This is a genomic window from Marinobacter sp. F3R08 (assembly GCF_018860425.1).
Taxonomy (GTDB): domain Bacteria; phylum Pseudomonadota; class Gammaproteobacteria; order Pseudomonadales; family Oleiphilaceae; genus Marinobacter.
This window is the reverse complement of sequence record NZ_JAHKPI010000014.1, coordinates 735,671-793,341: the sequence shown is the minus strand read 5'-3', so window position 1 is coordinate 793,341 and position 57,671 is coordinate 735,671. Positions and strand designations below refer to the sequence as shown.

The 57,671-nt window shown below is 56.6% G+C and carries 51 protein-coding genes, 1 tRNA gene and 1 other RNA gene (2 of these 53 running past the window's edge); 20 read left to right on the top strand and 33 right to left on the bottom strand.

Features of this window, described 5'->3' with window-relative positions; genetic code table 11:
* The 8 genes from KO499_RS06675 to KO499_RS06640 all read left to right on the top strand — a co-directional run.
* A protein-coding gene (locus KO499_RS06675; protein WP_215982917.1) for a branched-chain amino acid ABC transporter substrate-binding protein crosses the window boundary here: on the top strand, window positions 1-844 show its 3' portion. Its footprint begins 269 nt before the window's first position; only the last 844 of its 1,113 coding nucleotides appear in the window; the start codon falls outside the window, past its left edge; the stop codon is at window positions 842-844.
* 162 nt (window positions 845-1,006) lie between these two features.
* On the top strand, window positions 1,007-1,930 hold the full coding sequence (livH, locus tag KO499_RS06670; RefSeq protein ID WP_215982916.1) for a high-affinity branched-chain amino acid ABC transporter permease LivH: 924 nt from the start codon (window positions 1,007-1,009) through the stop codon (window positions 1,928-1,930).
* Complete coding sequence (locus KO499_RS06665; RefSeq protein WP_215982915.1) at window positions 1,930-3,201, top strand: high-affinity branched-chain amino acid ABC transporter permease LivM; 1,272 nt, start codon at window positions 1,930-1,932, stop codon at window positions 3,199-3,201. Before livH ends, KO499_RS06665 begins: the two co-directional genes overlap by 1 nt.
* A gap of 6 nt (window positions 3,202-3,207) precedes the next feature.
* On the top strand, window positions 3,208-3,963 hold the full coding sequence (gene livG / locus KO499_RS06660; protein ID WP_215982914.1) for a high-affinity branched-chain amino acid ABC transporter ATP-binding protein LivG: 756 nt from the start codon (window positions 3,208-3,210) through the stop codon (window positions 3,961-3,963).
* A 9-nt stretch (window positions 3,964-3,972) separates the two neighbouring features.
* Window positions 3,973-4,674 carry an ABC transporter ATP-binding protein gene (locus KO499_RS06655; RefSeq protein WP_215982913.1) on the top strand — a complete coding sequence of 234 codons (702 nt, stop codon included), beginning with the start codon at window positions 3,973-3,975 and terminating at the stop codon, window positions 4,672-4,674.
* Window positions 4,675-4,915: 241 nt separating this feature from the next.
* Complete coding sequence (locus KO499_RS06650; protein WP_215982912.1) at window positions 4,916-5,380, top strand: DUF3015 domain-containing protein; 465 nt, start codon at window positions 4,916-4,918, stop codon at window positions 5,378-5,380.
* Between the two features lie 88 nt (window positions 5,381-5,468).
* The gene (locus KO499_RS06645) at window positions 5,469-7,343 is read left to right on the top strand and encodes a DUF4105 domain-containing protein (protein ID WP_215982911.1); all 1,875 of its coding nucleotides are present in this window, start codon (window positions 5,469-5,471) and stop codon (window positions 7,341-7,343) included.
* Window positions 7,313-8,185, top strand: a complete 873-nt coding sequence (locus tag KO499_RS06640) for an alpha/beta hydrolase (protein ID WP_215982910.1) — start codon at window positions 7,313-7,315, stop codon at window positions 8,183-8,185. Before KO499_RS06645 ends, KO499_RS06640 begins: the two co-directional genes overlap by 31 nt.
* A gap of 49 nt (window positions 8,186-8,234) precedes the next feature.
* On the opposite strand, the gene pnp is transcribed toward KO499_RS06640, so the two are convergent.
* The 13 genes from pnp to ftsH all read right to left on the bottom strand — a co-directional run bounded on the left by pnp (window position 8,235) and on the right by ftsH (window position 22,858).
* Window positions 8,235-10,352 carry a polyribonucleotide nucleotidyltransferase gene (gene pnp, locus KO499_RS06635; protein WP_228339840.1) on the bottom strand — a complete coding sequence of 706 codons (2,118 nt, stop codon included), beginning with the start codon at window positions 10,350-10,352 and terminating at the stop codon, window positions 8,235-8,237.
* Window positions 10,353-10,708: 356 nt separating this feature from the next.
* Window positions 10,709-10,978, bottom strand: a complete 270-nt coding sequence (rpsO, locus tag KO499_RS06630; protein ID WP_215982908.1) for a 30S ribosomal protein S15 — start codon at window positions 10,976-10,978, stop codon at window positions 10,709-10,711.
* Window positions 10,979-11,056: 78 nt separating this feature from the next.
* Window positions 11,057-11,998, bottom strand: coding sequence for a tRNA pseudouridine(55) synthase TruB (gene truB, locus KO499_RS06625; protein WP_215982907.1), 942 nt, complete (start codon window positions 11,996-11,998; stop codon window positions 11,057-11,059).
* Window positions 11,995-12,420 carry a 30S ribosome-binding factor RbfA gene (gene rbfA / locus KO499_RS06620; RefSeq protein WP_215982906.1) on the bottom strand — a complete coding sequence of 142 codons (426 nt, stop codon included), beginning with the start codon at window positions 12,418-12,420 and terminating at the stop codon, window positions 11,995-11,997. Before rbfA ends, truB begins: the two co-directional genes overlap by 4 nt.
* Window positions 12,420-14,963, bottom strand: coding sequence for a translation initiation factor IF-2 (gene infB / locus KO499_RS06615; protein ID WP_215982905.1), 2,544 nt, complete (start codon window positions 14,961-14,963; stop codon window positions 12,420-12,422). The genes rbfA and infB overlap by 1 nt, the downstream gene beginning before the upstream one ends.
* An 18-nt stretch (window positions 14,964-14,981) precedes the next feature.
* The gene (gene nusA, locus KO499_RS06610) at window positions 14,982-16,475 is read right to left on the bottom strand and encodes a transcription termination factor NusA (RefSeq protein WP_215982904.1); all 1,494 of its coding nucleotides are present in this window, start codon (window positions 16,473-16,475) and stop codon (window positions 14,982-14,984) included.
* A gap of 54 nt (window positions 16,476-16,529) precedes the next feature.
* On the bottom strand, window positions 16,530-16,991 hold the full coding sequence (rimP, locus tag KO499_RS06605; RefSeq protein ID WP_215982903.1) for a ribosome maturation factor RimP: 462 nt from the start codon (window positions 16,989-16,991) through the stop codon (window positions 16,530-16,532).
* Between the two features lie 322 nt (window positions 16,992-17,313).
* Window positions 17,314-17,398, bottom strand: a tRNA-Leu gene (locus KO499_RS06600).
* 7 nt (window positions 17,399-17,405) lie between these two features.
* A complete protein-coding gene (secG, locus tag KO499_RS06595; protein ID WP_215982902.1) occupies window positions 17,406-17,789 on the bottom strand; it encodes a preprotein translocase subunit SecG in 384 nt (127 codons plus the stop codon).
* Window positions 17,790-17,813: 24 nt separating this feature from the next.
* On the bottom strand, window positions 17,814-18,572 hold the full coding sequence (tpiA, locus tag KO499_RS06590) for a triose-phosphate isomerase (protein WP_215982901.1): 759 nt from the start codon (window positions 18,570-18,572) through the stop codon (window positions 17,814-17,816).
* Window positions 18,573-18,647: 75 nt separating this feature from the next.
* A complete protein-coding gene (glmM, locus tag KO499_RS06585; RefSeq protein WP_215982900.1) occupies window positions 18,648-19,991 on the bottom strand; it encodes a phosphoglucosamine mutase in 1,344 nt (447 codons plus the stop codon).
* Window positions 19,991-20,821: a dihydropteroate synthase gene (gene folP / locus KO499_RS06580; RefSeq protein WP_215982899.1), complete on the bottom strand. Its 831-nt coding sequence runs from the start codon at window positions 20,819-20,821 to the stop codon at window positions 19,991-19,993. The genes glmM and folP overlap by 1 nt, the downstream gene beginning before the upstream one ends.
* A 93-nt stretch (window positions 20,822-20,914) precedes the next feature.
* Entirely contained in the window at window positions 20,915-22,858 is a 1,944-nt protein-coding gene (gene ftsH, locus KO499_RS06575; RefSeq protein ID WP_215982898.1) for an ATP-dependent zinc metalloprotease FtsH, read from the bottom strand.
* Between the two features lie 389 nt (window positions 22,859-23,247).
* Between ftsH and yhbY the strand changes: the two genes are divergently transcribed.
* Entirely contained in the window at window positions 23,248-23,559 is a 312-nt protein-coding gene (gene yhbY / locus KO499_RS06570) for a ribosome assembly RNA-binding protein YhbY (protein WP_215982897.1), read from the top strand.
* 117 nt (window positions 23,560-23,676) lie between these two features.
* On the opposite strand, the gene greA is transcribed toward yhbY, so the two are convergent.
* The 7 genes from greA to grpE form a co-directional block, all read right to left on the bottom strand.
* The gene (gene greA / locus KO499_RS06565) at window positions 23,677-24,156 is read right to left on the bottom strand and encodes a transcription elongation factor GreA (RefSeq protein ID WP_215982896.1); all 480 of its coding nucleotides are present in this window, start codon (window positions 24,154-24,156) and stop codon (window positions 23,677-23,679) included.
* Window positions 24,157-24,160: 4 nt separating this feature from the next.
* Window positions 24,161-27,379 (bottom strand): carbamoyl-phosphate synthase large subunit, encoded by a 3,219-nt coding sequence (gene carB, locus KO499_RS06560; RefSeq protein WP_215982895.1) that lies wholly within the window; start codon window positions 27,377-27,379, stop codon window positions 24,161-24,163.
* Between the two features lie 80 nt (window positions 27,380-27,459).
* Complete coding sequence (carA, locus tag KO499_RS06555; protein ID WP_228339770.1) at window positions 27,460-28,590, bottom strand: glutamine-hydrolyzing carbamoyl-phosphate synthase small subunit; 1,131 nt, start codon at window positions 28,588-28,590, stop codon at window positions 27,460-27,462.
* A 223-nt stretch (window positions 28,591-28,813) separates the two neighbouring features.
* A complete protein-coding gene (gene dapB, locus KO499_RS06550) occupies window positions 28,814-29,614 on the bottom strand; it encodes a 4-hydroxy-tetrahydrodipicolinate reductase (RefSeq protein WP_215982893.1) in 801 nt (266 codons plus the stop codon).
* A gap of 25 nt (window positions 29,615-29,639) precedes the next feature.
* The gene (dnaJ, locus tag KO499_RS06545) at window positions 29,640-30,773 is read right to left on the bottom strand and encodes a molecular chaperone DnaJ (RefSeq protein ID WP_215982892.1); all 1,134 of its coding nucleotides are present in this window, start codon (window positions 30,771-30,773) and stop codon (window positions 29,640-29,642) included.
* Between the two features lie 77 nt (window positions 30,774-30,850).
* Window positions 30,851-32,776: a molecular chaperone DnaK gene (gene dnaK / locus KO499_RS06540; RefSeq protein WP_215982891.1), complete on the bottom strand. Its 1,926-nt coding sequence runs from the start codon at window positions 32,774-32,776 to the stop codon at window positions 30,851-30,853.
* Between the two features lie 91 nt (window positions 32,777-32,867).
* A complete protein-coding gene (gene grpE, locus KO499_RS06535; RefSeq protein ID WP_215982890.1) occupies window positions 32,868-33,467 on the bottom strand; it encodes a nucleotide exchange factor GrpE in 600 nt (199 codons plus the stop codon).
* A gap of 254 nt (window positions 33,468-33,721) precedes the next feature.
* Here grpE and recN point away from each other — a divergent pair, with 254 nt between their 5' ends.
* Window positions 33,722-35,401 (top strand): DNA repair protein RecN, encoded by a 1,680-nt coding sequence (gene recN, locus KO499_RS06530; protein ID WP_215982889.1) that lies wholly within the window; start codon window positions 33,722-33,724, stop codon window positions 35,399-35,401.
* 95 nt (window positions 35,402-35,496) lie between these two features.
* Here recN and fur read toward each other — a convergent pair whose 3' ends face one another.
* Window positions 35,497-35,907, bottom strand: a complete 411-nt coding sequence (gene fur / locus KO499_RS06525; RefSeq protein WP_215982888.1) for a ferric iron uptake transcriptional regulator — start codon at window positions 35,905-35,907, stop codon at window positions 35,497-35,499.
* Window positions 35,908-36,029: 122 nt separating this feature from the next.
* On the opposite strand from fur, the gene KO499_RS06520 reads away from it, so the two are divergent.
* Window positions 36,030-36,356, top strand: coding sequence for an outer membrane protein assembly factor BamE (locus KO499_RS06520; protein WP_215982887.1), 327 nt, complete (start codon window positions 36,030-36,032; stop codon window positions 36,354-36,356).
* Window positions 36,357-36,358: 2 nt separating this feature from the next.
* On the opposite strand, the gene KO499_RS06515 is transcribed toward KO499_RS06520, so the two are convergent.
* The 3 genes from KO499_RS06515 to KO499_RS06505 form a co-directional block, all read right to left on the bottom strand.
* Entirely contained in the window at window positions 36,359-36,640 is a 282-nt protein-coding gene (locus tag KO499_RS06515) for an RnfH family protein (RefSeq protein WP_215982886.1), read from the bottom strand.
* A complete protein-coding gene (locus tag KO499_RS06510) occupies window positions 36,637-37,083 on the bottom strand; it encodes a type II toxin-antitoxin system RatA family toxin (RefSeq protein WP_215982885.1) in 447 nt (148 codons plus the stop codon). The genes KO499_RS06515 and KO499_RS06510 overlap by 4 nt, the downstream gene beginning before the upstream one ends.
* Window positions 37,084-37,156: 73 nt before the next feature.
* On the bottom strand, window positions 37,157-38,782 hold the full coding sequence (locus KO499_RS06505; RefSeq protein ID WP_215982884.1) for a sodium-dependent transporter: 1,626 nt from the start codon (window positions 38,780-38,782) through the stop codon (window positions 37,157-37,159).
* Window positions 38,783-38,982: 200 nt separating this feature from the next.
* On the opposite strand from KO499_RS06505, the gene smpB reads away from it, so the two are divergent.
* The 3 genes from smpB (at window position 38,983) to ssrA (ending at window position 41,476) form a co-directional block, all read left to right on the top strand.
* Window positions 38,983-39,462 carry an SsrA-binding protein SmpB gene (gene smpB / locus KO499_RS06500; protein WP_215982883.1) on the top strand — a complete coding sequence of 160 codons (480 nt, stop codon included), beginning with the start codon at window positions 38,983-38,985 and terminating at the stop codon, window positions 39,460-39,462.
* 140 nt (window positions 39,463-39,602) lie between these two features.
* Window positions 39,603-41,021 (top strand): WS/DGAT/MGAT family O-acyltransferase, encoded by a 1,419-nt coding sequence (locus KO499_RS06495; RefSeq protein WP_215982882.1) that lies wholly within the window; start codon window positions 39,603-39,605, stop codon window positions 41,019-41,021.
* Between the two features lie 89 nt (window positions 41,022-41,110).
* Window positions 41,111-41,476: a transfer-messenger RNA gene (gene ssrA, locus KO499_RS06490) on the top strand.
* A 68-nt stretch (window positions 41,477-41,544) separates the two neighbouring features.
* On the opposite strand, the gene KO499_RS06485 is transcribed toward ssrA, so the two are convergent.
* Complete coding sequence (locus tag KO499_RS06485; RefSeq protein WP_215982881.1) at window positions 41,545-42,366, bottom strand: substrate-binding periplasmic protein; 822 nt, start codon at window positions 42,364-42,366, stop codon at window positions 41,545-41,547.
* 244 nt (window positions 42,367-42,610) lie between these two features.
* Here KO499_RS06485 and KO499_RS06480 point away from each other — a divergent pair, with 244 nt between their 5' ends.
* From KO499_RS06480 to KO499_RS06470, 3 genes are all read left to right on the top strand, one after another.
* Complete coding sequence (locus KO499_RS06480; RefSeq protein WP_215982880.1) at window positions 42,611-43,207, top strand: exopolysaccharide biosynthesis protein; 597 nt, start codon at window positions 42,611-42,613, stop codon at window positions 43,205-43,207.
* 68 nt (window positions 43,208-43,275) lie between these two features.
* On the top strand, window positions 43,276-43,932 hold the full coding sequence (locus tag KO499_RS06475; protein ID WP_215982879.1) for an SDR family NAD(P)-dependent oxidoreductase: 657 nt from the start codon (window positions 43,276-43,278) through the stop codon (window positions 43,930-43,932).
* 219 nt (window positions 43,933-44,151) lie between these two features.
* Window positions 44,152-45,039: a chemotaxis protein gene (locus KO499_RS06470; protein ID WP_215982878.1), complete on the top strand. Its 888-nt coding sequence runs from the start codon at window positions 44,152-44,154 to the stop codon at window positions 45,037-45,039.
* On the opposite strand, the gene KO499_RS06465 is transcribed toward KO499_RS06470, so the two are convergent.
* From KO499_RS06465 to mqo, 5 genes are all read right to left on the bottom strand, one after another.
* Complete coding sequence (locus KO499_RS06465) at window positions 45,036-45,899, bottom strand: hypothetical protein (protein WP_215982877.1); 864 nt, start codon at window positions 45,897-45,899, stop codon at window positions 45,036-45,038. The two genes, KO499_RS06470 and KO499_RS06465, sit on opposite strands and share 4 nt — an antisense overlap.
* 46 nt (window positions 45,900-45,945) lie before the next feature.
* Window positions 45,946-47,616 carry an acetolactate synthase large subunit gene (locus KO499_RS06460; protein WP_215982876.1) on the bottom strand — a complete coding sequence of 557 codons (1,671 nt, stop codon included), beginning with the start codon at window positions 47,614-47,616 and terminating at the stop codon, window positions 45,946-45,948.
* Window positions 47,617-47,673: 57 nt separating this feature from the next.
* The gene (locus KO499_RS06455; RefSeq protein WP_215982875.1) at window positions 47,674-49,698 is read right to left on the bottom strand and encodes a hypothetical protein; all 2,025 of its coding nucleotides are present in this window, start codon (window positions 49,696-49,698) and stop codon (window positions 47,674-47,676) included.
* 55 nt (window positions 49,699-49,753) lie between these two features.
* Window positions 49,754-50,986, bottom strand: coding sequence for an ATP-grasp domain-containing protein (locus KO499_RS06450; RefSeq protein WP_215982874.1), 1,233 nt, complete (start codon window positions 50,984-50,986; stop codon window positions 49,754-49,756).
* Window positions 50,987-51,142: 156 nt separating this feature from the next.
* Window positions 51,143-52,624, bottom strand: coding sequence for a malate dehydrogenase (quinone) (gene mqo / locus KO499_RS06445; protein ID WP_215982873.1), 1,482 nt, complete (start codon window positions 52,622-52,624; stop codon window positions 51,143-51,145).
* A 323-nt stretch (window positions 52,625-52,947) separates the two neighbouring features.
* Between mqo and nhaD the strand changes: the two genes are divergently transcribed.
* Window positions 52,948-54,198 carry a sodium:proton antiporter NhaD gene (gene nhaD / locus KO499_RS06440; RefSeq protein WP_215982872.1) on the top strand — a complete coding sequence of 417 codons (1,251 nt, stop codon included), beginning with the start codon at window positions 52,948-52,950 and terminating at the stop codon, window positions 54,196-54,198.
* Window positions 54,199-54,207: 9 nt separating this feature from the next.
* Window positions 54,208-55,191 carry a calcium/sodium antiporter gene (locus KO499_RS06435; protein ID WP_215982871.1) on the top strand — a complete coding sequence of 328 codons (984 nt, stop codon included), beginning with the start codon at window positions 54,208-54,210 and terminating at the stop codon, window positions 55,189-55,191.
* A gap of 26 nt (window positions 55,192-55,217) precedes the next feature.
* Here the strand turns inward: KO499_RS06435 and KO499_RS06430 are convergent, their stop codons facing one another.
* From KO499_RS06430 to msrA, 3 genes are all read right to left on the bottom strand, one after another.
* Window positions 55,218-55,967, bottom strand: a complete 750-nt coding sequence (locus KO499_RS06430) for a lysophospholipid acyltransferase family protein (RefSeq protein WP_416240387.1) — start codon at window positions 55,965-55,967, stop codon at window positions 55,218-55,220.
* 118 nt (window positions 55,968-56,085) lie between these two features.
* A complete protein-coding gene (msrB, locus tag KO499_RS06425) occupies window positions 56,086-56,511 on the bottom strand; it encodes a peptide-methionine (R)-S-oxide reductase MsrB (protein WP_215982869.1) in 426 nt (141 codons plus the stop codon).
* An 11-nt stretch (window positions 56,512-56,522) separates the two neighbouring features.
* Entirely contained in the window at window positions 56,523-57,176 is a 654-nt protein-coding gene (gene msrA, locus KO499_RS06420) for a peptide-methionine (S)-S-oxide reductase MsrA (RefSeq protein WP_215982868.1), read from the bottom strand.
* 319 nt (window positions 57,177-57,495) lie between these two features.
* Here msrA and KO499_RS06415 point away from each other — a divergent pair, with 319 nt between their 5' ends.
* On the top strand, window positions 57,496-57,671 hold the start of the coding sequence (locus KO499_RS06415) for a metallophosphoesterase (RefSeq protein WP_215982867.1). The gene runs 799 nt beyond the window's last position; the window shows 176 of its 975 coding nt (coding positions 1-176); it begins with the start codon at window positions 57,496-57,498; its stop codon lies off the right edge, out of view.

The following is a 57,671-nucleotide window of genomic DNA, read 5'->3' as shown; positions in this document are numbered from 1 at the left end:
GGTCAATGATGGCGTTCAGTTCGTGATTGGTCACCTCTGTTCCAGCTCCACCCAACCGGCGTCAGACATCTACGAGGACGAAGGCATCCTCATGGTGACCCCGGCCTCAACCAGCCCGGAGATCACCGAGCGCGGCTATGAGCTGGTATTCCGCACCATCGGTCTGGACAGCATGCAGGGACCGGTCGCGGCTCAGTATATCGCCGCCCAGAGCCCCGAACGCGTGGCCATTGTTCACGACAAGCAGCAGTATGGTGAAGGCATTGCCACTGCGGTTCGTGACACCCTGAAAGATGCAGGCGTTGAAATCGCCATGTTCGAGGGTATTACTGCTGGCGACAAGGACTTCTCGTCCCTCGTTACCAAACTCAAGCAGGCTGACGTGGACTACGTTTACTACGGTGGTTACCATCCGGAACTGGGCCTGATTCTCCGCCAGGCTCGCTCTGCCGATCTCGATGCCCGGTTCATGGGTCCAGAAGGCGTGGGTAACAAAGACATCAACACCATCGCTGGCGAAGCCGCCGAAGGCCTGCTCGTAACTCTCCCGCCAGCCTTTGATCAGAAAGCCGAAAACCAGGCGCTGGTGAAGGCCTTCGAGGACAAGGGTGAAGATCCTTCCGGCCCGTTTGTTCTGACTTCCTACACTGCTGTTCAGCTGATTGCCGAAGGCATTGAAGCGGCAGACTCCTCTGATCCGTTTGACGTGGCCGCTGCCCTGCGCGATGGCACCTACCAGACTCCGATCGGTACCGTTGAATATGACAAAGCCGGCGACATGAAGTCGTTCGAATTTGTTGTTTACGAATGGCATTCAGATGGAAGTAAAACTCCGGTAAACTGAGCCGAAATCGTTAACAAACGGTAATTATGAGAGCACCTTCTCACCGCGATCCGGGGGAAGGTGTTTTTCTAGGCTCCTGTTGATCCTCCTCCAGTTGGCTCCCGGACATCCCGGACACCGACTGAGGTATCGGAGGGAGCAGGCTTTCGGAGTCCCATAACGATGCAAGACCTCCTGTATTTCTTTCAGCAGCTCATCAACGGGCTAACGATCGGGAGCACTTACGCCCTGATCGCCATCGGTTACACGATGGTTTACGGCATCATTGGCATGATCAACTTTGCCCATGGTGAAATTTATATGATCGGCGCGTATACGGCGCTGATTGCCATTACCGGCCTGACAGCCCTGGGCGTTGCCTGGTTACCTCTGATACTTATCGTTGCGCTGGTCTGCGCAATGATTGTTTCCAGCTCCATGGGCTGGGCAGTGGAACGGGTCGCGTACCGGCCAGTACGGGGACGTCACCGCCTGATTCCGCTGATTTCAGCGATCGGTATGTCCATCTTCCTGCAGAACTACGTTCATCTGGCACAGGGTTCCCGCAATATCGGTTTCCCATCCCTGATCGACGGCGGCTTCAATTTTGGCTCCGGCGAGGGCTTCCAGATGTCGCTCTCCTACATGCAAATCACAATCTTCATCACCACGCTGATCTGCATGACCGCCCTGTCTCTGTTCATTTCCCGTTCCCGGACCGGACGTGCCTGCCGGGCAGTTTCACAGGATCTGGGCATGGCGAACCTGCTGGGCATCGACACCAACCGCATCATCTCAGCGACCTTCGTGATCGGCGCCGCTCTGGCGGCAGTTGCCGGCCTGCTACTTGGGATGTACTACGGTTCGGTTGATCCCCTGTTCGGCTTTATCGCCGGGCTTAAAGCCTTTACCGCAGCCGTACTTGGTGGCATTGGCAGCATCCCTGGTGCGATGCTGGGCGGACTGATACTGGGCGTTGCCGAGAGTATGACCTCCGGCTACCTCAGCGGTGAATACAAGGACGTGATCTCGTTCAGCCTGCTGATCCTGATTCTGCTGTTCAAACCCACCGGCCTGCTCGGCAAACCGGAGGTTGAGAAGATCTGATGGCTGCTAACAATTTCAGACATGCGCTTTTCTGCGCAATCATCACGCTGATCATTTCCTACCCGATCATTGGCTTCAATCTGGAAGCCCAGGGCATCAACGTGATGCTGACCGGCGCAGATACCGGGACCGTTGTTATGGTCTTGCTTGCGGCGGTGATGGTGTTCCTGTTCCAGCTGTTCCGGGAGCAGATCATGGGCGCCCTGAGGAGCGTTCCTAATCCACTGCCGCAATCCAGCAAAGAGCCCATGGCCGAAAACCGCCGGGCAAAGATCGAGTCGTGGGTACTGACCGGCATTGTGATTCTTGCCTTGTTCTGGCCCTTCTTTGTGTCCCGCGGTTCTGTGGATCTGGCGACGCTCGTTCTTATCTACGTCATGCTGGCCCTCGGCCTTAACGTCGTCGTGGGCCTCGCCGGGCTTCTGGATCTTGGCTACGTGGCCTTCTACGCAGTTGGTGCCTACACCTTTGCGCTGCTCTCCCAATACACAGGGATCTCGTTCTGGTTGGCCCTGCCCATCGGCGCACTGCTGGCCGCGCTGTTTGGACTGGTGCTCGGGTTCCCGGTGCTCAGACTGCGGGGAGATTACCTGGCCATCGTCACACTCGGCTTCGGCGAGATCATCCGCATCCTGCTGAACAACTGGACGACACTGACGGGCGGCCCCAATGGTATCGGCGGCATTCCGGATCCAACCCTGTTCGGCATGGAGTTCGGCCGCCGGGTGAAGGAGGAAGGCAACACTTCGTTCCATGAAACCTTCGGTATTGCCTACAGTGGCGAACACAAAGTCATCTTTCTGTACCTGATTGCCCTGGTCCTGGCAGTGTTCACTGCCCTGGTCATCCGTCGCTTTATGCGGATGCCGGTTGGCCGCGCCTGGGAAGCACTGCGGGAAGATGAGATTGCCGCCCGCTCTCTGGGGCTGAGTCGTACCGCGGTAAAGTTGTCTGCCTTCACCATTGGCGCCTTCTTTGCTGGTTTCGCCGGCACCGTATTCGCCTCCAAGCAGGGCTTTATCAGCCCGGAATCGTTTGTCTTCCTCGAATCCGCCATCATCCTGGCGATTGTGGTTCTGGGAGGCATGGGATCACAGATCGGCGTGGTACTTGCGGCAATCGCCGTAACCATTCTGCCGGAACTGGCCCGCGAATTTTCCGAATACAGAATGCTGATCTTTGGTGCAGCCATGGTACTTATGATGGTCTGGCGTCCACAGGGCCTGATGCCCATGCGCCGCATTCACATTGAACTGAAAAAGCAGGAGTGACAGACGATGCTTGAAGTACAAAATCTGTCCATGCGCTTTGGCGGCCTGCTCGCGGTAGACGAAGTGTCTCTGGACATTCAGGAACACGAAATTGTATCCATCATCGGCCCCAACGGCGCTGGAAAAACCACTGTCTTCAACTGCATGAGCGGTTTTTACAAGCCTACCGGCGGCAAAATCCTGTTTGAGGGGAAAGAGGTACAGGGCAAACCTGACTACAAGATCTCCCGACTCGGAATGGTCCGGACTTTCCAGCATGTCCGGCTGTTCAGCCAGATGACGGTGGTGGAAAACCTCCTGGTGGCCCAACATCGCCACCTCAACACCAACCTTATCTCCGGATTGATCAAAACCCCCAACTACCGGACGAAAGAGCAAAAATCTCTGGATCGAGCCGCCTACTGGCTGGATCGGGTAGGCCTGCTGGATCTGGCCAACAGGGAAGCGGGCAATCTCGCCTACGGCCAACAACGACGCCTGGAAATTGCCCGCTGCATGGTCACGGAGCCCAAGCTGCTGATGCTCGACGAACCGGCAGCAGGCCTCAACCCGGCGGAAACCAAGGAGCTCAATCAGCTGATTGTCAGCCTGAAAGAAGACTACAACGTTTCCGTAGTGCTTATTGAGCACGACATGAGCCTGGTAATGGATATTTCCGATCGGATCAACGTCATCAACCAGGGGCGCCCCCTGGCCAGTGGCACACCCGAGGAAATCCGCCAGAACGACGACGTGATCAAAGCCTATCTGGGCGAGGCCTGAGGTAACCACATGCTAGTACTAGAAGATGTCCATACCCATTACGGCAAGATCGAGGCTTTGCACGGGGTGTCTGTCGAGGTCAAAAAGGGTGAGATTGTCTCGCTGATCGGCGCCAACGGCGCAGGCAAGACCACACTGCTGATGACCGTCTGCGGCAACCCTCAGGCCAGTTCCGGCCGCATTTTCCTGGAAGGCCGTGAGATTACCCGCGAGCCGACCGCCCAGATCATGCGTTCCGGTATTGCCATCGTTCCAGAGGGACGTCGCATATTCTCCGGCCTGACCGTGGAAGAAAACCTCCATATGGGCGGTTTCTTCAACACTAAATCCGAGATCCGCAAAAGCCAGGAGCATGTCTACGAGCTCTTCCCCCGCCTGAAGGAGCGGGAGCATCAGCGTGCCGGTACCATGTCTGGTGGCGAGCAGCAGATGCTCGCCATCGGGCGGGCGCTCATGAGCAGACCAGACATGATCATTCTGGATGAGCCATCCCTGGGCCTGGCCCCTCTGATCATCAAACAGATCTTCGAAATCATCGGCCATCTTCGCGAGGAAGGCATTACCGTCTTCCTGGTGGAGCAGAACGCCCATCAGGCACTCAATCTGGCTGACCGGGGCTATGTACTGGAAACGGGGAAGATTCGCCTGCACGATACCGGCAAGAATCTGCTCGAAAACCCGGACGTCCAAAACGCCTATCTGGGGGGATAATCGCGGCTCTTTTCGCGAGCTGAAGGCCGGAGCACGAGCGTGTGTTCCGGCTTTTTTCACGACAAATCAAATACTCACGAATTTTAATACTTGCGTCGACCGGATATGAACTTATACTCAAAGAAACGGTCGTCCTTGTCTCCACAAGACTAGTCAGGGCCGTTTTCAGGACACTGTGCCACAACGGAGGCAGCGTCTTGGTTTAGCGACGAAAGCTTTAAATCATACAAAGGAGTGGATAATGAAAAAACTGATCGCAGGTGCAATTCTTCTTGGTGCCTCTTCTATGGCCTTTGCACAACCGGGCTGTGGCGTAGGTGCTATGATCTGGAAAGGACAGTCCGGTATTGCCCCCCACGTACTGGCTGCAACCACCAACGGGACCCTTGGCAACCAGACCTTTGGCATGACCACTGGCACCCTGGGCTGCCAGACTAACCAGTCTGTTCAGTCCATGGCCATGTATATGGACAGCAACATCGATAAGGTAGCCCGGGACATGTCCCGTGGTGCTGGCGAAAACCTCGACACCCTGTCCGTTCTTCTGGGTGTTGACGAAGCTGACCGTGGTGCCTTCCGCAAGGTTCTGCAGGACAACTTTGCCTCCATTTTCCCAAGCTCTGACACCACCTCTGGTGAAGCAGTGGACGCCATCGTAGCACTGCTGGAAAAAAATGAGTCACTCAGCAAGTACGTAGCAGCCTGAACCTGACTCCTTGAAAGGACTCGCATGCGCCAGGGACGGCGCATCATTCCATCCTTTACTCCGCTCAACACCGGATGCAGCACCTCCCATGGGCAACATGCTTCGCATTGGGCCAGCACTGATCTGGCTCGCAGTCAGCCTGCCAATCCAGGCCGCCAATACACCCGGGAACCTACCCACATCCGAGCTTCATCTCGATCCTGCCTGGCTCACCCTTGTTCATTATCAGCCGGACACGTTTGGCGACGGATACACCAGTCAAGCCGACGACCAGGCCTTTTTCCTGAGCAATGACGGCAAACACTCTCCCAAAGCAGAACTGGAGGCAACCCTCCAGGCCCTGCAGAAGCCCGGAGATGGCGATGACCACGCCCGATGCCGGTTCCCGGCTCGCGAGACCTGGCTGCGGCAAAAACTGAACCTGTCCCTGCCGGAGATCGAATGCCCCGGTTACGAAGACTGGTCCGCGACCCTGAACACAGAAACAGTCACTCTCGTTTTCGCTGCGTCATACCTGAACAGCCCCTCATCCATGTTCGGACACACGTTTCTGCGCCTTGATCCACCCCAGGATGACGACGAAACCAATCTGCTGCTTGCTAACACAATTTCCTATGCAGCCGATGCCGCCGCCCACGACAGTGAGCTTTTATTTGCCTACAAGGGCATTTTCGGCGGCTACCCCGGAATCACCACGGTACAGCCCTACTACGAAAAAATCCGGCTGTATTCTGACATCGAACATCGAGACCTGTGGGAATACAAACTTAACCTCACCCAGGACGAAGTCGACCTGTTGATTGCCCATGCCTGGGAGATACGGGACCGCAATTTTGACTACTACTTCCTTGACGAAAATTGCGCCTACCGCCTGCTGGCACTGATCGACATTGCCCGCGCAGGCACTGACCTCCTGGGCGAAGTGGGCACTCACGCCATCCCCTCGGACACGGTTCGCTGGGTGGTCGACAAAGACCTTGTCAGCGACGTGTTTTACCGGCCTTCGGCCGCCACCGCGGTGGCCTACAGTCTTTCTACCCTGCCCGACAATCACCAGACCCTGGCCGCAGCGATCGCCAATGGGTATGTCGCGCCAGATTCCGATGAGGTGACATCAATACCCATGGAAGAACGCGCCCACGTTCTGGATGCCACCTACGATTATGTTCGCTACAAGAGTGAGGCTGACGGCTGGCCCCGGGAAATTGCCGCACCGCTGTCCCATGATCTGTTGAGAGAACGCAGCCAGATCCGCGGAGTCGCTGCGCCCGAGGCTCCGCCAGAGCCCCGTGTCAGAGACGATCAGGGACATGACACTTTCCGGTTGAGCATCGGAGCAGGCCAGCAGGCGCATCGGGAGTTTACCCAGCTCACGTTGCGGCCCGCGTATCACGACGTCCTGGATCCGCCAGCGGGTTACCGCACCGGTGCCCAGCTGCAGTTCCTCAGGCTGGATGCGCGCCTCTATCACGACAACGATGAGCTCCAGCTGGAACAACTGACGGGCGTCGAAATCCGCTCACTCAGCCCCCGGAACGCATTTTTTTCGCCCCTGTCCTGGCAAGTGGGATTTGGTGGTCGCCGAACCGACACGGGCAGCGACCGGGTATTGACTCCCTATCTCGAGGGCGGCGCCGGGGGCAGCTGGCGTTTCGGTCAACAGACCCAGGCCTTTGCCATCGCCACCGCCGATCTGGAGATCGATGACGATCTGCGACGCGGCTACGATGCTGCCCCGGGGGCCGACATAGGGGTGATGCATCAGAACAACCGCTTCAGCCTGCTCGCCGGTGCCAAAACCAAAGCCTGGATCGTCAGCAGCCAACATCGGCAGGACCAGCTGTACGCCAGAGGCAACTGGCACATTGGCCGGACCTTCAGCCTGTTTGCCGAATTCACCCGCGAAGATCACTACGACAGGTACCAGAGCACATGGCACGCCGGACTTCACGCCTATTTCTGACCACTACCAATGCCCGGGTAACCGGGCTACTGGTTGCCCTTTTGCTGCTCTCCGGTTGCAGCAGTCTCTTCTTCTACCCGGACCGGGTTACCTATATAACCCCGGACCGACTCAACCTGGACTATGACGACATCGACATTGAGACCGCGGACGGCGAAACCCTCCACGGCTGGTGGCTGCCCGCAAAAGCATCTGAAAGCAGCACCAGAGGCACCGTCTACTTCCTTCACGGCAATGCCCAGAACATCAGCAGCCATATATTGAACGTGGCCTGGCTGCCCGAGAATGGCTACAACGTCTTTACCATCGACTATCGGGGATACGGCAAATCTACCGGCGCCCCGGATATTGACGGCGCCCTTCACGACGCAGAAACGGGATTACGCTGGCTGGCGCAGAAACCCGAAGTGGTTGAACGGCCACTCTACGTTTTTGGCCAGAGCCTCGGCGGGGGATTGGGAATAGCCCTCGCCAGCGAATGGACTCAACGACATGAACAACCGGGCCTGGATGGCGTCATTCTGGACGGGACATTTTCCGGTTTTCGACTCATTGCCCGGGAAAAGCTTGGGAGTTTCTGGCTCACCTGGCCGTTTCAGATCCCGCTAAGCTGGACCATTCCAGACGACTACGAAGGCGTCGATCATATAGCCCGAATCAGCCCGGTTCCGGTGATGGTGATTCAGAGCGTGCGCGATGGGATTATTCCGTTTCATCACGGAACGACGCTTTATGAGGCGGCAGGGGAGCCCAAGGCGTTTTTGCAGACAGATACGCCCCACGGGGCAACGTTTGTGATTCCGGCGTATCGCGAGGAAGTTCTCCAGTTCATGTCGCAATAAAAAACCCGCCTTTCCAGAGGAAAGGCGGGTTTTTAGTCAGGCCCCGAAGTTAGGAGGCCGAGAAATCGGTCGGCTCATCGCCTTCCTTGATTTCCTTCATGGACAGCTTCACACGGCCACGGTTGTCAACGTCCAGAACCTTCACGAGAACTTCCTGACCTTCGCTCAACTCGTCAGTCACGTTCTCGATACGGCGATCGGAGATCTGGGAAATGTGGACCAGACCATCCTTGCCAGGCAGGAGGTTCACGAAAGCACCGAAATCCACAATGCGCTCAACGCGTCCCTTGTAGATAGCACCGACTTCAATCTCCGCCGTGATTTCCTTAACCCGGTTCACCGCTGCCTGGGCAGCTTCCTGGTTATCGGCGTAGATCTTCACGTTGCCGTCGTCGTCCAGATCAATGGAAGCGCCTGTCTCGTCACAGATCGCACGGATGGTGGAACCACCCTTACCGATAACGTCGCGGATCTTCTCCGGATTGATCTTGATAGCGGTAATGCTCGGCGCACGGGCAGACAGTTCAGCACGTGGGGTAGAGATAACCTTGTTCATCTCTCCCAGAATGTGCAGACGCGCTGCGTGGGCCTGCTCCAGAGCAAGCTCCATGATCTCGTCGGTGATGCCGTTGATCTTGATATCCATCTGCAGGGCTGTTACGCCCTCCTGGGTACCAGCAACCTTGAAGTCCATGTCGCCCAGGTGATCTTCGTCACCCAGGATGTCGGTCAGAATCGCGAACTTGTCGCCTTCTTTCACCAGACCCATGGCAATACCTGCTACCGGCGCCTTGATAGGCACACCGGCATCCATCAATGCCAGGCTGGAACCACAGACAGAGGCCATGGAGCTGGAACCGTTGGATTCGGTAATCTCGGAAACCGAACGGATGGCGTACGGGAATTCTTCCAGAGTCGGCATAACGGCCAGAACACCGCGCTTGGCCAGACGACCGTGACCAACTTCGCGACGACCCGGCGTGCCCACACGACCCGCTTCACCCACGGAGTACGGAGGGAAGTTGTAGTGGAACAGGAACGGATCCTTGCGCTCACCTTCCAGGGCGTCAATGATCTGCACATCACGGGAAGTACCCAGTGTGGTGGTCACGATGGCCTGAGTCTCGCCACGGGTAAACAGGGCGGAACCGTGAACGCTGGGCAGAACGCCCACTTCAATCTCGATCGGACGCACAGTCTTGTTGTCGCGACCATCGATCCGCGGCTTGCCGTCAATAACTTGCTGACGTACCACGTTCTTCTCGATCTTGCCGAAGTACTTCTTGACCTCGTCTGCGGAAGGCTGACCTTCCTCCTCACCGGCCAGTTTCTCAACCGCTGCGGCTTTTACTTCACCCAGACGCTCGTAACGGGCCATCTTGTCACGGATACCGTAGGCTTCTTCGATAGCACCGGCGAACTCGGCCTTGATGGCGTTCAGCAGTTCGGTGTTCTCAACCGCAGGCTGCCAGTCCCAGCGCGGCTTGCCGATTTCAGCAGCGAATTCCTTGATAGCCGTAACAGCGGTCTGCATTTCCTGGTGGCCGTACAGAACGCCACCCAGCATCTGGTCTTCGGTCAGGCCTTTGGCTTCAGATTCAACCATCAGAACCGCATCTTCGGTGCCGGCCACAACCATGTCCAGCAGGGAGGTTTTCAGCTCTTCGAAGGTCGGGTTCAGGAAGTAGCCGCGCTCGTTGGTGTAGCCAACACGGGAAGCACCAATGGGTCCATCGAACGGAATACCCGAGATGGACAGAGCGGCAGACGCTGCCAGCATCGCGGCAATGTCCGGATCCTGATTCTTGCTGGAAGACATGACCGTGGTGATAACCTGAACTTCGTTCATAAAGCCGTTCGGGAACAGCGGACGAATCGGACGGTCGATCAAGCGGGAGGTCAGGGTTTCCTTCTCGGAAGGACGACCTTCGCGTTTGAAGAAGCCACCGGGGATTTTGCCAACGGCGTAGGTCTTCTCGAAGTAGTTCACGGTCAGCGGGAAGAACGGCTGGCCGGGTTTGGCTTCCTTGGCACCAACAACCGTGCCAAGTACAGAGATATCATCAACGGTTACCAGTACGGAACCGGTCGCCTGACGGGCGATACGGCCGGTTTCCAGCGTGACGGTTTTGCCGCCGAGCTCAAACGATTTCTTTACGGGTTTCAGATCCACAAAATACTCCTGGTCTATCTGTTCCAGATTGATTCATCCCGTGCGCCCCTGCGCATGGGATCGATTGTCTGCCGGTATTGCATGTGGTCCAAAGGCAACCCGCCTGAAAGCTAACAGGCTGTTGCAAAACCCCGGTCTGTAAGGCGGTAATTACTCAGGCCGCCGGCGCCCGGGTTTTCAACAACCTGCTATCAATTTCGGCTTTCCATTACGGCAGGGAATCCTTCGATAACACAGACAATCCAACTGCAGAGAGAAACAAGCACAACCAGCAGGCCCTATAAAGAACCTGCTGGTTGACGGCTGCCACCGGAAGTACCGGCACAGCCTTCAGGTCGTAGAGACCCGGATTAGCGACGCAGACCCAGACGCTGGATGAGTTCCAGGTAACGGTCAGCGTTCTTGCGCTTGAGGTAGTCCAGCAGTTTACGACGCTGGTTAACCATCCGGATCAGGCCGCGGCGGGAATGGTGATCCTGCTTGTTGACCTTGAAATGATCCTGCAGCTTGTTGATGTTGGCGCTCAGCAGTGCAACCTGAACTTCAGGAGAACCGGTATCGCCATCACCTTGCTGAAAATCCTTAACGATCTGTGCTTTCTCATTGGCAGAAAGTGCCATAACTCACCTCATTGTTTGCGATGCTTTCGAATACGGCCGAACCGCGCATCTCTACAGCCCGGCTAATCAGCGTAGCGCCTAACGCTTTCCGCTGCTCTTCACCAGTCGGCGTGGAACCAGATTGGTTTGCTCGCCTTCCGGGAACGCTTCTGCCAGCCCTACAAAGCCTTCGTTGGCGCTCTCATTCGCATAGAGACGCACGAAGCCTTCATAGGCCCGACCCGGTATTCTAACCGGTTGTCCGTTCAAGATCGATACCAGCGCCTGCCCCGCCAAACGGTGTTCAGGGAACATGGACAGTGCGGCATCCGGTGCCACCAGAAGACCATCAAGGCTTTCGTCCCGTTCACGCATTTCCTCGAGATCACTGACAGCATGGGCGTTGGCCAGAGTGAACCCCGAGGCCATGGTACGGCGCAGTGCGGTTACATGTGCACCGCAACCCAGGGCTTCGCCAATATCTTCAACCAGTGAGCGAATGTACGTACCTTTGGTACAGCTGACGGCAATATCCAGCTCACTCTCGCGAATATCCAGGAGCGTCAGTTCGTAGATGGTGACCGGCCTGGCCGGACGCTCCACCTCGATCCCTTCGCGGGCATATTCGTAGAGCGGACGCCCCTTGTGCTTGAGCGCCGAATACATGGAGGGAACCTGCTGGATTTCACCCCGAAAACCATCCAGAACGGGCTCCAGCAGGTCGGCGGTCAGACCGGCCGGCACCGGTTTCTCGACAACAATAGCGCCTTCACTGTCACCAGTTTCGGTCCGGACTCCGAGCCGGGCGGTGGCAATATAGGCCTTGTCGCTATCGAGCATCATCTGGGAGAACTTGGTGGCTTCGCCAAAACACAGCGGCAGCACACCTGTTGCCAGCGGATCAAGGGCGCCGGTATGGCCTGCCTTTGCCGCCCCGAACAGGCGCTTTACCTGCTGCAGAATGCCATTGGAGGTAATACCCAAAGGCTTGTCGATGACCAGAATACCGTTGACGTCACGGCCTTTGCGTCTGCGGCTCAAGCGTTACGCTCCGGATTGTCCTGATCTTCGTCTTCAGCGCGGTCCACGGCCGGCGTGTCGCCAACCGCTTCGCGAATGAGGCTGTCCATCTTGCGGCTATAGCCTTGCAAGGTGTCGAAGTGGAATCTCAGCTGCGGAACCACCCTCAGCTTCATCGCACGCCCTACCTGGCCGCGGAGAAAGCCGGAGGCTTTGTTAAGCACCGAGATCGATTCCTGAACTTCGGGAGACTCCCCCGTCAGCTCTTCGGTGGAAAGCAGGGACACATAGATATCGGCATAGCCAAGGTCACGGCTGACCTTGACTGCGTTTACCGTGACCATACCCACCCGCGGGTCTTTGACTTCTCGCTGGATGAGCTGGGCCAGTTCCCGTTGCATCTGATCGCCTATGCGATCAATTCGGCTGAACTCTCTTGGCATCAGGCCCCCGTGGACTCAAGCTTGCGCTCGACCCGGACACGATCAAATACCTCGATCTGATCGCCAACTTTCACGTCATAGCCCTTAACGCCGATACCGCACTCCATACCGTTACGGACCTCGGGAACGTCGTCCTTGAAACGACGCAGGGATTCCAGTTCGCCTTCAAAGATAACCACGTTGTCCCGCAGAACCCGGATCGGCTTGTTCCGGTATACGGTACCTTCGGTCACCATACAACCTGCGACCTGGCCAAACTTGGGTGAACGGAATACATCACGAACATCGGCGATACCGACGATGTCTTCACGGAATTCCGGTGCCAGCATCCCCGTCAGGGCCGCCTTCACGTCATCAATCAGGTTGTAGATGATGCTGTAGTAACGCAGGTCCAGACCTTCCTGCTCAACCAGACGCTTGGACGCGGTATCGGCACGTACGTTGAAGCCGAAGATAACCGCATTGGTTGCCATCGCCAGGCTGACGTCGGTTTCGGCAATACCGCCAACACCGGAAGAGACCATCTTGACCTGAACTTCCTCGTTACCCAGATCCTGCAAGGCCTTGGTAATGGCTTCCAGGGAACCGCGAACGTCGGTTTTGAGCACAACATTGAGGGTTTTGACCTCGTCCTTGCCCATGTTCTCAAACAGGTTCTCAAGCTTGGCCGCCTGCTGACGCTGGAGACGCTGCTCCCGCTCACGGGTCTGCCGGAACTCGGCCAGTTCTTTCGCTTTCTTCTCGTCGGCAACCGCAAAGAATTCGTCGCCTGCATCTGGCGTACCGTTCAGACCGAGAATTTCCACAGGAATGGACGGACCCGCTTCCTTCGTCTGTTTGCCAGCTTCGTCAGTCATCGCCCGGACCTTACCGAAGAAGGAACCGGCAACAACCATGTCGCCCTGACGCAGGGTACCGTTCTGAATCAGTACCGTGGCAACGGAACCGCGACCACGCTCAAGGCTGGATTCGACAACCACACCTTTAGCGGGCGCATCTGTGACGGCCTCAAGTTCAAGGACTTCGGCCTGCAGCAACAATGCTTCCAGAAGGTCATCAATGCCCTCACCGGAGTGCGCGGAAACCGGCACAAACTGCACATCCCCACCCCAGTCTTCCGGAATAACTTCCATCCCGGCCAGCTCGGTCTTGACGCGATCAGGATCCGCTTCTTCCTTGTCCATCTTGTTGATGGCAACAACAATCGGCACGCCCGCTGAACGTGCGTGCTGAACGGCTTCCTTGGTCTGCGGCATAACACCGTCATCGGCGGCAACCACCAGCACAACGATATCGGTGCACTGGGCACCGCGGGCACGCATTGCAGTAAAGGCGGCGTGACCCGGCGTATCCAGGAAGGACACCATGCCGTGCCCCGTCTCTACGTGGTAGGCACCGATATGCTGCGTAATACCACCGGACTCGCCAGAAGCCACCTTGGTACGACGAATGTAATCCAGCAGCGATGTCTTACCGTGGTCAACGTGACCCATCACACTCACCACCGGAGCACGCTTGGTCTTTTCACCGCCCTCAAAAGAGAATTCGCTGAGAACCTCTTCCTCGAAAGCATCATCGCTGACAGTCTTGGGCTGATGACCGAGCTCTTCGGTTACCAGTACCGCGGTCTCCTGGTCCAGTGCCTGGTTGATGGTGGCCATAACGCCCATACCCATCAAGGTCTTGATGACGTCACCGGATTTAACGGCCATCCGCTGGGCAAGGTCACCGACAGTGATTGTTTCTGGAATCTCTACTTCTCTGACCATTGGTTTGGTCGGCCTCTCGAAGCCATGACGCTTCTCTTTGGGTTTCTTTTTCGCACGCAGCGGCTTACGCAGCGTGGTCTCTTCCTCGTCCTCGGAGATCACCAGGGGCTCCTCCACCGGACGACTGCGGGGACCACGATGACCGGCCTGCTTCTTCTTGGGCTTGCCTTCTTCGGTCTCGTCGCCACGCTCGCGAACTTTTTCTTTCTTTTTCTTCGGCTTTCGATCCTTACCGTCGCCCTCGGGCGGTGGTATCGGAATGTCTTCCGGTGCCGGAACCGGTTCTGGCTGAGCCTCTTGTGCGGGCTCGGCTGCTTCTACCTTTTCAGGCTGCTCTGATGTTTCTGCCTCGGGCGTTTCTGCCTCCGGCTGCGCCGCCTGCTCTGCAGCCACTTTCGGCGCTTCTTCCACAGGCGCTTGCTCCGCCTGCTGCTCGACTACCGGCTCTTCCGGTTTTTGCTCGTCTGCCTCAGGCTGCAACTCAGCCCGCTTGATATAAGTACGACGCTTGCGAACCTCAACGTTCACGGTCTTTGCTTTACCGGCCTTCAGCGTAGTGGTTGTCTTACGCTTCAGCGTGATCTTGCGCGGCTCAGAATCATCAGCCTCACCGTGAGTCTTTCTCAAATAGGCCAGCAACTGCTGCTTCTCATCGCTGGAGACAGAGTCATTCTCGGAGCGGGCTTTCAGGCCAGCCTCCACAATCTGCTTCAGCAAACGATCCACGGGAGCGCCTACATCTTCGGCCAGTTGTTTTACCGTTACTTCAGCCATACTGGTCCTCCTCCCGAATTAAGCCTGGTCTTCAAACCAGGGGGCACGTGCAGTCATGATAAGCTGACCCGCACGCTCTTCATCCATACCTTCGATCTCTAGCAGATCGTCTACCGACTGCTCTGCAAGATCTTCCATGGTGCGCACACCCATCCCGGCCAGTTTGAAAGCCAGGCTGCGGTCCATGCCATCCATTCCCAGAAGATCTTCTGCCGGTTCAGCACCCTCGAGTGCTTCTTCACTTGCCAGGGCCTGGTTCAGTAACACGTCCTTGGCACGGCGGCGCAGTTCGGTGACGGTCTCTTCGTCAAAGCCCTCTATCGCCAGCATCTCTTCCATCGGCACATAGGCAACCTCTTCAATTGAGGTAAAGCCTTCTTCAATCAATACACCGGCAAATTCTTCATCAATATCCAGATTGCTGATGAAATGCTCAACCAGGCGGCTATATTCCTGCTCCTGACGTTCGCCGGCTTCTTCCTCGGTCATAACGTTCAGGGTCCAGCCTGTCAGCTCTGTAGCGAGACGAACGTTCTGACCATTCCGGCCGATGGCCTGCGCCAGATTGTCCTCAGCAACCGCCACCTCCATGGTGTGCCGGTCTTCGTCCATCACAATAGAGGCAACTTCTGCAGGCGCCATCGCGTTGATCACCAGTTGCGCCGGATTGTCGTCCCACAGCACGATATCAACCCGCTCGCCGCCCAATTCGTTGGACACCGCCTGAACGCGCGAACCACGCATCCCGACGCAAGCGCCAACGGGATCAATACGACGATCGTTGGTTTTCACGGCAATTTTGGCGCGGGAACCGGGATCCCGGGCCGCGCCCCGGATCTCGATCAGATCTTCAGCAATCTCCGGCACCTCAATGCGAAACAGCTCAATCAGCATCTGCGGGGAGGTGCGACTGAGGATCAACTGCGGGCCACGATGATCTGTGCGAATTTCCAACAGCAAAGAGCGCACACGATCACCCATACGGAACGTTTCCCGGGGAATCAGGAATTCCCGGGGCAGCAGGGCCTCAGCATTGGCGCCCAGATCAACAATAACATTGTCCCGGGTAACCTTTTTGACAGTACCGGACACCAGCTCACCCACGCGATCGCGGTAGCTGTCGACGATCTTGGTACGCTCTGCCTCACGAACTTTCTGGAAGATGATCTGCTTGGCAGCCTGAGCGCCAATCCGCCCAAAGGCCTCGGATTCAATTTTTTCTTCGTGCATGTCGCCCGGGCTCAGAGCCGTGTCAATCTCCTCGGCTTCTTGCAAGGTGAGCTCGGTGCCCAGCGCAGGAACGGCATCATTATCGACAACCAACCAACGACGAAAGGTTTCGTATTCGCCGGTTTTCCGGTCGATCGCCACCCGGATGTCTGCTTCTTCGTCTTCAAAGCGTTTTTTGGCAGCGGTGGCCAATGCCAGCTCGATCGCTTCAAAAATCACATCCTTCTCGACACCTTTCTCGTTCGAGACGGATTCAACCACCAGCAAGATCTCTTTACTCATTCGATTGCCCTGCCCTTAAAATCAACTGTGCGTCCACGGACTTATTCAAATCGTTCACTCAAATACCGGCACGATGTGGGCTTTCTCAATGCTGTCAAACGGCAGCAGATACTCATGATCATCAACGACCACTACCACATCATCACCCTCAACGCCTTTGATCAGTCCCTGAAACTTCCGGCGACCCTCAAACGCCATCCGGAGACGAATCTGAACATGGTGACCAACAAAGGCCTCGTATTGCTCGAGACGAAACAGCGGGCGATCCATCCCCGGGGATGAGACCTCCAGTGTGTATTCGGTCTGGATAGGATCTTCCACATCCATCACACCGCTGATCTGACGACTCACTTTTTCGCAGTCGTCGATACCGATACCCTTCTCGGAATCGTCAATAAAAACCCGTAACAGGGAGTGATGGCCCTGCGAGCGGAAATCAATGCCCCAGAACTCATACCCCAGGCCTTCCACTACAGGCTGAAGAATGCTTTCCAGTTGCTTAAGCTTGGCTGACAAGTTGTGCCTTCTCCGTAATCAGATTTACCGGCCCCAAAAACAAAAAAAGGGCTGTTTTATCAGCCCTTTTTATGCACCAGGGCCCTTTGCGCCAGGCCCCTTAATCAAAAACCCCCTAACAATGGGGCCTTTTGTTGCAAGAACTCGCAGGAAACAAACCGGTGTACCGTTTCCTGCTGACAGACACCTGGCCTGCCAGAAACCCGCGAGATTTACCATTGCAGGCTCCAATATCCGCCGGAGTATAGAGACGCCAGACAGACTGGTCAAGGACTGACCAAAAAAAACGGCCTGGGAAATCCAAGCCGTTTTTCTTCTAATATGGTGCCCGGGGCCGGACTCGAACCGGCACGGCTTTCGCCACTACCCCCTCAAGATAGCGTGTCTACCAGTTTCACCACCCGGGCAACATTCTTACTCGAGCTCGGGGAGACCTGTCTCCCCGCTCTCGGATTCGCTGGACCCTGATTCACCATTATCAACAGCTGCGCTATCAGAAGGAACGGCATCGCTGGATTCCTGAACCACAGGAATACCGGCCTGGCCCGCCACTTCGGCACGCTGCTTGGCGAAAACTGCCAACGAAAAACTTGTCACAAAAAACACGACGGCGAGCAGTGTCGTGAAGCGGGTCAGAAAGCTACCACTACCCTGACTGCCAAAGACAGTCTGTGAAGCTCCACCACCAAAGGCAGCTCCAGCATCAGCACCTTTGCCCTGCTGGATCAGCACCAGACCCACCAGCGCCACCGCGATCACCACGTGCACAACGACTACCAGCGTTTCTACCCAATCCATAACGACTCTCGCGAACCTTTAACTTTAGATATTCGCCGGAACACTCCGGCAAATACTTACAAAATCTTCCGCAATCAGCGATGCTCCGCCGATCAGGCCACCATCAATGTCCGGCTCGGCAAAAAGAGCGGCTGCATTATCCGCTTTTACGCTACCCCCGTAAAGCAGGGATATTTCATCGGCCGGCGCGCCCATCTCCGAAAGCACGCCCCGGATAGAAGCGTGCATTGCCTGGGCATCCTGTGCCGTCGCGGTTTTACCCGTACCGATGGCCCAAACTGGCTCATAGGCCACAATCACACGCTGCCACTGATCCGGTGCAACGGTCGCCAGACCGGCCCTCACCTGAGAGGCCACCACCGCTTCGGCGTCACCGGCGTCTCTATCCTGAAGCGTCTCACCGACACAAAGTACGGCATAAAGCCCGCCAGCAAGAACACGCTCAACTTTCTCGGCCACCACCGTATCGGTCTCACCGAAAATCTGACGGCGCTCAGAATGTCCGATCAGAGCATACTGACAGCCCTGATCTGCCGCCATTTCAGCGGAGATCTCTCCGGTATAGGCTCCGGAACCCCACTGCCCTACGTTCTGAACTCCAACCGACAACTCATCACCGGCATGTCCGATAACGTCTCCGACATAAATCGCGGGAGGAATAATAACAACCTCAACGCCATTATCAAGAGAAGCGATCCGGGATCGCACAAAGCCTACCAGGGTCTGCGCCAGGTCTTTCGACCCGTTCATTTTCCAGTTTCCGGCTACGATCTTACGACGCATAACAGTTCCCGAACGTGAGGGAGGGCGAACTATACAGCACTCCCTCCTTGCAGACAACCGCCTGAAAACACAAAATTAAGCGGTGGATTTCTCGACAACTTGTGCCAACCCTTCAACCACTCGCAGGATTTCATTTTCATCCTGCCCTTCTGCCATCACCCGAATCAAGGGCTCCGTTCCAGATGCTCTGAGCAGAATCCGGCCAGAACGGCCCAGCTCCGCTTCGGCCCTACGCACGGCGGCCACAATATCGTCACGGCTGAATGGATCAAAACGCTGACCAACCCGAACATTGATCAGTTTCTGGGGAAGTTTGCTCATCCCCTGACGAAGTTCTGCAAGCGTTTTTCCGGACTTCCAGACCGAGAACAGTACCTGCAGCGCCGAGATAATCCCGTCACCGGTACTGGTACAGTCACGAATCACCATATGACCTGAACCCTCTCCGCCAAGCACCCAGTTGTTGGCCTTCAACCGCTCCATCACATAACGATCACCAACGTTTGCTCGCTCGAACTGAATCCCGATTTCCTTCAGAGCCAACTCAACCCCAAGATTCGTCATCAAGGTACCGACAACGCCACCCCTGAGACGATCTTCCGCGAAACGCTGGGAAGCAATGACATAGAGAAGTTCATCTCCATCCACTTCGGAGCCGTCACGATCGACCATCAACACCCGATCACCATCACCATCGAAGGCGATACCCAGGTCAGCCTCTTTTTCAAGCACCGCAGCCCGAAGCCCATCGAGATGGGTGGAGCCGACATTCAGATTGATGTTCAGACCATCGGGATTTCCGCCGATTACCGTCACTGTTGCCCCAAGCTCGCTGAACACTTTGGGAGCCACGTGATAGGTTGCGCCGTGAGCGCAATCCAGAACAATCTTCATACCTTCAAGCGTAAACTCGTTGGGCACCGTACTCTTGCAGAACTCCACATAGCGCCCTGGTGCATCGTCCACGCGCGACGCCTTACCCAATTCTGCGGGCTCGCATACCTCAATCGGCTTATCCAGCCAGCGCTCTATCTCTGCTTCCAGAGCGTCATCCAGCTTGGTACCGGCCGCCGAAAAAAACTTGATACCGTTGTCATGGTGCGGGTTATGAGACGCACTGATCACGATTCCGGCCGACGCCCGAAACGTACGGGTAAGGTAGGCAATCGCCGGAGTCGGCATCGGGCCGAGCAGCTTCACATCCACGCCTGCGGCAGACAGGCCGGCCTCGAGGGCGGATTCAAACATGTAACCGGAGAGCCGGGTATCCTTCCCAATCAGTACACTGTTGCGTTGACCGTCCTGCTTGAACGCTTGTCCGGCGGCCCACCCCAGCTTGAGCATGAACTCCGGGGTAATCGGAGCCTCACCAACATGCCCTCGAATTCCGTCCGTACCGAAATACTTTCTCTCCGACATCAACCTGCCTCCTTTACTGCCGTCACAACACGGACGGCGTCCACTGTTTCCGCGACATCATGGACACGAATAATACCGGCCCCTTTCATGGCAGCTATTGTCGCGGCCGCAAGGCTTGCGGGCAACCTTTCATTCACCCCCCGGCCAGTGATATGCCCCAGCATCGATTTCCTGGAAACGCCGACCAGCAGCGGATACCCCAGACTGCGCAGGTACTCAAGAGAGGCTAACAGTTGAAGGTTATGGTCCAGGCTCTTACCAAAACCAAACCCCGGGTCGAGAAGAATCCTGTCAGAGCGAACACCGGCCAACCCGGCCGCGCGTACTCTTTCTTCTAGAAATGCACTTACCTCACGGCACACGTCCTGATATTCAGGGCGGTCCTGCATGGTATCCGGCTCTCCCTGGATATGCATGACGCACACCGGAATTCCCGCCCTGGCAACCACCTCCGGCGCCCCCTCGCGCTGGAGCGCCCGTATATCGTTTATCAAACCGGCCCCGAGTTTTGCGGTCTCTGCCATCACTTCAGGCGCGCTAGTATCGACCGAGACTACGACGTCCAGCTCCCTGGCCGCCAGCTCCACCACAGGACAAACCCGGTCCAGCTCTTCCTGCACGGAAACCGGAGCGGCACCGGGTCTGGTCGATTCGCCACCAATATCTATGAAGGACGCTCCATCAGCGACCATCTGCCTGGCTCTCACCAGCGCTGCATCCGGCCGGTTGAACCTGCCACCATCGGAAAACGAATCCGGCGTTACATTTAAAACTCCCATCACTTGGCAACGGGAAAGATCCAGCTCCCGACCGGCAAAATTCATTTTCATGACAAACCTTTTCTGACTGACAAAAACAAGCGCCGCCCGGAATCCGGGCGGCGCAGGGGACTGCATTGCTTTCTGGCTCACACGCTCTGTGAGTCAGTGCTCTCCAGCGGGCCGACCAACACCTGGATGGTGACCGTCATCGGAGGACTTCGGCTCCGGCGTTGCCTCGGCATCGTCAGCCTTAACGCCGCCGGCAGGACCGCTGTCGCCCCAGCCTTTTGGCGGACGAGGCGTCCGACCTTCCATAATGTCGTCGATCTGATGACGGTCGATCGTCTCATACTTCATCAGGGCGTCCGCCATCATATCCAGCTTGTCACGGTTATCTATCAGAATCTGCCTGGCCTTCTCATAGCAGGTGTCGATGATATTCCGGACTTCCTCATCAATCCGCTGAGCTGTTTCCGGCGAGTAGACTGTCTGGGACTGCCCGGCAGATCGGCCGAGGAACGGTTCCTCACTATCAGTATCGTACTGCAGCGGACCCAGCTTCTCGGACAGCCCCCAACGGGTCACCATGTTCCGCGCCAGACTGGTCGCACGCTCGATATCATTGGAAGCACCGGTAGTAACACCGTCGAATCCGAGGGTCAGCTCTTCAGCAATACGGCCACCGAACAGACTACAGATAGAGCTGATCAGGAAACGCTTGCTGTGACTGTACTTGTCTTCTTCCGGGAGGAACATGGTCACACCCAGAGCCCGACCACGCGGAATAATACTGACCTTATAAACAGGATCGTGCTCAGGCATCAGCCGGCCCACAATCGCATGCCCGGACTCATGATAGGCCGTGTTCATCTTTTCTTTCTCGCTCATGACCATGGACTTGCGCTCAGCGCCCATCATGATCTTGTCCTTCGCGAGCTCGAATTCTTCCATCGACACCAGGCGCTGGTTTCGACGCGCCGCAAACAAGGCCGCCTCGTTTACCAGGTTGGCAAGATCCGCACCGGAGAAGCCCGGAGTACCACGGGCAATCAGGGCAGGCTCTACGCCATCGCCCAGAGGCACCTTCTTCATGTGCACTTTGAGAATCTGTTCACGACCGATGATGTCAGGCAATCCAACGACGACCTGGCGGTCAAAGCGGCCAGGGCGCAGCAGCGCCGGATCGAGAACGTCCGGACGGTTGGTCGCGGCGATAACAATCACGCCTTCATTACCTTCGAAGCCGTCCATTTCAACCAGCAACTGGTTCAAAGTCTGTTCGCGCTCGTCGTGACCACCGCCCATGCCGGCGCCACGATGACGTCCGACCGCATCAATTTCATCGATGAAAATGATACAGGGGCTTTGCTTCTTGGCCTGCTCAAACATGTCACGGACCCGGGAAGCACCCACGCCCACAAACATTTCCACAAAATCAGAACCGGAAATCGAGAAGAACGGAACCTTGGCTTCGCCGGCAATCGCCTTGGCCAGCAGGGTTTTACCGGTACCCGGCTGCCCCACCATCAGGACGCCCTTGGGAATGCTGCCACCCAGGCGCTGGAATTTGCTGGGATCCCGCAGGAAATCCACCAGCTCTTTCACATCTTCCTTGGCCTCATCAACACCCGCCACATCTGCAAACGTGGTCTTGATCTGGTCTTCACTCATCAGGCGCGCTTTACTCTTGCCGAACGACATGGGGCCTTTGCCACCACCACCGCCCTGCATCTGGCGCATGAAGAATACGAACAATGCAATAATAATCAGTATCGGGAAGGCGGCAACGAGCAGCTGTGTCCACAGGCTCTGGCGCTCAGGCTCCTTACCGATCACTTCAACATTATTGGCAAGCAGATCGTCCATCAGCTTGTTATCTGACACCTGCGGACGGACTGTCTGGAACTGGGAGCCGTCACCACGGGTACCCTGAACCTGCAACCCATCAATTGTGACCTGACGGACCTGCCCTTGCTGGACCATCTCCACAAATTGGGAGTAATTGACTTGTTGGCCGGTGGTGGTGGGAGAGAAATTCTGAAACACCATCAGCAGCACGGCGGCTATAATTAGCCAGAGAACCAGATTTTTTGCCATATCGTTCAAGGATCATCACCTGTGAATTGAAGGGATTACTTCTCGCAAAGCGCCCTTTTCTTACACCTTACACCAATTGTACGCCGGTCCACCAGAAACGGCCCATCCGTATCGACCACACGCATTTACAGATAGCCTGATGAAAAGCGACCGCATCTTTCATAGTGGGCGCCATATCCGAAATTACAACAGCAACATCGGATCAGGGTCCGAAAAACCCGGGTTTATTGGACCCGAAGCCCACAAATTTGTTCCATCAGCCCGCCTGCGACCACCTCGATAGGTGTTAACGTCGATTTTTCCGGCAGGGCAATCTGTTACAATCCACGGATTATACGTTCAAGTCAGCGCAATCGCCGCTGACCTTTTGTTAATCGCACCGATAAAGAGATTGCATCATGAGTCTTTCACCGGAACAGCGCCGGGAATACCGGGCCATTGCCCACAACCTGAAGCCGGTCATCATCGTTGGTGACAAAGGCCTGTCCGAGGGACTTCAGGAAGAGCTGGAGCGTGCCCTGAGTGATCACGAGCTGATCAAGATCAAGGTAGCCAGCCAGGATCGTGACGCCCGACAGGAAGCCATTGCGGCCCTGTGCCAATCTTCCGGCGCCGAACTGGTGCAGACCATCGGCAAGATCGCCGTGATTCTGCGCCGGGCAAAGAAGCCCAACCCCAAGCTTTCCAATCTGCTTCGCCACAAACACTGACCCGACACACCGAAAGCAGACATGAAAAAGCCGGCCTGGGATTCCCAGACCGGCTTTTTCATGTCCGAACCTTCAGGATCAGGTCAGCTGAAAGCTGTCACCTGATCCCTCGCGAGGTCAGATATATTCCACCTGCTCGATCTCGTACTCCACGGTACCGGATGGCACGCGGATAGCAACGACATCACCTTCGCTCTTACCCACCAACGCCCGGGCAATCGGCGAGGAAATCGACAACTTGCCAGCCTTGATATCTGCCTCATCCTCACCAACGATCGTGTAAGTCACCTGCTCATCGGTGTCCAGGTTAAACAGATGCACCGTGGTACCGAAAATCACCCTGCCGGTATTCTCCATGGTGGTAACGTCGATGACCTGAGCCGCTGAAAGCTTCCCTTCAATTTCCTGGATTCGGCCTTCAATAAAGCTCTGCTGCTCTCGGGCTGCATGGTATTCAGCGTTTTCTTTCAGATCGCCATGCTCACGGGCATCAGCGATTGCTGCGATCACCCGTGGACGATCTTCAGACTTCAGTTTTTGAAGCTCCTCTCGGAGGCGAGCTTCTCCCGCCTTTGTCATCGGTACTCTTTCAGCCATAGTCTCACTTTCCTGCGTGAAGATCCTGGAGGCGGCGTACAGTGCGCTCCGGGCCGAACTTGATGGCCCGACAGAAGGCTTCGCCGCCCGCCAGTGTCGTTGTGTAGGTCACTTTGGTCTGCAATGCCGACTGACGGATCTGGGCCGAGTCGGAAATCGCCTTGCGACCTTCAGTGGTATTAATGATCAGCTGAACCTGACCGTTCTTGATTGCATCCACAATGTGCGGACGACCTTCCCGAACCTTGTTCACCCGATCAACCTCGATCCCGGCTTCCCTCAGGGCTTTGGCTGTTCCGGTGGTAGCCACCAGCTTGAAGCCGGCCTCAACCAGGTCACGGGCAACTTTTTCAGCTCCGGGCTTGTCGACATCCCGCACCGACATGAACGCTGTCCCCTTGGCCGGCAAGCGCTCGCCAATGGCCAGAGCCGCCTTGGCAAAAGCCTCATCAAAGCTGTCGCCCAGCCCCATGACCTCACCGGTCGACTTCATTTCCGGCCCGAGGATAGGATCCACCGCCGGGAACTTGTTAAACGGGAACACGGACTCTTTCACAGCGTAGTAACTCGGGATAATTTCCTGAGTAAACTCGAGCTCTTTCAGGCTCTTGCCGGCCATCACCCGGGCTGCCACCTTGGCCAGAGACACTCCGATGGCCTTGGACACGAATGGCACGGTCCGGGAAGCCCGCGGGTTGACCTCAATCACGTAGATCTCGCCATCCTGCCAGGCCAGCTGAACGTTCATCAGGCCGATAACCTCGAGCTCAATAGCCATCTTCTTGACCGCATCACGCATCTCGTCCTGAACCTGCTGGGACAGAGTATACGGCGGCAGCGAACAGGCGGAGTCACCGGAGTGCACGCCGGCTTGCTCAATGTGCTGCATGATGCCACCGATTACCACGTCTTTGCCGTCGGAAATGGCATCGATATCGACTTCGATGGCGGCATTAAGGAAGTGATCCAGCAGTACCGGGCTGTCGTTGGACACCAGCACCGCGTTGCGCATGTAGCGCACCAGCTCTTCCTCGTCGTAAACAATTTCCATGGCACGACCACCCAGCACGTAGGACGGACGTACCACCAGCGGATAACCGATTTCCCGGGCCGCCAGAATGCCCTCCTCGTGACTGCGCACGGTCGCGTTTTCCGGCTGTTTCAGTCCCAGGCGGGTAATCATCTGCTGGAAGCGCTCACGGTCCTCGGCGCGGTCGATCGCGTCAGGGCTGGTGCCGATTATCGGCACTCCGGCCGCTTCCAGGCCACGAGCCAGCTTCAGTGGCGTCTGGCCACCGTACTGGACGATCACGCCCTTGGGCTTCTCAACGTGGATAATTTCCAGCACATCTTCCAGAGTGATCGGCTCGAAGTACAACCGGTCAGAGGTGTCGTAATCGGTGGACACGGTCTCCGGATTACAGTTGATCATGATGGTTTCATAGCCGTCTTCACGCATGGCCAATGCCGCGTGTACACAGCAGTAATCGAATTCAATGCCCTGACCGATCCGGTTGGGTCCGCCGCCGATCACCACGATCTTGTCGCGATCGCTGGCATCCGACTCGCACTCTTCCTCATAGGTTGAGTACATGTAAGCGGTGTCAGAGGCAAACTCGGCGGCACAGGTATCGACCCGCTTGTACACAGGCCGGATGTCGAGCTCATGACGCAACTTGCGCAGGCTGACTTCCGAAATCCCCAGAAGCTTGGCCAGACGGGAGTCAGAGAACCCCTTGCGCTTGAGACGGAACAGGGTGGCCTGATCAATGTCGGCCTTGCCGGCGCACTTCAATGCCTGCTCTTCCCTGATCAGATCTTCAATCTGCACCAGGTACCAGGGATCCACGTGGGTATGGGCGAACACATCCTCCACGGTCATGCCGGAACGGAAGGCGTCGCCGATGTACCAGATTCGCTCGGCACCGGGCACATTCAGTTCCCGGGTCAGGGTCTCCCGGGAATTCTCGGAGTCCAGATCCTCGAGCTTTTCATCGAAGCCTTCGGCTCCCACTTCCAGACCACGCAGGGCCTTCTGCAACGATTCCTGGAAGGTCCGGCCGATGGCCATGACCTCACCCACGGATTTCATCTGGGTGGTCAGGCGGGCATCAGCCTGAGGGAATTTCTCGAAGGTAAACCGGGGGATCTTGGTGACCACATAGTCGATGGACGGTTCGAACGAGGCCGGGGTGACACCGCCGGTGATTTCGTTACGCAGCTCATCCAGGGTGTAGCCCACCGCGAGCTTGGCAGCGACCTTGGCAATCGGGAAGCCGGTCGCCTTGGATGCCAGGGCAGAAGAACGGGACACCCGGGGGTTCATCTCGATCACAACCATACGGCCGGTGTCCGGATTGATACCGAACTGAACATTGGAACCGCCCGTTTCCACTCCAATCTCACGCAGCACCGCCAGCGAGGCGTTCCGCATGATCTGGTATTCCTTGTCGGTGAGCGTCTGGGCCGGGGCCACGGTGATCGAATCACCGGTGTGCACGCCCATGGCGTCGAAGTTCTCGATGGCGCAGACGATGATGCAGTTGTCATTCCTGTCCCGGACAACTTCCATCTCGTACTCTTTCCAGCCGATCAGGGACTCGTCGATCAGCAATTCGTTGGTTGGAGACAGGTCCAAGCCGCGAGTACAGATTTCCTCGAATTCATCTCGGTTATAGGCAATACCGCCACCAGAGCCGCCCATGGTGAAGGAGGGGCGAATGATGCACGGAAAGCCGATGTCGTCGGCCACTTTCCAGGCTTCTTCCATGGAATGGGCGATGGTCGCACGCGGACATTCCAGGCCAATTTTCTTCATGGCCTTATCGAAGCGATCCCGGTCCTCGGCTTTATCAATGGTGTCGGCGTTGGCGCCGATCATTTCCACGCCGTGCTTTTCCAGGACACCGTGGCGCTCCAGATCCAGAGCGCAGTTCAGTGCCGTCTGACCGCCCATGGTAGGCAGCAGCGCGTCTGGCTGTTCTTTTTCGATAATTTTTTCGACGGTCTTCCAGGTAATCGGCTCGATGTAGGTGGCGTCCGCCATGACCGGGTCGGTCATGATGGTGGCCGGGTTGGAGTTAACCAGGATAACCCGGTAACCCTCCTCGCGCAGCGCCTTGCAGGCCTGGGCCCCGGAATAATCAAATTCGCACGCCTGCCCGATCACAATGGGGCCGGCGCCCAGGATCAGGATGCTTTGGATGTCGGTACGTTTTGGCATGTCTTGGTAAACCTGTCAGCAACTTTTGAATTCAGGCAGCGCAACACGCGGCGCCCGTGAGTTTCCCATCGCGATCGACTTCAGGCCGATCGCGCCTCCATCAGGCGGATAAACTCGTCAAACAGCGGGGCCACGTCGTGAGGACCGGGGCTGGCTTCCGGGTGCCCCTGGAAGCTGTAAGCCGGCTTATCAGTCCGGCGAATGCCCTGCAAGGTGCCATCAAACAGAGACTTGTGGGTCGCCTCCATGTTGGCCGGCAGAGTTGCTTCGTCCACAGCAAACCCGTGGTTCTGGCTGGTAATCATTACCGTGCCTTTGGCGATATCCTGCACCGGATGATTGGCACCGTGGTGGCCGTGCCCCATCTTCATGGTTCTCGCACCGCTGGCCAGCGCCAGCAACTGGTGCCCCAGACAGATACCGAAAACCGGAATATCGGTTTCCAACACGTCCTTGATGGCAGTGATGGCGTAATCGCAGGGCTCGGGATCACCCGGGCCATTGGACAAAAACACGCCATCCGGATTCATCGCCAGCACTTCCGAGGCCGGTGTCTGGGCCGGCACAACCGTGATGTCACAGCCGCGGGACGCAAGCATACGCAGGATATTCAGCTTCACACCGTAATCCCAGGCAACAACCTTGAACCTGGCTTGCGTCTGCTCACCGTAGCCCTCACCCAGAGCCCACTCGGTCTCGTTCCAGGACCAGGTCTTGTCGGAGGTGACTTCTTTTGCCAGATCCATGCCTTTGAGGCCAGGGAAGGCTCGCGCCAACTCCAATGCCCGCTCGGCGGTGGCATTTTCCCCTGCCACGACGGCTCCGTTCTGTGAGCCCTTGTCCCGGAGAATGCGGGTCAGACGGCGGGTATCTATATCGGCTATGCCAACAACATTGTTGCTTCGCAGGTAGTCATCCAGGCTCCCCTTGCTGCGCCAGCTACTGGCCAGCAGAGGCAGATCGCGGATAATCAGGCCAGCGGCCTGAATCCGATCTGACTCGATGTCTTCTTCATTCACACCCGTGTTACCGATGTGCGGATAGGTCAGGGTAACGATCTGGCGGGAATAGGACGGATCTGTCAGGATTTCCTGATAGCCGGTCATGGCGGTGTTAAACACCACTTCACCACTGGTTTCTCCGTCAGCGCCAATGGCACTGCCGTAGAACAGGCTTCCGTCTGCGAGTGCAAGGATTGCTGGTGTGCTCAAGGCTTGTATCCTCATCGAGTGGCGTATCGGTTCGTCACGAACAGGAACGCAAGCGCAAATTCCGGTTGCAAAAAAGCGAGACAGAGTCTTGGCTCGGTCCCGCTTTTTCAGAAACTTGGTGCAAAGGTACGCTTGGTGCAGTTAAACCGCCTTATTGTAAGAAATATGGCGCTTTATGTCCATCTGAAATCCTGACCGGAATCACCGACAAAGGGCCAGTTCGCTATTTCAGTTTCAGAACGTCCTGCATATCGTAAAGGCCCGCCGGCTTATCCTTCAGCCACAATGCTGCGCGCATGGCGCCCTTGGCAAACGTCATCCGACTGCTGGCCTTGTGGGTGACTTCTATACGCTCACCCTCGGTGGCGAACAGAACGGTGTGATCACCGACCAAGTCGCCCGCACGAATGGTTTCAAAACCGATTTCTTTGCGGGTGCGCTCGCCAGTAAAACCTTCGCGTCCATAAACGGCGCACTCTTTCAGATCGCGCCCAAGGGCATCGGCGACCACTTCGCCCATGCGCAGGGCCGTGCCGGAGGGCGCATCTTTCTTGTGGCGATGGTGGGCTTCGATGATTTCAACATCATAGTCGTCACCAAGGGTCGCTGCGGCGGTACGCAGCAGGTTGAGGACAACGTTCACACCCACACTCATGTTGGGCGCAAACACCACCGGGGTGGATTCTGCCGCCACGGCAAGCTGCTGCTTTTCTGCATCTGACATGCCAGTGGTACCAATAACAAGCATCTTGCCATTGGCTTTGCAGAATTCGGCGTTCTCGAGCGTCAGGTCCGGGAAGGTGAAATCAACAAGGACATCAAAATCATCCTTTACCTCGGCCAGATTCCCGGCCATTTTCACGCCCGTTTTTCCGATACCGGTCATTTCTCCGGCATCTGCACCCACCAGACTGCTGTCCGGATCAATGACAGCGGCACCAAGCTCAAGGCCTTCAGTACCGTCAACAGCCTCAATCAGGACCTTTCCCATACGCCCGGCGGCGCCGATGATTGCTACCCTCATGCTCGCGTTCCTTTTTTCGGGCCGATCAGAATTTCATTTCGTCAAAGAAGCTTTTCACACCCTCAAACCAGGACGTCTTCTTCGGGCCATGCTCTGTACCATTACTGCCGTCCAGGGTTTGCTGAAACTCCTCCAGCAATTCCTTCTGACGCTTGGTCAGGTTCACCGGCGTCTCTACGATAACCCGGCAAAGCAGGTCACCTGCCGGGCCACCACGAACCGGGCTAACCCCCTTGTTACGCAGACGGAAGAGCTTGCCGGTCTGGGTTTCCGGCGGGATTTTCAACTTCACCCGGCCATCCAGTGTCGGCACTTCGAGCTCTCCACCCAGAGACGCATCAACAATGCTGATCGGCACTTCGCAATAAAGGTTGCGACCATCGCGGGTAAAAATGGAATGCTCACGCACTGCCATTTGCACATACAGATCTCCGGGAGGCCCACCATCAATTCCCATTTCACCTTCGCCCGAAAGGCGAATGCGATCACCGGTGTCAACGCCAGGTGGCACCTTGACGGAGAGCGTTTTCTCTTCCTGAACCCGACCCTGGCCATGACAGGCCTTACAGGGGGACTTGATCACCTGGCCAGAACCACGACAGGTTGGACAGGCCTGCTGCACCGTAAAGAAACCCTGCTGCATCCGCACCTGCCCCATACCCTTACAGGTACCACAGGTTTCCGGACTCGAGCCTTTTTCCGCACCGCTCCCGTCGCACACTTCACATTCACGATGCCCTGGAATCTTGATCTGAACAGTCTTACCCTTCACAGCCTCTTCGAGGTCCAGTTCCAGGGTATAACGCAGATCGGCGCCACGGGTATTGCGGCCACGACCACCAGCGCCGCCGCCACCGAAGATGTCGCCGAATACGTCACCGAAAATATCAGAGAAGCTTGCGCCACCGCCCCCGAATCCACCACCGGCCTGACCGTCCACACCGGCGTGGCCAAACTGGTCGTACGCGGCACGTTTGGATTGATCCGCCAGAATTTCGTAGGCTTCGCTGGCCTCCTTGAACTTGTTCTCGGCTTCGGTGTCGTCCGGATTACGGTCGGGGTGATACTTCATTGCGAGCTTCCGATAGGCTCGCTTGATTTCCTTCTCGCCCGCATCCCGGGAAATTCCGAGAATCTCGTAATAATCGCGCTTGGCCATGCTTTTAAAACCCTGTTTTTAAACGCGGAAAACGCGGGAGTCCCCCGCGTTTTCCAACCGCCTGATGTACGTCAGATTTATCGCTTGTCGTCGTCTTTGACTTCTTCGAACTCTGCGTCGACTGCGTCGTCAGACTGCTGAGCCTGGGCCTCTTCCTGCCCACCGGGCTGCTGAGCCTGATCTGCCTGATCTGCATACATCTTCTGTGCCAGCTCGGAAGAAACCTCGGTCAGCTTCTGAGTCTTGGCTTCAATGTCTTCCTTATCAGAGCCAGTCAAAGCCTCTTCCAGCTCTTTGACGGACGCTTCGATAGACTCTTTTTCACTATCGCTGACCTTATCACCGGCTTCGGACAGGGTCTTGCGCACAGCGTGAACCATTGCGTCACCCTGGTTGCGCACCTGAACCAGCTCTTCGAACTTGCGATCTTCCTCGGCGTTCGCCTCGGCATCCTGCACCATTTTGTCGATCTCGTCGTCGTTCAGACCAGAGGAGGCCTTGATCACGATCGACTGCTCTTTGCCAGTGGCCTTGTCTTTCGCCGACACATTCAGGATGCCGTTGGCATCAATGTCGAAGGTGACTTCGATCTGCGGCACACCGCGCGCTGCCGGCGGAATGTCAGCCAGGTCAAAACGACCGAGCGATTTATTCTGCGCAGCCTGCTTACGCTCACCCTGCACCACATGAATGGTCACGGCAGTCTGGTTATCGTCCGCGGTTGAGAACGTCTGCGACTTCTTCGTCGGGATTGTGGTGTTCTTGTCAATCAGCGGCGTTGCAACACCACCCATGGTTTCGATACCCAGAGTCAGCGGAGTAACGTCCAGCAGCAGTACGTCTTTCACGTCACCGGACAGAACCGCCGCCTGGATGGCCGCACCCATGGCCACAGCTTCGTCTGGGTTAACGTCCTTACGGGCTTCTTTGCCGAAGAACTCTTTAACCTTTTCCTGCACCAGCGGCATACGGGTCTGACCACCGACCAGAATAACCTCATCGATTTCGCCGGCCTTCATGCCCGCATCTTCCAGCGCCACTTTACAGGGGTCGAGACTGCGCTGAACCAACTCTTCTACGAGCGACTCCAGCTTGGCACGGGTCAGCTTCACGTTCATATGCTTGGGACCGGACGCGTCTGCCGTGATGTAGGGCAGATTAACGTCTGTCTGCTGGCTGCTGGAAAGCTCGATTTTGGCCTTCTCGCCAGCTTCCTTCAGACGCTGCATCGCCAGGGAATCACCACGCAGGTCAATGCCGCTGTCTTTCTTGAACTGGTCTGCAAGAAACTCGATGATTTTCAGGTCGAAGTCTTCACCACCGAGGAACGTGTCACCATTGGTGGCCAGCACCTCGAACTGATGCTCACCGTCGACATCGGCGATTTCGATGATGGACAAGTCAAACGTACCACCACCCAGATCATAGACAGCTACCGTGCGGTCACCGCTCTTCTTGTCCAGACCATAAGCCAGGGCAGCTGCGGTCGGCTCGTTGATGATCCGCTTCACTTCCAGACCGGCAATCTTGCCTGCGTCCTTGGTCGCCTGGCGCTGACTGTCATTGAAGTAAGCCGGCACGGTGATGACGGCTTCAGTCACCTTCTCGCCAAGATAATCTTCAGCCGTCTTCTTCATCTTCTTGATGATCTCCGCAGAAATCTGCGGGGGAGCCATCTTTTCACCCTTCACTTCCACCCAGGCATCGCCGTTATCTGCTTTGGCGATCTTGTAAGGCACCATCTTGATATCTTTCTGGACCACGTCATCTTCAAAACGACGACCAATCAGACGCTTGATGGCATAAAGCGTATTGTTCGGGTTGGTTACGGCCTGTCGCTTGGCTGACTGGCCAACCAGGGTTTCACCATCATCGGTGTATGCGATGATCGAAGGGGTCGTGCGATCACCTTCGGCGTTTTCAATTACCTTCACCTTGTCGCCATCCATGATGGCCACACAAGAGTTAGTCGTTCCCAGATCGATACCAATAATCTTGCTCATTGAGTCACTCCAATTCTTCTGAATACTTTTCCGGAGGACCGTACCTCCGATGATGCTGTTTACTGGCTATATTGGCGCTTTAATCCGCTTTTCAAGCCTGCTCATCAATTTTTGGTGCATCTTCCGCTTTCGCCACCACTACCATGGCGGGCCGCACCACGCGACCATTCAGCAGATAGCCTTTCTGAACCACAGCAACCACACTATTCGGCTCTGCATCCGGCGCCGGCACCATCGACATGGCCTCATGATGCTGCGGATCGAACGGCTCGCCTACCGGGTTGATCTGCTCAACGCTGAATTTCTTCAGGCTGGACAAAAGCAGGCTCAGGGTCATTTCCACACCTTCACGGATGGAAGCAACGGCCTCGCCCGATTCCTCGTGACCACTACTGCTCTCGACCGCCTTTTCCAGGCTGTCTGTGACCGGCAGCAATTCTTTAACGAACTTCTCCAGGGCGAATTTGTGCGCCTTCTCAACGTCAATCTCGGCACGGCGTCGAATGTTCTGCATCTCCGCCTGGGAACGCAGCATCTGCTCCTGGAGATCCTGAACCTGAGCCTGGAGCTCGTCCACCTCGGAGCCGTCGCCCTCACTGGACGCGTCTTCCGTAGACAGTGCTTCCTCTTTGGCAGCCTCGAGGGCTTCGTTCAGTTCCTCGTGCTCGTTGCGGTTCTCGTCAGTGCTCATGGCTACTCCTGCTTGGTCTAAAGCGGCCCGCTATCAAAGGCCGGTTAAACATGCGCTCCGGCCGCGGCGAGCCGGAAAATGTCGTTGCGAACGGATATGGGGCCCCGTGTCCAGGTTTCAACCACTAATGCCTGCAATCCCGAAGAAAATCCCGCAGGCCTGTTTGCAAACCAGCAAAACCCTGTATATATTCACAGATACTGTATACATTCACAGTGTCTTACCGGATTCAGCAAGACGCGGAGGGTATCTGCATGCTTACTCAACTGACCGTTTCCAATTATGCGATCGCCGAAAGGGTCGAACTTCAGTTCAGCAAGGGTATGACCGCCCTGACCGGCGAAACAGGCGCGGGCAAATCCATTGTGCTGGACGCCCTGGGCCTGTCCATGGGAGGCCGGGCAGATGCCGGAGCGGTTCGCCATGGCGCCAAGCGCGCGGATATCACGGCCACGTTTGATGTATCAAACATCCCCGAGGCCAGCGACTGGCTGAGCCGGCACGAACTCGATGACAGTGACGACTGCATTCTCCGCCGCGTCATCAGCAAGGATGGTCGCTCCCGCGCCTACATAAATGGCCAACCCTGTCCGCTGAACCACCTGAAAGAGCTGGGCGGCATCTTGATGGACATCCACAGCCAGCACCAGCATCAATCCCTGTTGCGCAAGGACACCCATCGCAAATTGATCGACGAGTTTGCCGGCGTTGAGACCCTCGCTGCTGACACCCGGGAAGCCTGGAAAACCTGGAACCAGATCCGGCAGAAATTGCTCGAACGACAACAGAATGCAGATGAAGCCGAAGCGAAGCTGCAGCTGCTGCGCTATCAGGTCGAAGAACTGGACCGCCTGGCCCTGGACGAGGGTGAACAGGCACTCCTTGAACAGGAGCAGGCGCAGCTGAGCCAAGCCGACGCCGTTCTCCACAACAGCCATCAAGCTGCATTGCTGTGCACCGAAGGCGAAACCAGCGCCGCCGATCTGGTCCGCCAGGCCCTGCAACAGCTGGAACAGCTTCCAGCGAACGTTGCGGCTTTGGCCGACACCATCGAGATGCTGGGCGAGGCCCAGATCCAGATCAGTGAGGCGGGCGACAACCTTCGCCACTTTGTCGAAGACTATGAAGCCGACCCGGCTCGTCTGGCAGATGTGGAAGAACGCCTGAGTGCAATTTATCAGATGGCCCGCAAGCACCGGATCACACCAGAAGAGCTGCCAGAGCTGCACCAGCGCCTGAGCGCGGAACTGGCCGAACTGGATGGTGGCGAAGGCAGCCTGGAACAGCTGGAAGCAGAACTGGCAAACCAACACAAGCGCTTTGATGAACTGGCCGGCCAGTTATCAGAGGCCCGCGCCAAGGCAGCTGCGGAACTGGATCTGCGTGTGGCGGCCGAGCTTGCCCAACTGAGCATGCCGAACATGCAGTTCATCACTCACCTGAACCGCAACAACGACGGGGAACCCGCGCCTCAGGGACTGGAAGACGTTGAATTTCTCGTCAGCGCCAACCCGGGCCAACCCGCCAGACCAATGGCGAAGGTCGCCTCCGGCGGCGAGCTATCCCGAATCAGTCTGGCAATACAGGTTGTAGTTGCACAAACCTCAACCACACCAACCCTGGTCTTTGACGAAGTTGACGTAGGCATTGGCGGCGGCACCGCCGAGGTGGTTGGCCGACTGCTCAGAACCCTGGGGGACAATGGGCAAGTGCTTTGCGTCACGCACCTGCCGCAAGTCGCCGCCCAATGCCATCAACACCTGTTTGTCAGCAAATTCACAGAACAGGACGCGACCTTCTCGAAAATTGAGACACTGGATGACCAGGGAAGAATCAGTGAAGTTGCAAGAATGCTCGGTGGTGTCGACATGACCGATCACACAATCGCCCATGCCAGAGAAATGTTTTCGAAGGGACAGGCAACTCATCACTGAGTCACCGGGACCGAATCTCTACCCCTCTCGATCCTGAGAGCTGTTGGGGCGGGCAAACACCCGCCCCCTTTTTTGTCGCCGCGGCAGCGGCGAGGTTATGACTTGATAGGCTTTACGTACAAAATCAGGCTGTGATCGACAATTTCATAGCCGTGCTTTTCAGCAATCTGCTTCTGACGCTCTTCAATCACCTCGTCGACAAACTCGACAACCTCTCCGGTCTGGGTACAGACCATGTGATCATGATGATCATCGCCGGCCATTTCGAAAACGGCATGACCGCCTTCAAAGTTGTGTCGCAACACCAGGCCCGCTGCCTCAAACTGCGTCAGTACCCGATAGACCGTTGCAAGCCCCACGTCATCTCCCTGATCAAGAAGCTTCTTGTACACATCTTCGGCACTGAGATGATGCTCGGCGGCGGTCTCCAGTATATTGAAGATTTTCACTCTCGGCAGAGTCACTTTCAGACCGACTTTTCGTAATTCGGCGTTTTCAGATGACATGTTACTATTCACTCTTTGGTGTGCCTCACGGCTTCCGGTATGATGAAGCCGCCATTGAACGGTTAACCCGTGTCACACCTGCCTTTGGCAGGCGAATTCAAGATAGAGGATTTCCCCCGGCGATGCAAAAGCTCACAGCTCTCATTCTCACTCTCGTTCTATCCGGTTGCGTTTTCCCGGGCGTCTACAAAATCAACGTCCAACAGGGAAGCATCGTAACCGATGAGGAGCTGGCGCAACTGACCGAAGGCATGCCCCGAAGCCAGGTACACGCCGTTATGGGAACACCTCTCATGCTGAACCCGGTCGACCCCTCACGCGAATACTATGTGTATACCTTTCAAAGGGAGGGTGAGGAGATAAAAGAACAGAGAATCATCGTTTACTACAACGGTGACCAGTACGCCTCCTATGAAGCGCAGCTGCTGGACGAAACCCCGGCGTACTGAGCTCAGGCCTTCTTTTTCGCCCGATTCAGTCTCGCCTGCTTCGGGTCGATTTTGAGAGGGCGGTACAGCTCTATCCGGTCGCCGTCCCGAAGTGCATGTGCGGCCGGGTCTTTGATCACTTTCCCGAAAACACCCATATCAATCGTATCGACGTCTATTTCCGGAAAAATGGCCGCAATGCCAGAAAGTCTTGCCGCCTCCAGAGCAGTGGCGCCTTCGGGCACCTGGACCGGCACGATTTCCTGTTTGTCCGGCCGGGCATAGGCCACTTCCACGCCAATCATAGGCCCTCCTTCCGGTACAGGTCGTCCGCACGACGGCAGAACGCATCCACCATAGTGTTAGCTGCCTGACTGAATACCGGCCCGAATGTCATCCGGGAGAGGGATCCTGAAAACTCGAACTGCAAAGACAGAATGACCTTGCAGGCGTTCTCATCCAGAGATTTAAAGTACCAGCGACCTGTCAGATTCCGGAACGGACCATCCACCAGATTCATTTCGATCGCCTCTGGCATCAGTAACTGATTCTGGGTTGTTAACCGGTGTCGCACCCCACCTTTTGCAATCTCAAGGGATGCCGTCACCTGTTCCGGCTGGCGCTCATGAATCTCCGCCCCTGCACACCAGGGGAGAAACTCCGGGTAACGGGCGATGTCGTTGACCAGGTGAAACATGCGCTCGGCCGAGTGCATAACCAAAGCTGTTTTGTCGATCTGATGGGGCATTGGAACCGATTATCCTGCTTGCAAACACACTGAAATAAAGGTCGCAGACTTCGGGAAAGGAAGACAGACTCAATTACACACTATGATAAAGGATATCGTCCTGATGTGGGTGTTTTTCGCCTGATTCAACGTCACCTTTCTCCTCTGCCGGCAATTCCCGGTCTACCGCAGGTGCCGTCATATCGGCCTTCACCTCACCCTCTTCAGGCTCTGCCGGTGTCACGGGGAGCGGCATGTCCCTCGAAGGCGTCTCGTCATCCCTGGACATCGTGAGCGCAGGCTGTTCGCACCAGGCTGCCACGTTACCAACACCACACAGGTTGGCCAGTGAAAACACCGTATACTGGAGCCCTATCCAGGCGACTACCACAGGCAGAACGAGGCGCATTACCCAGAACCAGATGCTGGCGAACAATTTCGGCGCGGCGCCGAGAATAGTGCCGGAGAGATGCCTGGTCAGGCGCCAGCCGGTGAATATCGAAATCAGAATGGCCACAAGAGGAATCAACAGGCCGCCGGCCAACAACTCCAGCCAGCGGAACATGGTCGCCCCACCAAGCCGGTACTCCGCCCAGACATTGAACGACAGCAGAGAGGCCAGCCCTGCCAACCATACCGCCAACCCTATGAGAAGTACCGACAAACGTCTGGGCGCGCCGGTCCACTCCCGAAACCAACCCACAATCGGCTCAAGCAAATTTAGCGATGTGGTCCAGACAATCAACACCACCATCAGAAAGACGGTAGCAATCACGAATTGGCTCGCAGGCAATTGGGCTAACGTGACCGGCATCGAAATAAACAGCAAACTGAAGCCCCGTTCACCGTCGAAGCTGCTGCCATCGGTCGCAATCGCAAAAATCATCAGACCGGCAATGATGGCCACCAGGGTATCCATCAGTACCACCGCCAGAATCGAACGTTTCAGGCGCGTATGGGGCGCGGTGTAAGCGCCGAGTATGGCCCACACCCCCATGCCCAGACCGAGGGTAAAAAAGGCCTGAAACAGGGCCGACTGGAGACTCTCCCAGGAAAGATCCTCAGGATGCATAACCAGAATGCGATTGATCGCACCTTCAATTCGGCCATGCCACGCGGCCAGAGCGAACAACACAAGCATCAGCACCAGGGCTCCCGGCACCACCAGCCGCAGTGCCCGCTCCAGCCCTTTTACAACACCTTGCGCTGACACCCAGAGCACCAGCACCAGAAAAAAGACATGCCACCCCATGAAGACCCGATATTCCCGGGAGTCGGACACCAGCCCGGCGAATATGCCTGTGGCCTCTGCTTCACCGATACCGGAGAACCGGCCAAGTGCCCCAAGAAATACATAGGCCAGGGCAATGGATCCGAATACCGCCGTAAACGAAAGCACCAGAAACGCCGCCAGAATACTGAGCCGGCCTACCGCCATCCAGGCGCGGGATTGTTTGGCATTGCGAATCAACCCATCCATCGCCAACACAATTCCGTGGCGGGCGTGGCGGCCAACCGCCGCTTCGGTCACCATTAACGGCAAGGTAACCAACAGCACGCAGGCAAGATACAGCAGGATAAACAGGCCCCCGCCATGCAGGCTGGCCAGATAAGGGAATTGCCACAGATTGGCAAGACCGACGGTCGCGCCCACCGAAGCCCAGAAGAAGGTTGATTTTCGGGTAAAAGACCCGATATGTGTCTGATACGGCTTAGGCATTAGCTTCCCTGAGGCCACTGACCAGGTCTGGGAGAAAGTCTGGGCCAGTATTGTAGCCGATGGATCAGGCCGCGCACGAACCTAAAGCCACTGCTGCGCTGAATTCGTGACCGCTCAGGCACTCCTGAGCTACAATGCGCCTTTTTCCGGCCTCACCAAAGCCGGCCCGTTCATTTGTCCGACCCCGGATTCATTGATTCATGAGCAAGAAAAAACCCGGAACGCCGAGCAATACCATCGCGCTGAACAAAAAGGCGAAGCATGAGTATCACATTGAGGAACGCTTTGAAGCGGGGCTCGCCCTGCTCGGCTGGGAAGTAAAATCCCTGCGAGCCGGCAAGGCTCAGCTTGTAGATGCCTACGTGCTGCTCAAGGATGGCGAAGCCTGGTTGCTTGGCTCTCACATTACCCCGCTGATTGCCGCATCCACCCACGTGATCGCAGATCCGACCCGTACCCGCAAGCTGCTGCTCCACGCCAAAGAGATTGCCAAGATCGTCGGCAAGGTCAACCAGGCCGGAAACACCTGTATTCCGCTGGCGCTCTACTGGAAAAACAACAAGGTGAAGTGCGAAATCGCGCTGGTAAAAGGTAAAAAGCTGTTCGACAAGCGCGCCACCGAGAAGGAACGTGACTGGAACCGCCAGAAACAACGAATCCTGCGCGACACCAACATCTGATTCCGACACTGGACTCATTGCCAGATACCTGACGCCGGTCACAGGCGATATCAGCGAGCATGTCGCATACTTAGCCTCTTTGTTCATGATCCCAACAAGCCTATACTTGGGAATTCCGGTGCATGGCAAAGGGAGCGCTTATGTCACCTAAAAAAACACCCATGTCCGCCGTCGATCGGGCATGGCTGCATATGGACACCCCCCAGAACCCCATGATGATCTGCGGGGTATGGACGCTGGAAAGCCCTCTGTCCATGAATCGCCTCAGACACACCATCGAAGAACGATTTCTGCGCTTCAACCGATTCCGGCAACGGGTTATAGACACCGGAGACCGGGCCTACTGGCAGGATGACCCCCTGTTTGACCTGGACAACCACCTGCACCGGATTGCGTTGCCAGGCAAAGCCGATAAAGCTGAGCTGCAGAAACTGGTCAGTGACATGAACAGCACCTCACTGGATTTTCGGCAGCCACTCTGGCAAATGCACTATATTGACAATTATGGCCCGGGCGGCGCGCTGCTGCTTCGCATTCATCATTGCATTGCGGATGGCATCTCGCTGGTACGGGTAATGCTGTCACTAACGGACAAAACTCCGGAACCCCGGCTGGGCAGAATGGCGCCGCAGCATCGCTCAAAACCCCGGCAGAAATCTGCCATCCAGACCTTTCTCCATCGTGCAGTGGATAACGCCCAAGCCGCCACACAGCAAGCCAGCCTGCTTATCCGGTCCGTCCGGGAGGAGCCCACCTACCCTCTGAAACTGGCGTCTACCGCAAGCGCCGTAGCCCTGGATGTGCTGAAACTCGGCCTGATTCCCGGGGAACCCAAAACCGGCCTGAAAGAGCCACTGTCCGGACGCAAACAGGTGGCCTGGGCAGATCCCCTGGACCTCAGCGAAGTCAAAGCCTGCGCCAAAGCCCTGGGCGGCACAGTAAACGATGCACTGCTCTGCACCGTCACCGGGGCTCTGCAGCGGCATTTTTCGGCTCACAAAGAAGCCGTCCCTGATTGCGGTATCCGCGTTGCCGTGCCTTTCAACCTGCGACCGCTGGATCAGCCCATAGAAACCCTGGGCAACAAGTTCGGCCTGGTGCTGGTCACGCTGCCGGTAGAGGTGATGGACCCGCTCATGTGCTTCCGCCAGGTGCAGGACAACATGAATCGACTCAAGCAGTCGTATCAGGCCCAGGTCACCTACAGCCTTCTTGACCTGTTCGGTCGCGGCCCTGACGTCATTGAGCGTCGGGCCCTGGATCTCCTCAGCAATAAGGCCTCTGCGGTATTAACCAACGTGCCCGGCCCGAAAGAGCCTCTGTATCTTGCCGGCAGCAAGTTGGCCCAGCCCATGTTCTGGGTCCCCCAGAGTGGCAACATCGGAATTGGCATGAGCATCCTCAGTTACGCCGGTACCGTGCAATTCGGCATCACTGTAGACAAGGCCATTCATGCAGACCCGAATGCGGTCATGAAGTACTTCCGGGAAAGCTTCAAGGCCCTGAGCCACGCGGCTCTGGCCGGCAGGCATGGTCCCTCTGAACGCAAGGCCAGCTAGAACTGTAGGTACATCTACAGCCCTGAAAGCCCGAATCTTCAAAAACAAACCTTGAAGTCCGGCAAATCGGGCACATATACTGAAGGTAAGGGGACGACATGGCTTCGACGCTGGTGGCGAACCCTTGAGTGCATGTCGAGATGGCAGCGAATCTCGTTAATCCAAAGCTGCAACGCAATAGTCGCAAACGACGAAAACTACGCACTAGCAGCGTAAGCTGCTAGTCGTCCTGACCGGGTCGCCCGTAGCCCGGAAGCAACATCTCAGGACGTCATCGCTTACGGGATGCTCCGTTACTCAGAGCTCACTGATTAACGGCTAAGATTTAAAGAGATCGTCTCTTGCACCCTGACCTTCGGGTCGCTTGAGATTAAATAAATAGAAGGACGCTAAGCATGTAGATCCTCAAGGCTGAGTACTGGCGGACGCGGGTTCAATTCCCGCCGTCTCCACCAACTACCCAGAGAAAAGCCCCTGATTTCAGGGGCTTTTCTCGTTCTACCTCCGCAAAAACCACCGCACATTAGCGAACCGTCAGCGGACAGGGACTCAGGGCGTTCCCGGCAGCCTGCTCAGACTGGCTGAGAGCACACACATGCTGGTTTACGATGGTTTCATAGGTGCCGTCATCCAGCATCGACTGCAGCACAAGGTCGAAATCTGAGACAAACTCCACATCGACCGATTCCTTCGAAAACATAAAATAAGCGGGTTTGTCAGAAATGACGAGCGAGCTGGGCGCAATCCGGTCGTCCAGCCCCAGCTCCCGGATTTCGTAAAGACCGGTTAATTTGCTGGCGATCAGACCATCAATACGATCGCGGGCCAACATACGCCAGAGCGACTCGCGACGAGACAGATACTGAATGTTTTTTTCGTAATCCGGATTCTGAACAAGCGTCGAGTATTCATCGCTGTATGAGACGTCTATCTGTGCGCCGAGCCTGAAATCCGATTCCAGGAGCTCCTTCAGCCCGCTGAAATTGAACCCTTCCTCGCCAGACCGCCGAATAAACAAAAGGTTGGGAGAGACCAATCCAACCACAGTAGAGTAATGCGCATAGTCTTCTCTCTCGGGCGTTCGGTAGGCACCGGAGAGCATATCCACCCTCCCCTCACGCAACTCAATAAGGGCCCTCGCCCACGGCAGCTTCTCCAGCGTAAGTTCACACCCCAGACGCCGCATAGCCTCCCGAACCAGAGCGGCATCAATGCCCACCACTTTGTCTTGCCGAACCATGAAATAAGGCGGTTCGTCATCCCAGCGCAAGGTAATAGTGCAGGCAGCAAAGGCTGGCGTGGCAAAACAGAAAAGCAAAACGATTAACAAAGCGGGCTTGCGCATCCGTAACCACAAAAAATGTGGAGACAGAAAGACCGGGGATCGCAACGCACTACACTCGCCTGAATACATCGCTGAAGCCGTTAAATGAGTGAATGCAAATTAATATAAACCGATATGGTTCACTTTCCTAACGGTTTAAAAAACAATGCACGGGTAATACCTTCGTCATCCGGATTTCATGCACTTGGCGGCAAATCAAGGTAATGTCACAACAGAATAATGATCGGAGCCCCTCGCCAGCACCATGAACCAGCCAGACGACCCAGCCAGCCTCAAGGAACTCCTTAACCGACTTCGTTCCGGCACCGAAGGACAGTCTCATGTATCGATGGCCGACGTACTGAGTACCGTCGGCGAGCGCTCATTCGGACCAGTGGTTCTCATTGCCGGTTTGATCACCCTGGCGCCACTCATCGGAGACATCCCCGGAGTGCCTACACTGCTGGGGCTGATGGTGCTGCTTACCCTCGGACAACTTCTGTTCCAGCGACATTCCATCTGGATTCCCTCGAAACTCGCGCAGCGACACGTCGAAAGAGAGACGCTGGTCAAAGGACTCGACTGGATGGAGAAGCCAACCCGGTTCCTTGATCACTGGACCAAACCGCGGCTGAGCTGGCTGGTTAGAGGCCCGGGGCAATTTCTAGTGGCGATCATCTGCATGACAGTAGCCGCTGCGATGCCGCTGATGGAGGTAATTCCCTTCAGTGCCAATGGGGCTGGCCTTGCCCTGATGGCGTTTGGTCTGTCCATCGTGGCGCGGGATGGACTGCTGGCCCTGTTCGCCATCACCGTCACCGGTGGTACTGGGTGGTTCATCCTCAACAACCTTCCCTGGTAATTAATACCTGGCCCATAGTTGCGACGTATATGTGCTAGTGTGCGGACTCCAACAGCAAGGGGATAACCATGACCATTCTGATTACAGGAGCCAACCGTGGCATTGGAAAGGGCCTTGCCGATGGATGGCGACAAGCCGGCGCTGATGTCATTGCTACAGCCCGAAGCGAGCCCGGCATGGAATCGCTGGATGTGGCCGAGCCAGACAGCATTCTGGCCCTTGGTAAACGCCTTGATGGCCGGCCGGTGTCAACACTGGTATGCAATGCCGGCATCCTGCTGGACCGTCATGAACAGCTGGACAATGGCTACCCTGCAGAGCTCTGGGAGAAGCACTTTCAGGTCAATGTGACCGGCGTATTCTTAACCGTGCAGGCGTTACTGCCCAATCTGAGACTGGCGCTGGCGAATGGGAACGCCCCGAAAATTGCGATCATTTCCAGCAAGCTCGGATCGCAGGCCTCAGCCAGTGGCGGACGTTACATCTATCGCGCCTCCAAAGCTGCCGCACTCAATCTTGGGCGCAATCTCGCCATGGATCTTCGCGAGCATGGCATCGCAGTGGGCATTTACCATCCGGGCTGGGTGGCCACGGATATGGGCGGCAGCCAGGCCGAGGTCTCTGTTGCACAGTCCGTCGATGGTCTGCGCCGGCAGATTGATGATCTGACCCTGGCGGAAACCGGGTGTTTCAAAGCCTGGAATGGTGAGGATCTGCCGTTCTGAGAGATGTCTGAGCGCGCCGCTTGTCCTGACAAGCCGGCGCGTCAGCCTTCTGTCACCATTTGAAACAATCCTTCTGGGTCAGAATTCACCGCAAAGCTGCTACTATTTAAATAACCTCTGGTTTGCCAGCTTGAACAGCTGCGGGCAAACCTCTCACTGAATCAACGTCTTCATCAAGCTCCGGTGGCAGGGGCTTTTTGCCTGAAAGGACCCGATGTTATGTCCAACAAAGCAAAGCAGACCCAGAAACTTCTGCTTTTCCGGCTTTCCGGAGAACGCCTGTTCGGCATCGGGACCCTGAAAATCCGGGAAATCCTTCCGTTCATGCGGCTGACCAAGTTGCCTCACAGCCATCATGCCGTCATAGGCACCTCCACATTCCGGGGCTCTGCCGTTCCGGTTATTGATATGGCTGCGGCGGTCGGCTATCCCCCTCTGACTCCGGAAGAACAGGAAAAAGCCTCGATTATTGTCACCGACATCCAGCGCCAGGAGATCGGTTTTCTGGTGCGCAGCGTTCAGCAGATTATCGAAACCAACTGGAAATCCGTAATGCCGCCACCCAAAGCGCTGGGTAGCAAGGCGTTTATCACAGGGCTTCTGGACGTAGAGGGCGATATCATCCAGTTGCTGGACGTAGAGTTGTTGCTGGCGAAGGTGTATCCGGAATCTCTGGACACCCAGGAGGTGGTTCTCACCGACGTGCAAAGCGAGACCCTGAAGTCCCTGAACATCCTGATGGTGGACGATTCCCAGGTCGCCCGTAAGCAGCTCTCGGATGTGCTGGACAGCAAGGACATCTCCTACCAGGTCACCTCCAACGGCGACGATGCCCTGCAGATCCTGTTACGGGATAATGAACAGGGCCGACCTACTGACATTCTGGTCAGTGATATAGAAATGCCGGGTCTGGATGGCTATGAGCTTGCGTTCAACGTTCGGGACAATCCGGCACTGAAGCAGCCTTACATTATTCTGCACACGTCACTGAACAGTGAAATGAGTCTGAGCTACGCCAATCAGGTCGGTGCTAACGAGGCTCTGACCAAGTTCGACGCCGAGGAGTTGCTTCAGGCAATGCTGCGGGGGGCGGAGCAGGCCGGCTAAGGCTTCAGTTGCTCAATAAATTCATCCGCATCGGCTCGCATCCCTGCCAGTTTCTGCTCCCATTCTTCCCGATAGCGATTCATTGTGTCTTCGCTCAAACGGGTGAAGCGCTCACCGGTTTGCGCCACGGTGCGACTGGCGCTGGCGAGTGCTTCCATGGTCGGGTCGCTGAGACTATCAGCCTGGCGCTCGAGATCGCGAGCCGCCTGTTCCAGAATCACCCGATCTTCCTCCGGCGTCGATTCGTTGTCGTCCAGGGCCTCTTCCACTGACCGCTCAAGTTCCCGCATGGCCTCCTGCAGCTTTTCACCGAACGCCTCCATCGCGCTATCGGCCTGACGCCCCATCTCTTCAGAATAGGCTTCAAGATCCCGTGCCAGTTGTTCCATCTGCTGTTCAAACTCGTCAGACGATGAGGAAAAACGGGCGCTGAGCTTTTCACCAAGGCGGTTGAGTTCGCCCATGATGCTGCTGAGCGGGGAAGGATTGAGAATGGCCTCTCCGGTGCGGTCGTATTCCACCAGCCATTGATCCTGAGAACGAACAAGGTAGGTTACCAACTCCATCCGCTCGCCTTCGTTACCGGCTTCGGCCGGCAAGCGCGTGACGATGCTGGCCTCACGGTCTTCGATAACAACCCGGCCAAACGAAGGCACGGCCTCAGTCCAGCTCCGCTGGTAAGCGTCGAAGGCAGTGGAATCCGCCAGGGTAGAGTACTCCATCACATCGCCGGCATCGTTCTCGGCCATGGCCTGCCAGAACGCAGCCGCCACCTCCTGTGGCGTCTCAGGATGACTGCAACCGATAAGCACGGTCAGAGTAAGGGCGGCAATCAGGCCACGAGTAACGAAACGGATCATTGCGGTGCTACCTCGGGATCAACATCTGCCAAGCATGATACACCGCTTATAGTCTGCCGGTCAGTTCCGCCAGCTCCTCATCAAATACCCGCCGGTTTTCACTATAGTCCACGGGCACCTCGACAAGATGAACACCCCCTTCGGCCAGTGCCTTCTCCAGGGTCGGCCGCAGGTCTTCCGTTCGGGTCACCCGGCTGCCCTTCGCGCCGTACGACTGGGCGTAGGTCACAAAATCCGGGTTGCGATAATCCAGTCCAAACTCCGTATACCCCTCCTGCCCCTGCTTCCACTTGATCATGCCGTAGGCACTGTCGTTGATAATCAGAACCACCAGGTTGAGGCTCAGACGCACCGCGGTTTCCAGTTCCTGGCTGTTCATCATGAAACCGCCATCACCACACACCGCCATAACCTTGAGATCCGGATACAGCATCGAGGCCATCATCCCGCTGGGCAGGCCCGCGCCCATTGAGGCCAGGGCATTGTCGAGGAGCACGGTGTTGTTGTCATAAGCCGGATAGTTGCGGGCAAACCAGAGCTTGTACATGCCGTTATCCAGCGTGATGATGCCATCTTCCGGCATCACCTGCCGCACGTCATGCACGATACGCTGGGGAATGACCGGAAAGCGATCGTCTTCGGCCCGCGCCTGCACGTGAGCATCGATGGCGCCTTTCACTTCCATCAGTCGGGTGAAATCATGCCTGGCGCAATGCCCGCAATGTTCGGCCATGTAATCCACGCTGTTGGCGATATCTCCCACTACCTCATGCTGGGGAAAGTACACCGGGTCCACGTCGGCCGCACTGAAATTCACATGAATGACCTTCTTGCCGCCGGGAGTCATGAAGAAGGGTGGTTTTTCCACAACATCATGGCCAACGTTGATGACCAGATCGGCCCGATCTATTGCGCAATGCACAAAATCCCCGGCCGACAACGCAGCGTTGCCAAGATAGCGGGGATGTCGTTCATCCACCACGCCCTTGCCCATCTGAGTGGTAAAGAACGGTATGCCGGTGGCATTAACCAGGTGCAGCAGCGCCTGAGATACCCTCTTCCGGTTGGCACCGGCACCAATCATGATCAATGGATGACGTGCCTCACGCAGCATGTCACAGGCCATCTCCAGACTTTTCGGACTGGCCGTGGGCCGGCGGGCGTCACTGGGCCGGAAGATATGGGTGTCGGCTTCCGGGGCCTCATCGGCGATATCTTCCGGCAGCTCCAGATGAACCGCCCCCGGGCGCTCTTCGGACGCCAGGCGGAAGGCTTCCCGCACCTTCGCAGGTATGGTGTTGGCGTTGCTGATTTGCCGCGTGTACTTGGTGAGCGGACGCATCAGATCCACCACATCCAGAATCTGGAATAATCCCTGCTTGGAAGATTTGATGGGTTTCTGACCAGAAATCATCATCATGGGCATACCACCCAACTGGGCATAGGCGGCCGCAGTGACGAAGTTGGTGGCACCGGGCCCGAGTGTGGAAAGGCAGACACCAACCCGACCGGTGAGCCGACCATAAGTTGCGGCCATAAAGCCGGCGGCCTGCTCGTGGCGGTTAAGCACCAATTTGATGCTGGAGGTCCTCAGGGCTTCGAGGAAGGCCAGATTTTCCTCCCCGGGCACCGCGAAAATATACTTAACGCCTTCGTTCTCCAGCGCGCGGATAAACAGCTCGGCGCCATTACGGGCAGCGACAGATTTGTGGACCATGGCTTTCCTCTTGACCTGTGAATGGCAGGTGCGAGCAGATTCCCGGATCAACAGGGCTCATTCAGTCCTGGGTGGCTCTGCCTGGAACGTGTCCGCCGGCAGGCGATCCCGCCCCCAGCTGCGATACACACCTTCTGTTACGCTCAGAAGGGCATCCTCGTTCACTTCCGCGGGCTCTCCCCGCTCCAGAGGATCATAGTGAAAGATGTATAGCCGAGATGTGAACTGTTCGAACAGCAGCGACGACTCTCCGAAACGCTCGCCATAGCCAGACGTACTCACCTTGACGCCGTCACCCCAGTTCTGGCCACTGTCGTTATTCGGGTTGAAGAAATACACCCGCATTTCGCCGTCCGGGTCGAGCGCCACCCGAAGAATGGTAATGGCGTGCCAGCCAATGAATCGCGCGGCACTGTCCGTAACCGCAATGCCCGCCGGTTGCGGGTGAATCAGAGGCTGATTGCCATTGTAATAGGGGTGATAGCTGGCATAGAAATACCGGACAAAACCTTCAAGGTCATTAAGATTTCCGGTAGCCACATCCACGTTGATGGCAAACCCGCGCCCTGCGGACCAGCCGTGAAACTCCGGGTTGACCCATTGATGGGGATCCCCCCCACGCTCTGCACACTGTCGCCCCATCTCCGCATAGATTCGGTCCAGGTGCGGCACCACCACCAGAGACACAGGGTCAAGATCAAAAGCCACCTCGGAAGCAACGCCGCCGACACTTTTTGCGGATGACACCGGCTGCCCCTCGAAGTGCATCACGATTTCGTTGTCCCTGGCCGCCCAGGCCACCATCTGTAACAGGTAGTCCGGATCATTGTAGGCCCACATGGACAGGGCGCGGGCGGCCTGACAGGTCGGATTATTCCCCTGGCCAACACCCAATGGTTGCCCCAACATCGTCAGAACACCCTGAATCAACCAGGCACCCGGTTGTGGCTGATAGCCATAGGCCAGCTCCAGCCGTTCCCGGGCCTGACTGCAAAGCGACAACCGTGCCTGGCGCCAGAGTGCAGGCGCCACGGGCGGTTGATACAGAATGCCGCGCTCAAGCAGCAACGCCAGGCCATAGATTCCCTGGGCCGTTTCCGGATAGATTCCTTCTTCGATCAACGTACGAACCAGTTCCCGATAACACAGAAGACAATCCCGTCCGGTACTGGACAAACCCAGCGCCTCACTAAGCAGCGTATCCTGATCGGCCAGGATGAAGCGTATAAAAGACGCGTGGTAGGGCGAAACCAGGCCGGTATCGTGCATGGAGCGCGCAAACCCGGTGGCTTCATTCTGCAGGGCCTGGGCGTCCATGGTTTCAAGTCGCTGCTCGTACACCACGGTTCCGGGATCTTCACTGCAGGCCCGGGTGGGCCCATAGAGACTTGAGATCAGCCGATCGGCACCTCGCCCGGCGCTTCCCAGATCGGCCTGAGAGTCCGCCCGACACAGAGCAATCTGGGTGATCATTCTGCGCACGTCGGTCACCTGAATCGGGCGCTGTTCCAGAATCCGCCAGATTTCTTCAATCAGGCGGTCAATGACATGCTCGTAGCCGATGTGCTGGGCGATGTACTGAACGACAGACTGACTGATCAACGCAAGCTTGCCCTGCTCCCGTTCAGCCTCACCGGTCATACCAAACAGCAGACCGAGGTTGATCGCCAGAGCCTGCGTCAGATAGTGATGCGATTGTTCAGCTGACACGCTCGTATGCAGGTAATTGCCTCTGGCCACCGAAAGCAACCGGAGCTCGCTGAAGGCTTCAATGACGACGGTGTCGGCATTCTGGCTCTGGAGCGCGAACGTTGTCAGGGTAGGAAGCAGAATACCGGGTTCAGCCCAGTCGGTACCGTCGAAAACACCCGCCCGTTCAAGGCGCTCGGCGCGTTCCTCGATAACCCGACAGCCATCAGGCTGCAGCAGAACTCTTCGGGCAATATCCAACACACGTGGAAGCTTACCGGTCTTGGCAAAAGACCGGCTTTCTTCCAGAGCCTGGATAGCGTCATCCAGCCGTTGAACCAGCTTGTCGAAATTCACTGCTGGCACTTCGCTGCCCGGTTGGCGATCGTTCAAACGATATTCCTCAGGGCCTGGCACCAAACCCGTTTGTTGTTAATGCAGCTCCCGATTATACATAGAAGTCGAGGTCTTCCTGATGTTTCAGGAGATCCCGCATGACGTAAGGGTCTTCACCGAAGAAATACACCAGCCCCCAGTGGGTCCCGAATGCCGTGCGTTTGGTGACGGTTTCCTCCAGCGGTGGCGTGAGCTCGTGAGACTCGAAATATTCGTGGTTCTCCGTCTCTTCCGGGACTTCCAGCTTGCTGACCACGCGGCGGCGCGGATAGACGCCGAAGCATCCCGCGTACCCCTTGGCATCCACCACTTCTCTGGGGAAGAACGCCTGGATTTCCTCCTCCGTGGTTTTCGGGTCGAAGGCCATAATCATGCCCTGATACGCGTTGAAGCCATACGCACGCTCAAGCAGCTCGAACACTTTGAACCCCGGCGGACGATAGGCCACCTCACCAAAGTACATGGTTCTGTCGCTGGTCACGAAGTACTCCGGATGAATGAACCCGAACTCGATATCAAAGGTCTTGATCAGCTTCTCGATTTCACCGCGGATCTGATCACGATACTTTTCCAGGTCCGGTGTTGCGGGAACAAACACCGAATAGCCCAGGGTCACGTACTCAGAGATATTGAGAAAGGCAATCTTGCCATTGTGAATCCACGCCTCGACCGCAAACTCCCAGCCGTCCAGGTGCGACTCCATCAGCACGGGAAACTCTTCTTCCGGGATGGTATCAACCTCGTCCGGAGTCCGGATAACCCGGTGGCCCAGGCACCCGGCCTTGTCAAACGCCTTGAGATGAATCGGGTCATTGGGATCACCGTCAAGCTTGAGCAGGGTCTGGTTTACCCGCTTCAGGAACCGAATCACATCACCTTTGTCGTGTGCCTCTTCGAAAATACCCACGCGAATACCGCCCAGCTGGGCACGGCGCTTCATCAGGGCCTTGTCGCGCAACAGCATGGCCTGACCGAACAGCCGTGGCTTGTCCATCAGCACCGAGTTGATGGCACCAGCCCACTCGACCGTTTCCTCAAACAACGGAATGGCGACATCGACGCCCATGTCCTTGAGTGTCTGGGCGATTTCCACAGAACGGTCATTCAGGCGCTCAAAATTCCAGGGCACATAGGGAATATCATGCTCCTCGCAGTAGGCTTCGGCCCAGTCCGGTGCGACGACCACATAACGGCGATCAAACTTGTCGGCTGCCTCAACGGCATTAAGGCTCCAGCCCAGCAACGCGACATACCCTTTCTCAGGATCGTACGTTTGTTCACTCACAGACTCTCTCCTTCATACAGGGTTTCCCTACAACCCTACGCCCACGCTGTGAAATCGCAAATTTCGCCCTCTGCCAGAACGCAAAAAGCACTGCAGCTGCCGGACGCAAATCCAGCAGGCGCAGTGCTTCACAGTTTCTTAGATCGATTAGAAATATCAGCCCAGTTTCAGGGTCGACAGAGTCCGCTCACGAACCTTGGTCAGCAATGCTTCATCTTCGACAAGAGACTGACCGTAGGAAGGCACCAGCTCTTTCATGCGTCCCTGCCACTCCGGCGTCTTGATTTTCTCCGGGAAACAACGCTCGATCACATTGAGCATGGCGTTGGCTGCGGTGGACGCGCCAGGTGACGCGCCAAGCAACGCCGCCAGGGTTCCATCTCTGGACGCGACAATCTCGGTGCCAAATTCGAGCTTGCCTCCGCCGCCATCTACCTGCTTGATGATCTGTACGCGCTGGCCGGCCATTCGCAACTCCCAGTCCTCTTCTTTCGCATCCGGGAAGAAATTGCGCAGAGAGGCCACCCGATCACCATGAGACTGGAACACTTCCCCGATCAGGTACCGGGTCAGATCCATGTTGCTCTTGCTGACCGAAAGCATCGGCTTCAGGTTGGTCGGCTTCACCGAGCCAAACAGATCGAACAGCGACCCCTGCTTGAGAAAACGTGTGGTGAACCCGGCAAACGGACCAAACAGCAACGCTGGCTCACCATTGATAATCCGGGTATCCAGGTGCGGAACCGACATAGGCGGCGCCCCGATCGGCGCCTTGCCGTATACCTTGGAATGGTGTTGCTCTACGATGTCCGGTTTGCGGCACACCAGCCACTGACCGCTGACCGGGAAGCCGCCGTAACCCCGGGCTTCATCGATCCCGGATTTCTGCAGCAACGGCAGCGCGCCACCGCCGGCACCGAGAAATACAAAGCCGGCTTCCAGCTTGGTGAGTTCTCCGGTCTTCTGGTTTTTAACCCGAACTTTCCAGCGGCCGTTGTCTCTCTGATCAATGTAGTGCACCGGTGAACTGAGCATCAGCTCAAAGTTCGGCTGAGTTTCCAGCCACTCCACCATGCTGCGGGTGAGGGAGCCAAAATCCACATCCGAACCGTGCTTGATCCGGGTCCCGGCCACACGCTGCATCGGATCCCGGTTATTCACGATCAGCGGCATCCACTCTTCGAGATCTTTCGGGGACTCGGTGTATTCCATGTCACGGAACAGGTGGTGCTTGCTCAGGCGCTCATGCCGACGTTTGAGAAAGGACACATCTTTTTCGCCCCAGACAAAGCTCTGGTGCGGCGTGCGGTTTATAAAGCTGGAAGGCTCCGGCAGTATGCCCTGCTCCACGAGATACGACCAGAGTTGCAGGGACACCTCGAACTGGGCGTTGATCTTCAGGGCCCGATCAATGGTCACATCGCCATCATCGGTTTCGGGGGTATAGTTGAGCTCACAGTATCCGGCGTGTCCGGTACCCGCGTTGTTCCATCCGTCTGTGCTCTCATGGGCAACGTGGTCAAGACGCTCCACCATGACGATGTCCAGGGACGGATCAAGCTGCCTGAGCATCATGCCGAGAGTGGCGCTCATGACGCCACCGCCGACCAGCACTACGTCTGCCTGTCTAACGGCCATTGGTTTTCACCCTAGCTAGTGTTGAGCTTTTTGCCCCCTCACGATCAGCAAGAAGGCCTGTCGGAAGCCGGACTGGCGCGAGGTAAACGGCACCGCCGTCTGCTTCCGGTCTGAAATTGGGCGCAATTATCCCGATTTTCAGCGGGATAATAAATTGCGATTGCCAATCGTTATGCTTTTATCCATCTATCTCCGATGTCCGGGACCTTTATGTGCACTTATGAACAGTGGTTTGCTGTGGCACAAAGGTCTAAAATCCGGCCGCATGATCTTTCTGGCCGGTTCCGGCCTCTATTCGGATAAACCAGAACGGGATTCTCCCAATGTCTGCCCTTGATGCGACTTTGATTATCTTCGCGGTTCTTGCACTGCTCGGCGTTATATTTGAAGAAGTGATCCACATTAACAAGGCCAAGATAACACTGTTATTTGGCACCATGAGCTGGATACTGCTGTTCCTGTTCAGTGGCTCTGATCACGAAACGGCTGCCATCTCCGCCGGCCTGTCCGAGAGCATTGCCGAAATCGCGGGATTATGGCTGTTTCTGGTTGCCGCCATGACCTTCGTCGCTTACCTGAACAAGAAGGGCATGATCGAAAACGTGATCTACCTGATCATGCCGAAACAGGTGAGCGAACGGCGACTCCTGTTTCTGACCGGCCTTTTCTGCTTCATTTTCTCCTCTCTGGCAGACAATATCACCGCCACTTTAGTCTCATGCTCGCTGATTCTCTCCCTGGATCTTGAACTGAAAAAACGCATCCAGTTTGTGACTCTCGTGGTTTTTGCGGTTAACTCCGGGGGCGTTTCCCTGATTACCGGCGACGTCACTACCCTAATGATTTTCCTGGAAAAAAAGGTAGAGATACTGACGTTGCTGACCCTGGCAATTCCCGCTTCGATCACCGTCTTTATCCTTGCTGTTTTCCTCTCACGCGGACTGACAGGAACCGTGACACTCAGGGCCAACACCACCCCGGTTCGACGGGTGGATGCAGTCATCAGCGGCCTGTTTTTGTTAACAATCCTGAGCACCATTGCCGGCAATGCGTTGTTCGCAATTCCGCCGGTTCTGACCTTCCTGTTCGGACTTTCCATCATGTTCCTGGTGTCGCGATTCATGAGCGACGACTCCGATCTGGACCCGATACTGGAGTACATCCGCATTATCGAGTTCGAGACCTTGCTGTTCTTTCTCGGCATCCTGCTGCTGGTGGGCATGCTCAAGGAGATTCATGCACTGGATTCCCTGGTTGCCATCTACGATGTCCTGCCACCGCTGTACGCCAACTATCTGATGGGGATCTTCTCGGCAGTTATCGATAACGTGCCTCTGACGGCAGCCCTGCTGAAAGCGGGTATCGACATGAGTCCCGGCGAATGGATGGGCCTGACCTACGCTGTAGGCGTGGGAGGATCCCTGCTGGTTATCGGCTCTGCGGCCGGTATAGTGGCGATGAGCAAGATACCGGGGCTGACCTTTGCCGCCTATATGCGGTATCTTGCACACCTCCTGGCAGCCTACACCCTTGGCTATGCCGGAGTTTTCATGCTCGGACGCTTTATTAACTGAGGTCTATCTATGCTGATGGCATTTGGCGCGATTATCGCCGGCCTGGTACTTCTGGTCTGGAGTGCCGACAAGTTTGTGGAGGGCGCTGCGGCGACCGCCAAACACCTGGGCATGCCCACCCTGCTGATTGGCATGGTGATTATCGGTTTCGGCACCTCGGCCCCGGAACTGGCAGTTTCTGCCATGGCTGCCTCTGACGGCAATCCCGGTCTGGCGCTGGGTAACGGCTATGGCTCCAACATTACCAACATTGCGCTGATTGTCGGCCTGACCGCCATCATCGCGCCCATCGCCGTCCACTCCCAGGTGATCCGCAAAGAGCTGCCGCTACTGATCGTGCTCACTCTCATTGCCGGCGCCCAACTGCTCGACGGACACCTTTCCCGCATGGATGGCTGGGTATTGCTGGCCGTATTCACGGCGGTTATGGGCTGGTCTATCTATCAGGGCCTGAAAGGCAAGGCGGACCCCCTCGCCGGCGAGGCCGATGCTGAGATCATCGCTCACCCCATGCCCCTCAAAACCGCCATTATCTGGCTGGTGGTCGGGCTGCTACTGCTGATCATCAGCTCCCGCATGCTGGTGTGGGGCGCAGTCACGATTGCCCAGAGTCTTGGCGTCAGCGATCTCGTTATCGGCCTGACCATCGTAGCCATCGGCACATCCCTGCCAGAACTTGCGTCAGCCCTCGCAGCGGTCAAAAAGAACGAGCATGACCTGATTCTGGGCAACATTGTGGGCTCAGGCATCTTCAACACTCTGGCCGTTGTGGGCCTGGCGGCCGTTATCGAGCCTCTTGCCGTGGATCCGGAAGTACTTTACCGGGACTGGACTCTGATGCTGGCCCTGACCGTGGGGTTGTTCCTTATGGGCTTCGGCCTTACCGGCTGGCGCAAGCTGGTGAGCCGGATAGATGGCAGCATGCTGTTGCTGGTGTACCTTGCCTACACCGGTTATTTGCTATCCACTGTGGTCGCTGCAGGCACTGCCTGATTCTGGGTATCTGATTGGCGGCGAAGCTACCCGGCTTCGCCATCCCCAAGCAACGCTGTCAATCGTGAACGCACCTCGGTCATGACTTCCGCCAGATCTGCCTTGGTCTTGCCAGCGGTGTCCAGCGGCTCACCAACCCGCACCTCCACAGGCTGCCCCAGATTGATGCGCAAGGTCCGGGCGGGCAAGACCTTATGAATACCCCGGATAGCTACTGGCACAATCACCGCCTGGGTATCCAGAGCCAGATGAAAACAACCCTTCTTGAACGGGAGCAATGTGCCGTCCGGCGAACGGGTTCCCTCCGGAGCTGCCCAGAGTACGATGCCACTCTCCATCATCGCCCGGGCCTTCTCCAAGTCCCTGACCGCGCGCTGCCGGTTAGACCTGTCTACGGAAGGGAATTCCGCCGCCCGCATGGCCTGACCTAGCAGGGGAATGCGGAAAAGCTCCCTCTTGGCCAGCATGCGAATAGAACCCGGCAGCGAAACAAAGGTCACGGGAATGTCGTAATGACTGGCGTGGGTACACAGGATGATGTATCGCCGGCCATCGCTGAAATCCGGCACCTGCCCACGCACTGTCAGGCTGGCACGGACCAGTCGTAACAACGACGCCGACCACTCGCGACAATATTGATCAACGATGGGCCGATTTAACCGACCGAAGAGCGCCCTCAGCAAAACCAGCAGGGAGAAGAGTGCCGTCAGTCCGACACTTCCCAGGACAACGCCCAGCCTTCGGAGCAGCGTTGCCGACTCCGTTAGCGGACTCATGTTCAGTTTAATCAATTCGAGGCTCCAAACCCGGACTATCGGCGACCCGACACGCTGCACACAGCGTATCGGGCGGCATTATAACCGTGGGAAAGGAGTCCGAGAAAGACGATGCCGATCAGGCGTTTTCCTGAAATACCATCGCTATCGAGTTCAGGCAATAACGCTGACCGGTTGGTGGCGGGCCGTCCGGAAAAACATGGCCGAGATGACTGTCGCATCGCGGGCAACGTATCTCCGTGCGGGTCATACCGAGACTGGTGTCTTCAATATACCGGATGTGCTCCGGGTCGAAGGGCTGGAAGAAACTTGGCCAGCCGGTTCCCGAATCAAACTTCGAATCCGAACTGAACAGTGGCAGATCACAAAGACGGCAGTGGTAAACTCCCGCATTCTTGTTGTCCAGCAACGTCCCGCAGAAGGGGTGTTCTGTACCGTGATCGAGCAGAACTCGCCGTTCTTCCGGTGTCAGATTCGACGCTTTTTCCTCAACTTCTGCGTCGGTCAGTGGGGTCAGGTCATAACCTGCAGCGGATTCTCCCATGCTTTGTCTCCTCAGTCGGTATGGCCTGTGTCGTTATCGGTATATTCCGGTTTCAGGCGGTCACCATAACTGTCCACGAGTTTCTCCATTTTCGGTGCGGCCACGGCCATGATGTAAGGTTGGTACGGGTTCCGGGCGGCAAAATTCTGATGATGCTCCTCCGCCGGGTAAAAGGCCTCCAGTGGCTCCAGCGTGGTCACAACCGGGTCCGGATAGACACCCACCTGATTGAGCTGATGAATGTAGGCTTCCGCTACCTGCCTCTGCTCGGGTGACTCATAGAAGATGGCTGAGCGGTACTGGGTGCCTCGGTCGTTGCCCTGACGGTTCAACTGGGTAGGGTCGTGGGCAACCGAGAAAAACACCTTGAGCAGTTCTCCAAAACTCACCTTGGCAGGATCATAGTGCACGTCTACCACCTCGGCGTGCCCCGTGGTGCCGCTGCACACAGCCTCATAGTTGGCGGAACCTGAGTGCCCGCCGGCATAGCCGGATTCAACGCGGATGACACCGTCAATGGCGACAAACACCGCCTCGACACACCAGAAGCAGCCTCCTGCCAGCACAATTCGCTGCTCGGTTCCTGCCTCTGGCAGATCCTGCCCGGGATCAGGAAACCGGCTTCGGGGGATGTTCAGACCCGGGATACTGCACGATGTCGCCATGATGACCTCTGTACTCGAATTGACTGTCTGCAATGGCTCGATTGTGGCTGGAAAACCACGATTTTACCAATTCATCTGCGAGTTCCAACACACCTGACCTATGTACGTAAACCAAGGCATCGGGATCACTCAGATCCGGACCATTCTGGCTGGCCCGCCGCCTGCGGGATTGTTTGCCATGATGGTGCAAGCACCCGCGCCTCAAACATGAACATCGTGGCGTTCCGGTTGCATACCTGCAGGGGACAACCATAATAAGTTTCAGGGTTTGCCAGGTTACCTATCGGCATCGCCCGGCTCGGCATATAAAGGAATAACCATGACAGCAAGGGCTCATACACCCGATACTCAGGATGATCTCCTGGAATACCGGCTGAGTTTAAGACTAGGTCCCGTTCACGCCCGCCAGCGGCTGGGAATTGAACGGGAGGCAGATGCAAAGGTATTCGGGCGGGATAACAGCAGTTTCCATCTGGAAAACTGGACCACAGCACC

Coding starts and splice junctions, on each gene's coding strand:
- rbfA (WP_215982906.1), bottom strand. CDS start 12,420: ATGCCAAGAGAGTTCAGCCGAATTGATCGCATAGGCGATCAGATGCAA.
- KO499_RS06485 (WP_215982881.1), bottom strand. CDS start 42,366: ATGCGCAAGCCCGCTTTGTTAATCGTTTTGCTTTTCTGTTTTGCCACG.
- KO499_RS06505 (WP_215982884.1), bottom strand. CDS start 38,782: ATGCCTAAGCCGTATCAGACACATATCGGGTCTTTTACCCGAAAATCA.
- KO499_RS06430 (WP_416240387.1), bottom strand. CDS start 55,967: ATGAGTCCGCTAACGGAGTCGGCAACGCTGCTCCGAAGGCTGGGCGTT.
- KO499_RS06495 (WP_215982882.1), top strand. CDS start 39,603: ATGTCACCTAAAAAAACACCCATGTCCGCCGTCGATCGGGCATGGCTG.
- KO499_RS06435 (WP_215982871.1), top strand. CDS start 54,208: ATGCTGATGGCATTTGGCGCGATTATCGCCGGCCTGGTACTTCTGGTC.
- nusA (WP_215982904.1), bottom strand. CDS start 16,475: ATGAGTAAAGAGATCTTGCTGGTGGTTGAATCCGTCTCGAACGAGAAA.
- KO499_RS06515 (WP_215982886.1), bottom strand. CDS start 36,640: ATGATTGGCGTGGAAGTGGCCTATGCCCGGCCGGACAAACAGGAAATC.
- msrA (WP_215982868.1), bottom strand. CDS start 57,176: ATGGCGACATCGTGCAGTATCCCGGGTCTGAACATCCCCCGAAGCCGG.
- KO499_RS06480 (WP_215982880.1), top strand. CDS start 42,611: ATGAACCAGCCAGACGACCCAGCCAGCCTCAAGGAACTCCTTAACCGA.
- dnaK (WP_215982891.1), bottom strand. CDS start 32,776: ATGAGCAAGATTATTGGTATCGATCTGGGAACGACTAACTCTTGTGTG.
- greA (WP_215982896.1), bottom strand. CDS start 24,156: ATGGCTGAAAGAGTACCGATGACAAAGGCGGGAGAAGCTCGCCTCCGA.
- nhaD (WP_215982872.1), top strand. CDS start 52,948: ATGTCTGCCCTTGATGCGACTTTGATTATCTTCGCGGTTCTTGCACTG.
- dapB (WP_215982893.1), bottom strand. CDS start 29,614: ATGAGGGTAGCAATCATCGGCGCCGCCGGGCGTATGGGAAAGGTCCTG.
- fur (WP_215982888.1), bottom strand. CDS start 35,907: ATGTCATCTGAAAACGCCGAATTACGAAAAGTCGGTCTGAAAGTGACT.
- carB (WP_215982895.1), bottom strand. CDS start 27,379: ATGCCAAAACGTACCGACATCCAAAGCATCCTGATCCTGGGCGCCGGC.
- KO499_RS06470 (WP_215982878.1), top strand. CDS start 44,152: ATGTCCAACAAAGCAAAGCAGACCCAGAAACTTCTGCTTTTCCGGCTT.
- KO499_RS06520 (WP_215982887.1), top strand. CDS start 36,030: ATGCAAAAGCTCACAGCTCTCATTCTCACTCTCGTTCTATCCGGTTGC.
- KO499_RS06460 (WP_215982876.1), bottom strand. CDS start 47,616: ATGGTCCACAAATCTGTCGCTGCCCGTAATGGCGCCGAGCTGTTTATC.
- grpE (WP_215982890.1), bottom strand. CDS start 33,467: ATGAGCACTGACGAGAACCGCAACGAGCACGAGGAACTGAACGAAGCC.
- KO499_RS06510 (WP_215982885.1), bottom strand. CDS start 37,083: ATGCCCCATCAGATCGACAAAACAGCTTTGGTTATGCACTCGGCCGAG.
- KO499_RS06465 (WP_215982877.1), bottom strand. CDS start 45,899: ATGATCCGTTTCGTTACTCGTGGCCTGATTGCCGCCCTTACTCTGACC.
- KO499_RS06640 (WP_215982910.1), top strand. CDS start 7,313: ATGGCACGCCGGACTTCACGCCTATTTCTGACCACTACCAATGCCCGG.
- tpiA (WP_215982901.1), bottom strand. CDS start 18,572: ATGCGTCGTAAGATCGTAGCCGGAAACTGGAAAATGAACGGGTCGAAA.
- dnaJ (WP_215982892.1), bottom strand. CDS start 30,773: ATGGCCAAGCGCGATTATTACGAGATTCTCGGAATTTCCCGGGATGCG.
- KO499_RS06665 (WP_215982915.1), top strand. CDS start 1,930: ATGGCTGCTAACAATTTCAGACATGCGCTTTTCTGCGCAATCATCACG.
- KO499_RS06655 (WP_215982913.1), top strand. CDS start 3,973: ATGCTAGTACTAGAAGATGTCCATACCCATTACGGCAAGATCGAGGCT.
- yhbY (WP_215982897.1), top strand. CDS start 23,248: ATGAGTCTTTCACCGGAACAGCGCCGGGAATACCGGGCCATTGCCCAC.
- KO499_RS06475 (WP_215982879.1), top strand. CDS start 43,276: ATGACCATTCTGATTACAGGAGCCAACCGTGGCATTGGAAAGGGCCTT.
- livG (WP_215982914.1), top strand. CDS start 3,208: ATGCTTGAAGTACAAAATCTGTCCATGCGCTTTGGCGGCCTGCTCGCG.
- msrB (WP_215982869.1), bottom strand. CDS start 56,511: ATGGGAGAATCCGCTGCAGGTTATGACCTGACCCCACTGACCGACGCA.
- glmM (WP_215982900.1), bottom strand. CDS start 19,991: ATGTCGGAGAGAAAGTATTTCGGTACGGACGGAATTCGAGGGCATGTT.
- infB (WP_215982905.1), bottom strand. CDS start 14,963: ATGGCTGAAGTAACGGTAAAACAACTGGCCGAAGATGTAGGCGCTCCC.
- mqo (WP_215982873.1), bottom strand. CDS start 52,624: ATGGCCGTTAGACAGGCAGACGTAGTGCTGGTCGGCGGTGGCGTCATG.
- secG (WP_215982902.1), bottom strand. CDS start 17,789: ATGGATTGGGTAGAAACGCTGGTAGTCGTTGTGCACGTGGTGATCGCG.
- smpB (WP_215982883.1), top strand. CDS start 38,983: ATGAGCAAGAAAAAACCCGGAACGCCGAGCAATACCATCGCGCTGAAC.
- KO499_RS06645 (WP_215982911.1), top strand. CDS start 5,469: ATGGGCAACATGCTTCGCATTGGGCCAGCACTGATCTGGCTCGCAGTC.
- KO499_RS06650 (WP_215982912.1), top strand. CDS start 4,916: ATGAAAAAACTGATCGCAGGTGCAATTCTTCTTGGTGCCTCTTCTATG.
- folP (WP_215982899.1), bottom strand. CDS start 20,821: ATGAAAATGAATTTTGCCGGTCGGGAGCTGGATCTTTCCCGTTGCCAA.
- rpsO (WP_215982908.1), bottom strand. CDS start 10,978: ATGGCACTTTCTGCCAATGAGAAAGCACAGATCGTTAAGGATTTTCAG.
- livH (WP_215982916.1), top strand. CDS start 1,007: ATGCAAGACCTCCTGTATTTCTTTCAGCAGCTCATCAACGGGCTAACG.
- recN (WP_215982889.1), top strand. CDS start 33,722: ATGCTTACTCAACTGACCGTTTCCAATTATGCGATCGCCGAAAGGGTC.